At 44.3% G+C, this 57,671-nt stretch carries 48 protein-coding genes, 3 tRNA genes and 1 pseudogene (2 of these 52 cut by a window edge); 24 read left to right on the forward strand and 28 right to left on the reverse strand.

Annotation, left to right across the window (positions count from 1 at the left end):
• From PHF18_RS06925 to PHF18_RS06955, 7 genes are all read left to right on the forward strand, one after another.
• Positions 1-1,009: the 3' portion of an NAD(P)H-hydrate dehydratase gene (locus tag PHF18_RS06925; protein ID WP_300100240.1), read on the forward strand. Its footprint begins 494 nt before the window's first position; the window shows 1,009 of its 1,503 coding nt (coding positions 495-1,503); its start codon lies beyond the left edge, outside the window; its stop codon occupies positions 1,007-1,009.
• A gap of 339 nt (positions 1,010-1,348) precedes the next feature.
• Entirely contained in the window at positions 1,349-1,534 is a 186-nt protein-coding gene (locus PHF18_RS06930; RefSeq protein WP_300100243.1) for a hypothetical protein, read from the forward strand.
• Between the two features lie 105 nt (positions 1,535-1,639).
• Complete coding sequence (gene moaC / locus PHF18_RS06935; protein WP_300100246.1) at positions 1,640-2,107, forward strand: cyclic pyranopterin monophosphate synthase MoaC; 468 nt, start codon at positions 1,640-1,642, stop codon at positions 2,105-2,107.
• Between the two features lie 97 nt (positions 2,108-2,204).
• Positions 2,205-3,056, forward strand: a complete 852-nt coding sequence (locus tag PHF18_RS06940) for a ribose-phosphate diphosphokinase (protein WP_300100249.1) — start codon at positions 2,205-2,207, stop codon at positions 3,054-3,056.
• Between the two features lie 136 nt (positions 3,057-3,192).
• Positions 3,193-3,549 (forward strand): RHS repeat-associated core domain-containing protein, encoded by a 357-nt coding sequence (locus PHF18_RS06945; RefSeq protein ID WP_300100252.1) that lies wholly within the window; start codon positions 3,193-3,195, stop codon positions 3,547-3,549.
• Between the two features lie 241 nt (positions 3,550-3,790).
• Positions 3,791-4,591 carry a hypothetical protein gene (locus PHF18_RS06950; RefSeq protein ID WP_300100255.1) on the forward strand — a complete coding sequence of 267 codons (801 nt, stop codon included), beginning with the start codon at positions 3,791-3,793 and terminating at the stop codon, positions 4,589-4,591.
• A gap of 492 nt (positions 4,592-5,083) precedes the next feature.
• Entirely contained in the window at positions 5,084-5,878 is a 795-nt protein-coding gene (locus tag PHF18_RS06955; protein WP_300100257.1) for a C15orf41 family protein, read from the forward strand.
• A 239-nt stretch (positions 5,879-6,117) separates the two neighbouring features.
• On the opposite strand, the gene PHF18_RS06960 is transcribed toward PHF18_RS06955, so the two are convergent.
• Both PHF18_RS06960 and PHF18_RS06965 read right to left on the reverse strand, forming a co-directional pair.
• Positions 6,118-9,342: a DNA double-strand break repair ATPase Rad50 gene (locus PHF18_RS06960; RefSeq protein WP_300100260.1), complete on the reverse strand. Its 3,225-nt coding sequence runs from the start codon at positions 9,340-9,342 to the stop codon at positions 6,118-6,120.
• Complete coding sequence (locus PHF18_RS06965) at positions 9,339-11,324, reverse strand: metallophosphoesterase (protein WP_300100263.1); 1,986 nt, start codon at positions 11,322-11,324, stop codon at positions 9,339-9,341. The genes PHF18_RS06960 and PHF18_RS06965 overlap by 4 nt, the downstream gene beginning before the upstream one ends.
• Before the next feature lie 358 nt (positions 11,325-11,682).
• Here PHF18_RS06965 and mmrce1 point away from each other — a divergent pair, with 358 nt between their 5' ends.
• Positions 11,683-12,552 (forward strand): MmRce1 family CPBP family CAAX prenyl protease, encoded by an 870-nt coding sequence (mmrce1, locus tag PHF18_RS06970; RefSeq protein ID WP_300100266.1) that lies wholly within the window; start codon positions 11,683-11,685, stop codon positions 12,550-12,552.
• Positions 12,549-13,880 (forward strand): MFS transporter, encoded by a 1,332-nt coding sequence (locus PHF18_RS06975; protein ID WP_300100269.1) that lies wholly within the window; start codon positions 12,549-12,551, stop codon positions 13,878-13,880. Before mmrce1 ends, PHF18_RS06975 begins: the two co-directional genes overlap by 4 nt.
• Positions 13,881-13,891: 11 nt before the next feature.
• Here the strand turns inward: PHF18_RS06975 and PHF18_RS06980 are convergent, their stop codons facing one another.
• A complete protein-coding gene (locus tag PHF18_RS06980; protein ID WP_300100272.1) occupies positions 13,892-14,086 on the reverse strand; it encodes a hypothetical protein in 195 nt (64 codons plus the stop codon).
• Between the two features lie 524 nt (positions 14,087-14,610).
• On the opposite strand from PHF18_RS06980, the gene PHF18_RS06985 reads away from it, so the two are divergent.
• Complete coding sequence (locus PHF18_RS06985) at positions 14,611-15,294, forward strand: DUF4386 domain-containing protein (protein ID WP_300100403.1); 684 nt, start codon at positions 14,611-14,613, stop codon at positions 15,292-15,294.
• 160 nt (positions 15,295-15,454) lie between these two features.
• Here the strand turns inward: PHF18_RS06985 and PHF18_RS06990 are convergent, their stop codons facing one another.
• Positions 15,455-15,664 carry a hypothetical protein gene (locus tag PHF18_RS06990; protein WP_300100275.1) on the reverse strand — a complete coding sequence of 70 codons (210 nt, stop codon included), beginning with the start codon at positions 15,662-15,664 and terminating at the stop codon, positions 15,455-15,457.
• A 350-nt stretch (positions 15,665-16,014) separates the two neighbouring features.
• Between PHF18_RS06990 and PHF18_RS06995 the strand changes: the two genes are divergently transcribed.
• Together PHF18_RS06995 and PHF18_RS07000 are read left to right on the forward strand one after the other, a co-directional pair.
• Positions 16,015-16,719, forward strand: coding sequence for an endonuclease/exonuclease/phosphatase family protein (locus PHF18_RS06995; protein WP_300100278.1), 705 nt, complete (start codon positions 16,015-16,017; stop codon positions 16,717-16,719).
• A gap of 279 nt (positions 16,720-16,998) precedes the next feature.
• A complete protein-coding gene (locus PHF18_RS07000) occupies positions 16,999-17,547 on the forward strand; it encodes a rubrerythrin family protein (RefSeq protein ID WP_300100280.1) in 549 nt (182 codons plus the stop codon).
• Between the two features lie 105 nt (positions 17,548-17,652).
• On the opposite strand, the gene PHF18_RS07005 is transcribed toward PHF18_RS07000, so the two are convergent.
• The 5 genes from PHF18_RS07005 to glpX form a co-directional block, all read right to left on the reverse strand.
• Positions 17,653-18,255: a sarcinarray family MAST domain-containing protein gene (locus PHF18_RS07005; protein ID WP_300100283.1), complete on the reverse strand. Its 603-nt coding sequence runs from the start codon at positions 18,253-18,255 to the stop codon at positions 17,653-17,655.
• A gap of 122 nt (positions 18,256-18,377) precedes the next feature.
• Positions 18,378-18,980, reverse strand: coding sequence for a sarcinarray family MAST domain-containing protein (locus PHF18_RS07010; protein WP_300100286.1), 603 nt, complete (start codon positions 18,978-18,980; stop codon positions 18,378-18,380).
• Positions 18,977-23,074 (reverse strand): hypothetical protein, encoded by a 4,098-nt coding sequence (locus PHF18_RS07015; protein WP_300100289.1) that lies wholly within the window; start codon positions 23,072-23,074, stop codon positions 18,977-18,979. The genes PHF18_RS07010 and PHF18_RS07015 overlap by 4 nt, the downstream gene beginning before the upstream one ends.
• Positions 23,075-23,474: 400 nt before the next feature.
• Entirely contained in the window at positions 23,475-24,782 is a 1,308-nt protein-coding gene (locus PHF18_RS07020; RefSeq protein WP_300100292.1) for a tRNA (N(6)-L-threonylcarbamoyladenosine(37)-C(2))-methylthiotransferase, read from the reverse strand.
• A 151-nt stretch (positions 24,783-24,933) separates the two neighbouring features.
• Positions 24,934-26,022, reverse strand: a complete 1,089-nt coding sequence (glpX, locus tag PHF18_RS07025) for a class II fructose-bisphosphatase (RefSeq protein WP_300100295.1) — start codon at positions 26,020-26,022, stop codon at positions 24,934-24,936.
• A gap of 264 nt (positions 26,023-26,286) precedes the next feature.
• Between glpX and PHF18_RS07030 the strand changes: the two genes are divergently transcribed.
• Positions 26,287-27,015, forward strand: coding sequence for a type 1 glutamine amidotransferase (locus PHF18_RS07030; RefSeq protein WP_300100298.1), 729 nt, complete (start codon positions 26,287-26,289; stop codon positions 27,013-27,015).
• Between the two features lie 110 nt (positions 27,016-27,125).
• Here the strand turns inward: PHF18_RS07030 and cgi121 are convergent, their stop codons facing one another.
• Positions 27,126-27,656, reverse strand: coding sequence for a KEOPS complex subunit Cgi121 (gene cgi121 / locus PHF18_RS07035; RefSeq protein ID WP_367279162.1), 531 nt, complete (start codon positions 27,654-27,656; stop codon positions 27,126-27,128).
• 276 nt (positions 27,657-27,932) lie between these two features.
• Here cgi121 and PHF18_RS07040 point away from each other — a divergent pair, with 276 nt between their 5' ends.
• Positions 27,933-30,440, forward strand: coding sequence for a PAS domain S-box protein (locus PHF18_RS07040; protein ID WP_300100409.1), 2,508 nt, complete (start codon positions 27,933-27,935; stop codon positions 30,438-30,440).
• A gap of 301 nt (positions 30,441-30,741) precedes the next feature.
• Here PHF18_RS07040 and PHF18_RS07045 read toward each other — a convergent pair whose 3' ends face one another.
• The 7 genes from PHF18_RS07045 to PHF18_RS07075 all read right to left on the reverse strand — a co-directional run bounded on the left by PHF18_RS07045 (position 30,742) and on the right by PHF18_RS07075 (position 39,236).
• Positions 30,742-31,524, reverse strand: coding sequence for a cytochrome B (locus PHF18_RS07045; RefSeq protein WP_300100301.1), 783 nt, complete (start codon positions 31,522-31,524; stop codon positions 30,742-30,744).
• A gap of 16 nt (positions 31,525-31,540) precedes the next feature.
• Complete coding sequence (locus PHF18_RS07050) at positions 31,541-33,328, reverse strand: nickel-dependent hydrogenase large subunit (protein WP_300100304.1); 1,788 nt, start codon at positions 33,326-33,328, stop codon at positions 31,541-31,543.
• A complete protein-coding gene (locus PHF18_RS07055; protein WP_300100307.1) occupies positions 33,329-34,639 on the reverse strand; it encodes a hydrogenase small subunit in 1,311 nt (436 codons plus the stop codon).
• Positions 34,640-34,876: 237 nt separating this feature from the next.
• Positions 34,877-35,362 carry a hydrogenase maturation protease gene (locus tag PHF18_RS07060; RefSeq protein ID WP_300100309.1) on the reverse strand — a complete coding sequence of 162 codons (486 nt, stop codon included), beginning with the start codon at positions 35,360-35,362 and terminating at the stop codon, positions 34,877-34,879.
• Positions 35,363-35,461: 99 nt separating this feature from the next.
• Positions 35,462-36,274 carry a formate dehydrogenase subunit gamma gene (locus PHF18_RS07065; RefSeq protein WP_300100312.1) on the reverse strand — a complete coding sequence of 271 codons (813 nt, stop codon included), beginning with the start codon at positions 36,272-36,274 and terminating at the stop codon, positions 35,462-35,464.
• Positions 36,275-36,289: 15 nt separating this feature from the next.
• Complete coding sequence (locus tag PHF18_RS07070; protein WP_300100315.1) at positions 36,290-38,077, reverse strand: nickel-dependent hydrogenase large subunit; 1,788 nt, start codon at positions 38,075-38,077, stop codon at positions 36,290-36,292.
• A 7-nt stretch (positions 38,078-38,084) separates the two neighbouring features.
• Positions 38,085-39,236 carry a hydrogenase small subunit gene (locus tag PHF18_RS07075; RefSeq protein ID WP_300100318.1) on the reverse strand — a complete coding sequence of 384 codons (1,152 nt, stop codon included), beginning with the start codon at positions 39,234-39,236 and terminating at the stop codon, positions 38,085-38,087.
• 859 nt (positions 39,237-40,095) lie between these two features.
• Here PHF18_RS07075 and PHF18_RS07080 point away from each other — a divergent pair.
• The 7 genes from PHF18_RS07080 to PHF18_RS07110 all read left to right on the forward strand — a co-directional run bounded on the left by PHF18_RS07080 (position 40,096) and on the right by PHF18_RS07110 (position 45,342).
• Complete coding sequence (locus PHF18_RS07080) at positions 40,096-40,380, forward strand: HypC/HybG/HupF family hydrogenase formation chaperone (protein ID WP_300100320.1); 285 nt, start codon at positions 40,096-40,098, stop codon at positions 40,378-40,380.
• Entirely contained in the window at positions 40,377-41,495 is a 1,119-nt protein-coding gene (gene hypD / locus PHF18_RS07085) for a hydrogenase formation protein HypD (RefSeq protein ID WP_300100322.1), read from the forward strand. The genes PHF18_RS07080 and hypD overlap by 4 nt, the downstream gene beginning before the upstream one ends.
• The gene (gene hypA / locus PHF18_RS07090) at positions 41,488-41,913 is read left to right on the forward strand and encodes a hydrogenase maturation nickel metallochaperone HypA (protein WP_300100325.1); all 426 of its coding nucleotides are present in this window, start codon (positions 41,488-41,490) and stop codon (positions 41,911-41,913) included. Before hypD ends, hypA begins: the two co-directional genes overlap by 8 nt.
• Positions 41,914-42,154: 241 nt before the next feature.
• Positions 42,155-42,826 carry a hydrogenase nickel incorporation protein HypB gene (gene hypB / locus PHF18_RS07095; protein WP_300100412.1) on the forward strand — a complete coding sequence of 224 codons (672 nt, stop codon included), beginning with the start codon at positions 42,155-42,157 and terminating at the stop codon, positions 42,824-42,826.
• 61 nt (positions 42,827-42,887) lie between these two features.
• Complete coding sequence (hypE, locus tag PHF18_RS07100) at positions 42,888-43,934, forward strand: hydrogenase expression/formation protein HypE (protein WP_300100328.1); 1,047 nt, start codon at positions 42,888-42,890, stop codon at positions 43,932-43,934.
• A 405-nt stretch (positions 43,935-44,339) separates the two neighbouring features.
• Positions 44,340-44,690, forward strand: a complete 351-nt coding sequence (locus PHF18_RS07105) for a hypothetical protein (protein WP_300100331.1) — start codon at positions 44,340-44,342, stop codon at positions 44,688-44,690.
• Positions 44,691-44,826: 136 nt separating this feature from the next.
• Complete coding sequence (locus PHF18_RS07110; RefSeq protein ID WP_300100333.1) at positions 44,827-45,342, forward strand: gamma carbonic anhydrase family protein; 516 nt, start codon at positions 44,827-44,829, stop codon at positions 45,340-45,342.
• Positions 45,343-45,715: 373 nt separating this feature from the next.
• Here PHF18_RS07110 and PHF18_RS07115 read toward each other — a convergent pair whose 3' ends face one another.
• The 11 genes from PHF18_RS07115 to PHF18_RS07165 all read right to left on the reverse strand — a co-directional run bounded on the left by PHF18_RS07115 (position 45,716) and on the right by PHF18_RS07165 (position 53,851).
• Positions 45,716-46,585: an alpha/beta hydrolase gene (locus PHF18_RS07115; RefSeq protein ID WP_300100335.1), complete on the reverse strand. Its 870-nt coding sequence runs from the start codon at positions 46,583-46,585 to the stop codon at positions 45,716-45,718.
• Positions 46,586-47,441: 856 nt separating this feature from the next.
• Positions 47,442-47,526, reverse strand: a tRNA-Leu gene (locus tag PHF18_RS07120).
• A 109-nt stretch (positions 47,527-47,635) separates the two neighbouring features.
• Positions 47,636-47,723 (reverse strand) — tRNA-Leu (locus PHF18_RS07125).
• A gap of 232 nt (positions 47,724-47,955) precedes the next feature.
• Entirely contained in the window at positions 47,956-48,753 is a 798-nt protein-coding gene (locus PHF18_RS07130) for a DNA-directed RNA polymerase subunit D (RefSeq protein ID WP_300100338.1), read from the reverse strand.
• Between the two features lie 73 nt (positions 48,754-48,826).
• Positions 48,827-49,207, reverse strand: coding sequence for a 30S ribosomal protein S11 (locus tag PHF18_RS07135; protein WP_300100340.1), 381 nt, complete (start codon positions 49,205-49,207; stop codon positions 48,827-48,829).
• Between the two features lie 2 nt (positions 49,208-49,209).
• Positions 49,210-49,860 (reverse strand): 30S ribosomal protein S4, encoded by a 651-nt coding sequence (locus PHF18_RS07140; protein WP_300100342.1) that lies wholly within the window; start codon positions 49,858-49,860, stop codon positions 49,210-49,212.
• A gap of 23 nt (positions 49,861-49,883) precedes the next feature.
• On the reverse strand, positions 49,884-50,372 hold the full coding sequence (locus PHF18_RS07145) for a 30S ribosomal protein S13 (RefSeq protein WP_300100344.1): 489 nt from the start codon (positions 50,370-50,372) through the stop codon (positions 49,884-49,886).
• A 325-nt stretch (positions 50,373-50,697) separates the two neighbouring features.
• Positions 50,698-50,780, reverse strand: a tRNA-Ser gene (locus tag PHF18_RS07150).
• A gap of 90 nt (positions 50,781-50,870) precedes the next feature.
• The gene (locus PHF18_RS07155) at positions 50,871-51,887 is read right to left on the reverse strand and encodes an RNA-guided pseudouridylation complex pseudouridine synthase subunit Cbf5 (protein ID WP_300100347.1); all 1,017 of its coding nucleotides are present in this window, start codon (positions 51,885-51,887) and stop codon (positions 50,871-50,873) included.
• Between the two features lie 810 nt (positions 51,888-52,697).
• On the reverse strand, positions 52,698-53,231 hold the full coding sequence (cmk, locus tag PHF18_RS07160) for a (d)CMP kinase (RefSeq protein ID WP_300100349.1): 534 nt from the start codon (positions 53,229-53,231) through the stop codon (positions 52,698-52,700).
• Positions 53,231-53,851, reverse strand: coding sequence for a DUF106 domain-containing protein (locus PHF18_RS07165; RefSeq protein WP_300100352.1), 621 nt, complete (start codon positions 53,849-53,851; stop codon positions 53,231-53,233). The genes cmk and PHF18_RS07165 overlap by 1 nt, the downstream gene beginning before the upstream one ends.
• Before the next feature lie 434 nt (positions 53,852-54,285).
• On the opposite strand from PHF18_RS07165, the pseudogene PHF18_RS07170 reads away from it, so the two are divergent.
• From PHF18_RS07170 to PHF18_RS07180, 3 genes and pseudogenes are all read left to right on the forward strand, one after another.
• Positions 54,286-55,650: pseudogene (locus PHF18_RS07170) on the forward strand (NAD-dependent succinate-semialdehyde dehydrogenase).
• Positions 55,651-55,842: 192 nt separating this feature from the next.
• Positions 55,843-57,477, forward strand: coding sequence for an acetolactate synthase large subunit (locus tag PHF18_RS07175; protein ID WP_300100355.1), 1,635 nt, complete (start codon positions 55,843-55,845; stop codon positions 57,475-57,477).
• A 155-nt stretch (positions 57,478-57,632) separates the two neighbouring features.
• A protein-coding gene (locus PHF18_RS07180) for an FAD-binding protein (protein ID WP_300100358.1) crosses the window boundary here: on the forward strand, positions 57,633-57,671 show its 5' portion. 1,755 nt of this gene lie beyond the right edge of the window; 39 of the gene's 1,794 nt are visible here — the first part of the coding sequence; its start codon is at positions 57,633-57,635; its stop codon lies off the right edge, out of view.

Genomic DNA, 57,671 nt, shown 5'->3' on the forward strand with positions numbered 1-57,671 from the left:
CCCGTCCGGCCTTGACCCTGAGGGGGGAGGTTTTGAAAAAGCCGTATATGCAGACCTTACGGTAACCTTCCACCGCATGAAAGCAGGGCTCCTGGGGGAGCAGGCAAAAGAGCACACCGGCGCGATAAAGGTTGCAGAAATAGGAGTCTGCACGGATGCTGAACAATATGTGGGACCCGGCGACCTGCAGATGCTTCAGAAGAGGAAGCCTGGAGCGCACAAAGGAAATGCCGGAAGGGTCCTTATCATAGGAGGCGGCCCTTACTCCGGGGCTCCAGCACTTGCAGCACTTGCTGCCCTCAGGGCAGGGGCAGACCTGGTAACTGCGGCAGTGCCTGAATCCGTAGCCGGGATTGTAGCCTCTTACTCTCCTGACCTCATTGTCCGGAAGCTTTCCTCAAGCGTACTCTGCCCCGAAGACCTGTCCATCCTCCCTGACCTCATCAATTCCCATGATGTGGTTGTAATGGGGATGGGGCTTGGGAGAGCAGCAGAGACCCTTGAAGCTGTCAGAAAGATCCTGCCCTTCTGCAGGAAAGCGGTCCTTGATGCCGACGCCCTTTCAGCCCTGTCAGGCACTCTCTTTGAAACCCTTGCAGGAAACTGTGAAATAATAGTAACCCCTCATGCAAGAGAATTTGCCCGCCTGAGGGATGTAGAGACCCCCGATGCCCCTGAAACCCGTGAAAAAGCTGTAAGGGAATTTTCAGAGGAAAAGGGCGTAGTAACACTCCTGAAAGGAAAGATCGACATAATTTCTGACGGGAAACAGACCCTTCTGAACAGGACTGGAAACCCTGGTATGACTGTAGGAGGCACTGGAGATGTCCTGGCAGGTTTAACCGGATCTCTTTTTTCCAGAAACCCTGCGTTTCTTGCCGCAGCCTGTGCAGCTTACATTAATGGGACAGCCGGAGACCTGGCGTTCGAGAAGGCGGGAAATGCCCTGCTTGCAACTGACGTGATTGAAAAGATTCCTGAAGTAATCAAAGAGGCGGAAATCGGGTAAAAGAGTTATAGCTATAAAAACGGCTCTAAAAGTCATAAAAACAGCTCTAAAAAGGCAAAATGATGCAGAAACAATATTCAGATGAAACGATACTCAAACCATATTAAACAATATCAAACAATATCAAACAATATCGAGAATATCCAAACAATATTAAACAATGTCAAATAACACTCAAAAAAGATCAGATTATACTCAAACAATATTCAAATAATAACCTCTAATTAATTAGATAATATCCAAAAAATTCAAGCAATACCTGAGAATCTGGACTATTACAATGGTAGTCCTGTATTATAAATAATATAAAACTGTATGCAGGGAAGGGGGTAACAGAGTATGACACATGATTTTGAGAGAAAAATAGATGTAGAAATCGAAAGGACAAGAATAAGGCTTACGATTTTTCACGGGGAAGATGAGGAAGTTATAAAGTTTAACCTTGAAGAAGCCGAGGAACTTGCAGGAAAACTGGAACAGGCGATACAGGATTACTCGCAGCGAAAACAAATCCGGATTGACTGAACAGAAACTTAAGAAACTGGGGATTGCGGGTAAAAAGATTAAAAATTACAAAAAAATTAAAAGAGATATGGAATTCTAGATAAATACGAAAAACGCGGTGATTTAGTGGAAAAGTCATTTACTCATATTGAAGCCGGCAGGGCGCGAATGGTCGATATAAGCGAAAAAAAGCCTGTACCCAGGCTGGCAAGGGCTGCAGGAGAAATCGTACTTTCCGCAGAAACCCTGGAGAAAATAAGGACAGGGACCGTTGAGAAAGGAAATGTGTTTGCAACTGCAAGGGTTGCAGCCGTGCTTGCTGTAAAAAAGACCCCTGATACAATCCCTATGTGCCACCAGATCCCGATAACAGGGATAGATGTGGATTTTGAGGTAGGGGAAGAGGCGGTTTCTGCAATTGTGGAGGTCCGGACTGTCGGGAAAACCGGAGTTGAAATGGAAGCTCTGACGGGAGTTTCGGTTGCGCTGCTTAATGTCTGGGATATGGTAAAATCTGCCGAAAAGGATGAGAGCGGAAATTACCCGCATACCCTGATACGGAAGATCAGAGTGCTTGAAAAGCTCAAAGGATGAAGGTTCAATAAGTAAAAGCCCGAAAAAAGAAGGGGCAATTTAAAATAAGCTTTTTAAAGGATGGGATATATCAAGACGGCAAACTGAGGTATGTATCTTGAAGATCATAGGTGGACCAGCATCACAATTACTTGCCAGCCGCACGGCAAGGGCTCTAGGGACAGAGCCTGTACTCTGCGAGTTTAATTGTTTCCCTGACGGGGAACATTACCTTAGAATCGCAGACGAAATCGAAAACGAAAAAGTGACCATTATCCAGAGCACGCCCACAGATTCCGATCTTGTTGCTCTACTTCAGCTTATTGATGCCTGTGAAGGAGCAGCTGAAATCAATGTTGTGATCCCCTACATGGGTTATGCCAGGCAGGACAAGAAGTTCAAGCCAGGCGAACCCATAAGTTCCCGCGCTATTGCCCGCTGCATTAACGCGGACCGGGTTTTTACAGTAAACATTCATGAAAAAAGTGTACTTGAATACTTCCCCTGCCCCGCCAGAAATCTTGATGCGGCAAACCTGCTGGGCACATACATCGCAGATTTTGACCTCGAAAATCCCATGCTGATTGCCCCAGACGAAGGAGCTCAGGGGCTTGTAAAGAATGTGTCTTCAGGACATGGTTTTGACCATGACCACCTTCAGAAAACAAGGCTCAGCGGAGATACCGTTGTGATCAAGACAAAAAACCTTGATGTAACCGGCAGGCACGTTGTCCTTGTAGATGACATGATTGCAACCGGGGGAACAATGGCTGAGTCAATTCGAATGCTTAAAGCACAGGGAGCAATTGATGTCCACCTTGCCTGCGTGCACCCTGTCCTTACAAGAAATGCAACTCTAAGGCTTTTCAATGCAGGAGTGAAAGATATAATCGCAACCGACACCCTCGAGAAAGCCGAAAGCAGGTTGAGTGTTGCCCCTCTTATTGCAGAAGCCCTTTCCGGGCTCTAATTCGGTTTTAAAGGTCTGTTGAAGTCCTTTAAAAATAATTCAAATTACTTAAATTCTCTTTTTTTACCAGCAAGGCACATCCACCAGCTACTTCTTCCGCGATGACGAACGCGTAGCCAAACAAACATCCGAAAGCATGGAGTGGTACCTCTCCGACCACATAGGCAGCACTTCCCTGATGGTGGACGAAACCGGGATTGAGTTTGAACGAACCGATTATTTCCCATACGGCCAGGTTCGGTCAGGCGGTCTGGAGAAATACGGGTTTACAGGGCAGGAAAATGATGCCGATACCGTGCTGATGTACTACGGTGCAAGGTATTATTCGCCTGAGTACAGGGTTTTTGTCCAGCCGGATACGATGCTTCCTGATCCGTATAACCCGCAGGCATTGAACAAGTATTCTTATACTTTGAATAATCCGGTCAAGTATACTGATCCGAGAAGGCATTATGTTGAGACTGCCATTGATGCTGCATTGATCCTGACATGATCAGAGATCAGATCACAAACTTCAAGCCTGCCTCTCCCTTCAAAGTGCAGATACGCCAGAGAGTGCAGCCATATATTCAGTTCAAAAAATCTACCCACTTTGCGGAATATAGGCTTTAATCAAGCGTAGTAAAAGTGAGAGGTTTTGAAGTATGAGCCTTGAGCCATTTCAAGGGTTCCAATCATTTACTCCAATTTTATTACCGTTAACTATTTTTTATGTTCTGCGTATTCTTAGTATTATGACCCTTCCAGAAGTTTGTCCGCTTGATGAAACCCAGACATGTAAAGGGCTGGAATGCCACCTATTCTGCCTGGAATGGAGAACAAGAGAGCCGACCTGCCTTATAGGCTACAATGCAACAAGTAAAGTCAGGTCCGGCATGGATGACCGTAAAAAAGATACCTACGCTGAAGACACATTCCGTAAGTTAGGGAGGCAGCCCCTACCCAGAATGAAAAACTCCTCGGATAAAGGAGATTGGGCTCCTACCAGGCCAGTAGAACTCCCTCCTGAAAGACCTGTTGAGAGAAGGGAAGAAAAGCCTTCTCAGAATACGGAAAAAAACGCCCAGAAATATTTCTTCGGATGCCGTGAAGCACCCGTGGCTGCAAAAACGGAAAAATGTCATGAAGAAAGTCATGAAAAATGTCATGAAGAAAGTCATGAAAAAGGTCCCGAGAAAAGGCTGCAAGGAAGACAGGCTTCCAACGAGGCTGAAAAAGCTTCCCTTAGACTGGAGTCCAGGCTGAAAAAAGATCCTGTAGAAGAAGTCAAAGAAAACCCGATTATATATGCAAAGGCACAGCCAAAGGCTCCGGAAAAACCAAAAACCCCGGAGAAAGTAATCTCCAGAGATAAGCATACAACAATCTTTGCAGCCTGTGATGAAGCAGAAAAGAAAAATATATATCCTTCCGGCAGGGAAGAAAAACCAGGAAAAGCAACTGAAAAAAGGGAAAAAATGGATAAACGTAAAAAACTTGATGAAGTGATGGAAATAGACCTTCCCGATAATTACGAAGATGAGTTCTGGAGTTAAAATAATTCCTCTGTTGAGGAAAGAGATAACCTGGACTTACTCAAAATTAACTTATAAGAGTAGAATTATAAGGTAACTCCGGATAAACTTAGGGTTAACAGAGCTAACCAGGGTTAACCAGGGTTAACCGAACTAATTAAAGTAGAGTTAACGAACTAATTAAGTTAACTTAGAATTGACTTAGAGTCAACTTATCATTACTCGGAATTATTCTAATTAATTTGAAAATAGAGCCGCAGGCCGAAGTTTCGGAAAAAACGTTTAGAGCCCTAAAAAGGGAGAAAATGTTTTCTTCATTTCCTGAGTTTCCAAGCAGGCCTGCAGAACCTGTCTGATGAATATCTTCCCGGGATTGCGGCTTGATTCCGGGCTTTATGCCTTCTGAGATTTTTCGTTCATGTTATTTGATTTTAATTCCTATGTTAAAAACAAGTCATGTTATTCGATTTATTTTCTATATTAAAAACAAAAACAGGAATATGATGATTGAGGATGGACCGCCAGACATACCAGAAGATATACAGTTCACTGAATAACTTTGGAGACGTTTTCCGCCTCTCAGAGGAATATTCCAGACCTGCAGGCATGCTTGCTACCATTCTTAACCAGAAAATAGTGAAAATGACAAGGTTCAAGCACAGGAGGATATATTCCAGAGAAAAGGAACTCTTTTTGAGGTGGGAGAAGGGAAGGTCTATTCTTGAGCTTGCAGAGTATACCTTTTTCCCTCCGACCCTCATGGCTTCCCTGATCCTCAAGAACTGTGACCTATCCCGAAAAAGCATAAACTGGCTCTTCAAACACCTCGACTGTATTGAAAACCGCCGCCTGAGAAAAGAGATTGGAAAAGCCCTTGATGCAGACTATTTCTTTTCTCCCCGCGCCCATGAGATGCAGTGCAAAAAAGGCGAAATGGGAGAGGGAATAATCCAAAGATGGCTTGACGACAGGAATATTTCCTACTGCACCGAAGCTGAAATCAGAGCTCATGGAGACGGCAAGACCCCTGATTTTGTCCTTTCGGACCCTATCTGCATAGAGAACCATATGGTCAGGTGGATTGAAAGCAAAGCCCTCTTCGGGGATGAATTAGAGCATAAACATTACGCAAAGAAACAGTTCGGGGAGTATGCCAATATTTTCGGAGAAGGCATGGTTGTCTACTGGTATGGTTACCTGAAAGACCTTCCGTCCGAAGGCGAAGGTTACCTTGTAAAGGACCACAGCTTTTTTGAGGAATATAAAGAGCAGACTGACGAACTGTTCAACTACCTTGTGTACTGGTAAAGGCAGATTTGCACCACCCTAATTGCGCCTCGCCCGAATTGCGCCTCGACCGAATTGCGCCTCGCCCGAATTGCGCCTCGGGAGTACGCGGTCCTTTTCGCTACGCTCAAGAGGACTATATTTTGGGACAGATTATACAATACTGCACGAAAACACTCATTTTCAAATTACTTTCTGATTTCTCTTTCTCAGGTTTTTTCTTTTTTACCTTTTTTCCGTTTTCCTGCAGGAAGGAATTTTCAAAGCCTTGTAATTGAGGACATGTTGGTGAGGGGGTCTTTTTCTACCTGGAAGACATGGTCCGCCGAATCGATAAGGGACTCGTCATGGGAAACCACTATGATCTGGCCGACTCCGATGCTACGCATCATGTCTATGAGTTTCAAAAGCTGCTGGATGTGCCCGCGGTCCAGGAAAACTGTGGGTTCATCAAGGATCATAGGGGGAAGCCCTTCTGCCCTGTCTCCGGCAAAACCAAGCGCAAGGAGCCTGTAAATGGCACAGCGCAGGACAAGATTGAAGATGGCACGCTCGCCTCCGCTGAGGAGTTTGGGCTCGAGGGGGGTGCCGTCTTTTCTGTAGACAGTCAGATTGTACTCGGGGTCAAGCTCGATATGGGAGTAAGCATTGTTTGTGTACATGAAGCTAAACATCTCATTTAAGAGGACGGAAAGGGCACCTATGTTCCTTGCCCGCATATCGGCCCGGACGCGCAGATAGGTGTTTTCAAGCTCTTCGGCATTGCTGTATACGGCTTCAAGGTACAGCCGCCTGTTTTCAAGAGCCTTCAGTTCTTCTTTGAGTTCCCTGAGACGTTTTAAGCTGTTTTCAGTCATGCCTATTTCTTTAAGAAGGACATCTTTTTCGGCAGTTGTTTCCCGGATTTTCTCTGTAATATTTACCTGCGCCTGTTCAAACTGAGCGCGCTTCTGCTGGAGTTCTTCAAGCTCTTTTCCTTCCAGTTTCTCTTTCAGCTGCCTTATCCTCTCACTGCGTTCAAGGATCTCACGGTCAAAGAACCCCACCTTTTCTGCCAGATTTCTAATGGCAGTCTCAAGCTCGGAGATTTTATGTTTGAGATTTTCCATGCGGAGCAGGTTAGCCTGGAGCTTTTTTGCCTGCCCGAGAAGCTGTTCACTTTCGGAATGGGCTCTTTTTACCTCATCTTCCTTTTTCCGCATAGCCTCGAGGGCAAGTTCAAGAGCTTTGAGTTTTTCTTTTGACAGGGCTTCCTTTCCTGTAAATGCCTTTAATTTTTCATTGAGCTCTCCAAGCCTCTGCCCGTAATTTTCAATCAGCGCAAGAGATGTACGGATTTTTCCGTTCAGGGCTTCTATTTCAGAGGTGTTTTCGGCAAGCTTTCTATCAAAGGCTTTTGCCTCACGGAGAGCCTTTTCACCTTCATTGTGCACTTTTTGAGCTTCCACTTCCTGATCTTGCAGGGCTTTAATATAAGGAAGGAGCTGACTCATTGAGGCTTCAAGTTCCTGTTTTCGCTTAGCAAGGCTCTCAAGCTTCAGGGAGTCATCATCTATCCGGGCTCTGTGGGTCTCTATCAGTTTCCCGGAGGCTTTTGCCTTCTCCAGGAGCTTTTCAATTTCAATGTCACAATCAGAGATTCGCTTCTCCAGCTTCTTTGCATCCTTGAGCCGGTTGAGTTTTTTCTCAAGTTCAGCGTTCTGGAGCTTTATCTCCGTAAGTTCCGAGGCGAGTTTTTCTTTTTTCTGTTCGCATTCTTCTGTTGTACATGCGATTTCTGATCCTTTAAGTTCCTGCCCGCAGGTAGGACACTTCCCTTCGGCAAGCAGTTCCCGGTTTTTACGGAGGCTGTTTTCAAGTTCCCTTAAAGTAGCCTCAAGCTCTTTTTCCCGCCCATGAAGCCTGTTTTTGTTTTCCAGCAGAAGCTCGCTGAAATCTTCCAGGTTTTCTAGCTGGTCTCCGATAAAGCCGAGCCCCTTCAGCCCCTCAAAAACTTCGGATTTCTGCTCCTGGATCTCCAGTACTGCTTTTGAGTTATTCCTGATTTCCTCTTCAAGAACCTCAATTTCCGCACTTCCCTTTTGGACTGCAGCCCTACTGTTTTGCAGCTCCTTTTCAAGCTCGAGTAAGTTCAGATTGCCGGTTTCTTTTTCCTTAAAGGCAAAGCCAAGATTTGTCGAAACCTCATTTTTCCGGTCTCTGAGAAGGCTTTCTTTTTCTTCAAGTCCCTTTATGAATAAAATTATTTCATCAGCAGCCCCAGAACCTGCTTTAAAGCCTGCTTTTTCTCTCAGCCCTTTGTATTCCTCTTCGAGCTTCCTTATATTTACTCTGTGCCCTTCAATTTCCTTATTTGCAGCCCCGATACTTGCCCTGCACTCAATCAGGGTGCGCTCAGCCTCGACTTTCTCTTTTTCAAGCTCGCTTAATGCCTGCACGCCGGTTTCTTCTTCTTTCAGGAGAAGGGCAAGTTCTTTTGATGCGACATTTACCTTTTCCCTGGCAGAGGACTCTTCTTTTTCCTTGCCCAGAAGCAGAGCTTCAATTTCAAGGGCTCCAAAACCGTATTCTTCTCTCAAACCGGCATTTTCTTCCCCGAGTTCGAGCAAAACGCGCCTCTGTCCCCGCACTTCCCCGGAAAAAGTTTCCTTTTCCTTAAAACAGCCAGCCTTATCCTCCTGAGACTTATGGATAGCCTGTTTCAAAGCCTCAATTTCCTGCAGGCGTTCCCTGTAGTCTGCAATCTTGAGGTCGAGTTCTCCTTTACGGGCAGCTGCAAACTCTTTTTTGTCATTAAGATCGTTTAAGGCAGCGTCAGTTTCTTTCACTTTTTGCCTGAGCCTGTTAAGGGCTGCAACGGGTTCCGTGCTTTCAAGCCCTTCTATTTCGGCTTTCACGCCGGAAAAGCTGTTTTTTGCATCCCTCTCAAGCCTTCGAACAGCCGTTTTCGCATAGCCTGCCCTTTCGCGGTACTCCTCAAGCTTTCCGAGCTGCAGCAGGTCGTCAATCATGCGCTGCCTGTCCCTTGGCCTCGCATTGATGAGCACGTCAATTTCCCCCTGCCGGATATACGCGCAGTTCCTGTATGCCTCTTCATCCATATTCAGGAGGGCACAGACCTCTTCATAGGTGCGGGTCGCCTGGTCGACAATATTTTCCCCGTCGGCATAGAGCACGCACTTTGAGCTGGAAGCATTTTCAGTTTTCGAAGAGTACCTGAAAGCCTGCTCAATAAGATAGTCCCGCCCAAGATGTTCAAAGCCAAGGTTGATTTTTGCATTCTCAGCTCCTTTGAAGATCATGTCCGCAAGCACAAAGTCCTTTGAAAGGATTTTGCTCCCGAAAAGCCCCATGAAGCAGGCTTCGAGCAGGCTTGATTTCCCGCTCCCGTTTACCCCGGAAATGACTGTCACTCCGTCTTCGAAAGTGAAGTCCAGCTTTTTGTAGCTCCGGATATTTTCAATGTACAGGTTTTTCAGCTTCACAGGTAATCACCAAGGTTATACTGTTTGGGCACAGCAGGCTTCTCTTTTCCTTTTCTATGGCTTTGTTTTACCGGTTTTCCGACTCTATCCGGAGCCTGGGCTGGCTTTTCATCCGGAACCTGGGCCAGCTTTTCATCCGCAGGCTTTTCATCCGCAGGTGTTTCGGTTTTGCCCTCGCCATCCTTTTCGGAAATGGCTTCTTCTCCGGATTCAGGAAGCTTTCCAGATTCTGTTTCTTCGGGTTCGGTTTTACTTTCGGCACCGATATCAAGCTCAGCTCTATCTCCACCTTCTCCAGGGATTTCTGCAGGGGTTTCTATCGGAGCCCCGGAAGTTTTCGGAGAAATTTCATAGGGGGAGGGTTCTTCAGCCGAAAAATTAACAGCACTTTTGGGCATTTCAATCTCTACAGATGCCCCTACAGATTCGGCATTTTCACATAACCCGGTAGTTTCAGATGATTCAGCATTTTCACATGATCCGGGAGTTTCAGGTGATTCAGAACTTTCACATATTACGGGGGCATGAAGAGGTTCAGAGATCTTATCAGGAGATTCAGGACTTTCGTCAAGAGATTCAGGGATCTTATCAGGAGATTCAGGACTCTCATCAGGATCTTCAAAACTATTATTTAGGGATTCAGAGCTTTCAATTCTTGCAAAAGCCCTCAGAATTTTAGATTTTTTGGCAATTTCCGCCTCAAATTCTGTCCCTCCGGCGGACTCTAGATTTTCAACCTGCCCATCTGCACCTGTCGGTTTGAATTCCCCAGTTTCTCCAATCCTGGCAGGGATAACAGGGCTGACAGGAATCTCTATCCTGAAATTCGGATCTTTGAAATCCAGTGCTTCAATCAATCCCGAAAGCCGGCTCTCGGTTTCTTCGTCCACCCTTGACCTTGACACGCCAGGGTTCCGGATAATCTCATCGACTATCAGCCCGCCGTCGTTTAAGCTCAGCCTGCGGATCTCTTCGGCAACCGCATGGTCAGGGTCGGAAAATGCAACTTTCACAACCTCTTCGAGGAGGGCTTCTTTTATCCTGAGGTCTTTTACCCTTGCCACCAGCACTCCTTTGCTCAACAGGTATTCTTCAATCTCGCTGAAGGAAAGGACCGGACCTGAGTCTCCTGAGATGTCCAGGAACACCACCGAGTCAGGAAGCTCTTCAAGGTATTCGTTTACGGCAGAAAAAATCTGTTCATACGGCTTTTCGTCCCCGTCAAGTTTTGCCGGAATGAACAGGAAGTTTCGGGTAGGGATGTTCCGCTTACTGATTTCCAGCCCTTCTCCGGAAAGCGTGATAATATTGTAAGAACGGGGCTCACTTTCAGATGCACTATTGCGTTCGGTACTTCCCGGGTATGTAGCCCAGGTCTCGGTCTCCCCTACCTTTATTTTTTCGTACTTGTGGTAGTCCCCGAGGAGAATTGCATCAACCTTAAAAGGAAGGTTTTCAAGCGTCTCAGCACAGTCCCAGTCCGCATACGGGAAAGGCTGAACAGTCTGGTGCATTACAAGGAGGTTCCTGCAGTTTTCCGGCAGGGATTCCGGAACTTCAAACCCTGAATAATCGTAAAGAGGAATCTTTGACTTAGGGACGCTGTCGATCCCGTAGATGGCAGTATCCCCCACCAGCCGGGGTGTTTTCCCGAGCCTTACCGCGAGCCCCATTTCCTCAAAGAGGTCCAGCCACTGGGTATTTTGCTTGCTCTCGTGATTTCCGACAATCGCAAGAAACGGTATATTTGCAGCCTTCAACCGGAACAGGAGGTTCATAGTCTCAAGGAGGTCTTCAAGGGTAGGGTTCCTCGAATCAAAAAGGTCCCCCGCATGCACGACAGCATCAACCTGCATGTCAACCGCGTCCTGAATGACTACCTCAAAAGCTTTAAAAAAGTCCTGCCTCCGTACCTCGTTGTGGTACTGCCGGTATCCCAGGTGCGTGTCTGCTGTGTGGAGTATCCTTGTTTCATGAACCATGAATATCAGTCTCTGGTTTTAACGGTATAAGAGTTTGTATATTAGTATTTAACTCATTTCCAGAAATCCGTGGTTAAAAGCTCATGTTAATCCAGCGAAGCCTGAACATTATTCATAATCATTTCGACTAACGCATTGGAGTGGTTACTCTGTGATTTAAATCTGCCATTTTTATAAAAACTTGTATATTTAAATAAAAAAGCATATATGTCATAAATAGAATAAATGACGATTATAATTTGTCACATTGTTTACAGAATACAAAAAATTAAGAACAAATTTATTACTTTTGCCTGTAAAAATCGGGGCGAATAGAAAAAAATCAGAAACAGTCATGGTAATTAAAAGGTGAGGAAAGATGATTCCTAACTATAGGTACAAACCCGGAACCTATTATCTTATGGTTTATATTATAACCTATGCTCTCTGGTTTTCAGGGGCATATTTAAGTTTTCATGATGATAGCGGACTGTATATGTTATTAACGTTAATTGGACTAATAACGCCTTTTTTTGTTGCACTATTTATGATATATACATCCAAAAATTCTGATTTAAAAAAGGATTTTATCAACCGGTTTATTAATCTCAGGTTAATAAATCCAAAAGTGCTACTGGCATTTATTTTACTAATGCCACTCACTGTTCTGGTATCTATCTTTCTTTCTCTTCCATTTGGGGGATCGACTTCTCAATTTCAATTTGCTGAAGGTTACTCTTTTTCATCAGGATTTGTCCCTGCGTATCTTACTCTTATCCTGGCTTCAATTTTTGAAGAGCTTGGATGGAGAGGATACGGCTTTGAAAGTCTGCAAAGCCGGCACACTTTCTTTACGGCATCGATTTTTTTCAGTATACTCTGGTCGCTCTGGCACTTCCCGCTGATCTTCGTTAATAACATGTATCAGTACGTGATTTTCCACGAAAACATCTGGTATGCGGTGAATTTTTTTGTCAGCATCATCCCTATGGGAGTGATTATCAGCTGGATCTACATAAAAAACGGAAAAAGTGTTCTGGCAGCGATTCTCATTCACATTTCCATCAATTTCTTACAGGAAGCTCTGCAAATGACCCAATTTTCAAAGTGCATTGAAACTGTGGTTATTACTGTCGTTGCTACCATTATTATCATATCAGACAAAGAGACGTTTTTTTCGAAAGAACATCTTACTAATGGAGTTGACGAGTTACCAAGAATGACAGGATCACCGGAGTTAACTGAATGACAAATAATTCTACAGATCACTATTCCAAATTCCTTCTTATCTGGTTTGGACAATTCATCTCAATAATAGGTAGTGGTCTTACTATTTTTTCCTTAGGAGTATACGTATATCAACAAACAGGCACAGCTTCAAGCTATGTCTTTATACTCATGTGTGCTTTTTTGCCACCATTTTTACTGAAACCCTATGGAGGTATACTGGCAGATAGTCATGATAGACGTTTAATGATGATTTTCGGGGATTTAGGATCAACTCTTGGGCTTCTTTTCATATTTATTATGATGCTAAAAGGCAATATTGAACTCTGGCAAATTTACCTTGGGATTGCAATCAGTTCAATATTTTCAGCTTTTCAGGACCCAGCCTATAAGGCCCTGATTACGGACCTTCTCCCTGAAAATCAATATGCTAAAGCAAGTGGATTGATGCAATTAGCAAGTTCAGCTCAATATTTAATTTCTCCTTTTTTAGCCGGAATTATACTCACAATAATGGATATCAAATTTGTTTTTTTAATTGATGTTGCCACTTTTTTAATTGCCAGTTCCATTGTTATATGGATAAGAAATACCTTAGGCATAACACAAATTACGAAACCGGTACAAAACAACATGGCTGATCTTAAAGAAGGTATTCAGGAATTTTCGAAAAATAGAGGTGTGATTAATCTGGTTATTACTACCATGTTCGTGCTCTTTTTTGTCGGATTGCTTCAATCTCTTATTATTCCGATGCTGCTGAATTTAACTACAGTAAAAGCAGCAGGAATCACTCAATCGATCTGTGCATCAGGTATACTGATCGGAAGCCTGTTTATCGGGGTATTTGGCAACAAAAACAAATATGTAAAAACTTTATCGATCTCACTATTCATTTCAGGCATATTTTTTGCCAATCTTGGATTCTCAACAAATATAGCTTATGTCACTTTAGCAGGATTTCTATTCTTTGCCACCCTGCCTTTTATTAATACCTCTATCGAAGTTTTAATCAGAAAGAATATCGACAACAGCAAGCAGGGACGTGTTTGGTCGATTATTTCAATGGTTACTTATCTCGGCTCCATCATAGCTTTTGCAGTCGCAGGTTTTTTAGCAGATAAAATATTCAATCCACTTTTAGAACCTGAGGGTTTATTGTCTGAAACAGCTGGTTCTATTATTGGAGTAGGAGAAAGCAGAGGAATTGCCTTAATGTTTATAATTTCCGGGTTAATGATTTCTATAATTGCTCTCTTGATCTGGAAAAATAGAAAGATAAAAGAATTAGAAAATATTGAAGGTCAGGGTAGTGAACTATCTCAAAACAAATATTATGTTGAAACGTAAATTTAGAATTGTCAGGGTAACTGAATACGGTTATGGGAGTGATTATCAGCTGATCTGCATAAGACAGCATCGACCTGCATGTCAACCGCATCCTGAATGACTACCTCAAAAGCTTTAAAAAAGTCCTGCCTCCGTACCTCGTTGTGGTACTGCCGGTATCCCAGGTGCGTGTCTGCTGTGTGGAGTATCCTTGTTTCCTGAACCATGAATATCAGTCTCTGGTTTTAACGGTATAGGGAGTTGTATATTTCACTGGCGAAGTGATATTTTGCCAAAAATAATAGCATGAAACTTCAAACTGTCTCGATTAAAATATCTGTGACAGACCTACAATGCTTTTTTATTGATTTCGGCTTTGCAAAAAATTTGCCCGGATTTTCACACCGAAATCTTAATATTGATACAGTAGCTATTTTTATAAAAAGTTGATAATTTCAATAAATAAATTAATTTATTCATATAATACCAGGTCTGACCGGAATTAATATTTCCTCGTATAAAGCCACATCAAGCGACATGTTTTATAAAGAATCTAACAAAAAATTAATTCTGTTGGTCAACAACTCAAATGCACATTTCGAACCCTGGCACTTTTGTGCCACTATGCTATACTCTATGCTATACTGAAATTACCGTCGAGAAATATATTAATAAGGGATATAGTGAAACTTAATGTGGGGGGATTGAACTGATAAACCGTATCGCTGATGTATCACTACGTAAAGCTGCAATAGTCGCAGGGGTTAGTTATCTAATCATATTTGTACTCGGCATCTTTGCTAATTTTTTTATTCTCCAGGACCTTATTGTGCCGGAAGATGCTGCAGCAACCGTAAATAATATTATGGCTAATGAATTGCAATTTCGTCTTGGTATTCTGGGCTTTATTATCATGGTTATTTTTGATGTGGTGGTGGCCTGGGCACTTTATGTTTTACTCAAACCGGTAAACAGGAGTATTTCTTTGCTTGCTGCATGGTTCAGGCTGGTGAATGCAACTATTTTTGGAATAGCCTTGTATAATCTTTTTAGCGTTTTGCAACTTTTAGGTGGTGCTAACTACCTGAAAGTATTTGAAACAGGTCAGTTGCAAGCTCAGATGATGTTATTTCTCAATGCGTTTAACGCTACATGGCTAATTGGATTGATATTTTTCGGCATTCATTTGTTCATCCTTGGTTACTTAATTTTCAAGTCTGATTACATTCCGGGAATTCTTGGCTTCCTGCTGATAGTTGCATCTTTAGGCTATCTGATTGATAGTTTTGCAAATTTTCTTTTACCTAACTACACTGACTATGAAACAATCTTTATGCTGATTGTTGTCGTACCCGGAATTATTGGGGAATTGTCATTTACCTTGTGGCTTTTATTGAAAGGAGCTAAAATACCCGAGGTGGCAGAACAAATATAAGTTACAGCCTAAGTTTTACGGTACCACTAATTGATACTTTTAAACATTCAAATATCAGGAAGTTGGTACTCCACCATTCATTATTTCACTTTTTCAATGTGTTTTAAGAATTTTATCACTTTCATTTTTTTGCTGCTGATCCTGTCCCCTCATATACATATCAAAACCGGAACACTTCGGACAGGAACACCGGAACTCCAAACCCCGAATAATCGTAAAGAGGAATCTTTGACTTAGGGACGCTGTCGATACCGTAGATAGCAGTATCCTCTACCATCCGGGGAGTTTTCTCGAGCCTTTCCGCAAGCTCCATTTCCTCACAGAGGTCCAGCCACTGGGAATTTTGCTTGCTCTCGTGGTTCTTCCACAAAAACAAGTCTCAGCCGAATAAGTGAATTTAACACCCCTACGCTAGAAATTTGGTTCATTCGCATAAATTTGGAATAAAACTCAAAGATAAATTTTCGGTGATCCGTCGTAAATCGAGAGTATTATCCCAGGGAAAACTGAGTGGCATCTTTGGTCGTTCTTGTCACGCGCATCGGCGCGGCTGGAACCTATGAACTTCGAGGAAATAAGAAAAAAACCATCTAAACCGGAAAATCGAGTATCAAATTCTCAACTTTTTAATAGTGGCAATCAAAAAATATCGCAAGATCTAAAAAAAATGAACATATTGAAAAAGCATAAAGTTGCATATCGTCATTTAATGGTGTCAAAATGAGAATTGTAACCTGGAATTGTAATATGGCCTTCAGGAAAAAGTATGAGAAAATTCTTCCATATAATCCAGATTTACTGATTGTTCCAGAATGCGAACATCCAGGTAAATTTACTGATGACTTTTATTCTAATGTTTTGTGGATAGGGAGTAATACAAACAAAGGCTTAGGAGTTTTCAGTTTCAACGACATCGAAATTTCTTTACATGAATCATATTGTGAAGAATATAAATATGTTCTCCCGATTAAAATGACTAATCCGACAGGCACAAACCTTATCGCAATATGGTCACAGAATAATAAAGAAGATCCTAAAAGAAGGTATATAGGAGAGGTTTGGAAATCGTTGAATTATTATAAAGATATGCTCAAATCTCCAATAATTATTGCAGGAGACTTCAACTGGAACGTCATATGGGATAGAAAACCTGATTATCCTCTTTACGGAACACTCACCAATGTAATTTACTTTCTAAAACAACTTGAGATACATAGCGCATACCATAGATCTGCAAATGTAAGTTTTGGTCATGAGAAAGAACCAACCTTATTCTTCAGGAAAAATAGAAAGACCCCTTATCATATTGATTATATATTTGCATCAACGGATTTCATAGATCGGATTAAGACTTTTTCTATTGGTAAATATGAGGATTGGATTTCGCTGAGTGATCACATGCCTTTAATGGCGGAATTCGAGTAATTCATTAGCTTTTTCGAGTCGTCAATTTTGAACAAATGAATATCCTCACCCAACGCCAACTGAATACAAATTTTCAACAGATTAAAAAGACTTTTATTCTCTAAACTCAAATAAAAAGTGAACTCGGACTTACACAGTTAAACCGAAAAATAGCATGAAACCTCAAGCTGTCTAAAATATAAAATTTGTGACAAGCTTGCTAATGCTTTATTTTACTCTTCAAGTACGTAAGTCCTGAAGTTACAAAATATCGAATTTTGTTGAAAAGGGGTTATTTAAATGAAAAAAATGACAGAACAGCATCTTATCAATGCATTTGGTGGGGAAAGCCAGGCACACATGAGATACTTGCACTTTGGGAACCAGGCTGAAAAAGAAAAATTCACCAACGTAGCCCGCTTATTCCGTGCAATCTCCCATGCTGAATATGTACATGCAGGCGACCATTACAAAGCCTTAAAACACCTCAACGGGGGCTTTGTCGCAAACAGCATGGCAGCTTTTGGTCCCGGTGACACCCTGAAAAACCTTCAACTTGCAATCGACGGTGAGACATTTGAAATTGAGGAAATGTATCCCGTATACATAGAAGTAGCAAAATTCCAGGGAGAAAAAATCGCACAGAGAAGTTTTGAATGGTCCTATGCTACTGAAAAACTGCATAAACAGCTTTTTGAAAAAGCATTCGATGCGGTTAATGCAGGAAAAGATGTTGAACTCGGGCCTGTCCATGTTTGCGAAGTATGCGGATATACTCTCGAAGGAGAAGCACCAGATAGATGTCCGGTATGTGGGGCAGTAAAAGAGAAGTTTACAGCTTTTAGATAATTTTCAAAAGGCGAGCTTATCCTAACTCAATGTTTACTTTTTTGAATTTCGGATTTTTAGAATATATATAGGATAAGCCCAAAAATAAGTTTTCAGGCAGGATTTTCACCTGCGGAACAGGGCAAAAGCCAATGCAAGAACTGAAATCGCGCTGAGGAGTGTAAAGGCTGGCGTGGATGCGGATGTGGAAGAAGGTTCTGTTTCTGAAACTGGATGGTTTTCAGAAGTTGGGATTTTGCCTTCGTAGTATTCTTTAGAAATAGTACAGTAAACGACGGTGAATTCTCCATTTACCAATGTTTTCCCACCAGCACCTAACTCATCTACTTGATATACAAAATCAATAGGTATGCTTCCACCCGCCCAATTTTCAGTTGGCTTTACTGTCCACTCAAAAACTTCCGTTGAATTCTCTTCCATAATTTTTCCATAATATTCTTCTATTTTCGAGGTTGGTCCATCTATTATAACAAAGTTATTTTTTCCAAGTTCACTTAGTTTGACAGAAACATAACACTTTTGATGCACAGTAAAGTCAAACCTAACCTTGAAAGGTTCTCCAATTTTCAAAACAGGCTTTGCAATCTCTTTTCCTGGAAGGATCTTGTCATTGTAATATACATCGATGGAACCGTATGGAGAACTTGCTGAAGCAATATTAGTTAACAAAATAAATATGGTTCCAATCACAAGAATTTTGAGTTTCATGTTAATTCACCAAACTGTCAGCAAGAGTTTCATTTAACTCCAATTTTAACATATGTGTCGACCCTGTTCAAAATAACTTGAGTTAATCGAGTTAAAATAAATTAAATCTCCCATCACAGCATTTACTGGCGGGAGAATCTGAGGAATACAAGTACAAGTGCCGAAATGGCGGTTACTAAACTGAAAGCTGGCGTGGATGCGGATTTTGAGGACGGCTCGGTTTCTGAAACTGGATGATCCTCAGAAGTGGGAATTTCGCCTTTGTAATGTTCGTTAGAGATGGTGCAGTAGGCGACTGTGAATTCTCCTTTTACAGCAGGTTCATCTTCACCTTCCTCATGTATTTGATACCAAAAGTTTACGGGCATAGACCAGCCTTCCCATCCTTCATTTGCCCTCAAAATCCACTCAAACGTATATACTCCTGGATCTAACGATTCAAAATGTTTTTTCTCACTAAATTTAGAGGGTCCCTCGATGACTTCATAAGGGAATTCAGACCCGATACTATCTACTTCAATGAATAATCTTGACGTTTGATTTAAAGTCATAACAATTTTGATCTTGAAAGGTTCACCAATATTTAAAAGAGGTTTTGCAACTTCCTCTCCAGGTAATAGTTTTTCGTTGTAGTAAACATCCATAGAACCATAAGGAGAGGAAGCAGAAACAGTATTAATTAGAAACATTACAAAAAATCCAAAAATAATGACTTTCGATTTCATTTATTTCCTCCAGATATCGACAAAAGATAATCATACCCAACTGATTCTTCAGTACTTTTCCCCACTTTATCTCCTACACCTTTTGGGCTAGGACCCACGATTGTAGCTGCATACCCGTCAAACTCAAACATTATTGGTGCATTTTCACCAATATATTCACCATTATGAACGATTGCTTCATCTGTTCGAACATATTTCTGACCCTTATGTCCAAAATAAGGTTTAGGAATCACTTCATTATCATTATCAATAACAGTAAATTCTTCATACTCTCCAATTACCTCATAAGTCCACACATTAACCGTAAAAACCCAGTGTGGGGGCAGTACAGGCAACCCGCAAGGAACAGCTGCCATAGTCCTGTCCAGCCTTTTTGTGACCTTGTCTGCGATCTCCCCAGAATACCTATCCACAGTTTCATTTGCCATGTTTTTCAGCTCACCGTCAATTTGCCCAAAAAGAACGTCAATAGCCTCACCTTTACTTGCTGTAACGGCGCATATTCCGTTTGAAACGCCGATTCTAACATCCGTATCGACCCTGTTCAAAGTAGCTTCCAGTTCATCAGGTTCAACCGAAGGATTTGAGTTTCTGATTTCAGTTATTACGGCGGTGGCAAGTCCGGCTGCGAGCTGGTCTGTGGTGGATTTTTCAATTATTTCTTCATCGGAGAGGCTGTTAAGAGAACTAACTGTGACTACACGGACGCGGTCTTCCTCGATCCAGCCGGAAACAACAGGATTTGAACTTACTTCAGAGGCTACCTCTTCAGTTATCTGAAGCCTCATTTCCCGGGCATACACCAGTTTCAGGTTGTAGACTTCGGTGTTAAGGTGAGCTGTGTCTAAGGAAATTCCCTGTTCACTGAGGTTCTGCTCCATAAGGTTAACTTCTGTGTTCAGGGTGGAAATGCTCTGGCTGATCTGCTGTGCGGTTTCGGTTTTTACGTATTCGCCGCTTGAGGATATGGCATCTGCAATTTCTTCAGAGATGCCGGTTGTGAAAACGCAGGTGTTCCGGACGCCGAGAGGATAAATGGCTCTACCCCTTGAATCTGTCAGTTCGTATTCTCCCCTTAAGTCGAAGTCCGGGTCGTGGTAGAGGTAGTTCGGCTTCTGGTCAACGATTAGGGTCAGGTTTTCGGTCCAGTTGTATTTGCTTTCGGGCTGGCCTGTGACTTTCATTGTGGAGATAATGCCCATTTCCTGCCCAAGGGCAGAGGCAGCCATATCCATTGCAGGGTTATCAAAAAGGGTCATTGGGCCGGAAGTTACGCTGTCAAACGCGCCGGTACTTAGGCCTTTTTCCTCAAGGGCATCGAGGATGTAGGAGTTAAGGTCGGAATCCAGTTTTTTGTTCTTCTGCTCGATGTCGTCCAGCAACCTGTTGTAGGCTTCGTTTCTTGCAATGTAGCGGGCGGAGTCGCTGGATGCGTACAGATCTCCGGCTGGGGTTAGGTGCTGCTCTTTATTTACGTAGGCTTCCCGGCTTGCTTCGAGGTCAAAAATTAGTTTTTCGGCAGTCTCTACCTGAAGGTCTGTAGGGTCCTGACCAGGGGAGTCAAGAAGAGAGTAGCTGAAGGTAGGGTTATCACTTTCAATAGCGTCAAGCATTGCCAGCACCTCATCAGCCATCACCCTGTGCAGCCAGGGTGGGATATCGCAGTTGACGGCGCGCTGTGCAAGATACATCCCGTCAGGGTAAGTCCAGAAGGTGCTTTCTAGCGTCCTGATATTCACATAAGCATCCCTGTATTTGTCTGCGGCGTCGGAACAACAGGGGTCAAACCTCTCTGCGCCAGCAGTATACAGGGTTGTTTTCCTGTATTCCCTTTCTGTCGGGTCGGTATAGGTTGATATGCCCGTATAACCGCCTGTGGGAGGGCGCTGGTGGTAAATTATCGTAAAATTTTCGGATTCGGTTTCAGTGTGGGAAAGGGATTCAGAGTCTGTTTTGCTTACAAATTCCAAATCCGAGCCACTTGATGTAGCATAAGTTGTTTCTATGGACGTGCTGCCGTCCTCATTATGGCTGATAGTCTTCCAGGCATACGTGTATGTATAGTCATAATTAATTTTCCACGTTGTCCTGATGTTATAATATATATCATACCGGATGCCCCAATCAAAAATATGGTCCTCACTGCTGAGATAGCCATCGTCAGTCCTGTACTCGGCAACAAGCACGTCATTACCCCTGTACTCGTAATGGGGCTCTACTCTTACGTCGGTTATTTCCACGGAACTCAATCTAACAGAGGCGTCCGTAATATACCAGCTTTTCAGCTTCCCTCTTGGAGGATCTATTTCAGGGTCCATAGTCTCCGAATAGGAGTTTGTAACAGGGTTACTCCAGGAGTAAGAGGGCACACGTGACCCCACATGCGTACCCGACGCAAGATAGTCAGAGTCCCAGCTAACGGTATGCCCACTGTATGAAACCGAATCCCGGTCAAAATCCGCTGAAATTGCTGAAGCCAGAGGGTCAGGAGAGTTGAGACCGTCCCTTAGAATCTGCCCCTGAACCGGAGCTGTGTAAACGCTATCTGCAACATCATGGATAAGGTCAGGGGTTTCCTCTTCCCACACATGGTCATTGAAGACCCAGCCGTCGAGGACTCCTTCTGTGTAGTCCGAGGCTGAGACTGTTATTTTCGAATATTCGGAAAGCTCGTCATAGGAAGTGTTTACTTCCGCAAGGGATTCCTCTATACCCTCCTCAACATCCAGGGAAAAAGACCTGTTTTCTGCAAGGGAAGCGTAGGTAGTCGTAAGGTTTACGCCCTCATCCGCTTCATAGAAGGTTCCTGAAGAATTCAAACCGGTTGAGTTCAGCAGGCTTGAGCTGGTTTTTGCACTGCTGGCAGCGCGGACGTCTTCATACAGGACTTTTCCGTTGTAATAAGTGGTGTATGTAAGAGCCAGGGGGTCAACCGAGTCAAAAACCTTTTTTTGAGTGTAGAGAGTGGCTCCGTTAACCGAGCTTGCGAGGGCAGGGTTGGTCAAAATATTAAGAGGTCCATGTGCATAGTGCTGCCAGGGGCCGTAAATGAAAGTCCTCAGATTTGTTGCCCCGAGCACTATATTGGAAGTTGAGTCCAGGCTTGAGGACGTCCCGAGTGCGGTTTCATATTCCCTGACAAGTTCTTCGAGCAAAGGTTCCCTTGAGGTGATAAGGGTGGAGAGGTTCATACTCATGTTGAGCATTTCTCCGGATTCAAGGTCTACAAGGGTGTAATTCAAAAGAGGGATTTCGAAGATATAGTAAATTGTGTAGTTTTTGCCAGAGGAGGAAATTTCCCGCTGCAAGGTCCCGTTGACTTTCCTTACCCTGATCTGCTCGGGTTCTATGTCAGGTTCTACATTAATGGCATATTCCATAAAAGTGTGGCTGTTACCCTGGTAGTTTACAGACATCAGCCGGTTAAAAGCCTCTGCCGCAATATCCTTTATGGGACTTGCTTCAATCCGGAACCAGTCTGAGGCTTTGAGTTCGTCTCCATAATAGAGTTCAATGGATGCATATCCTGATTCTGCAGTTTCCGGAACTTCCAGATATTCGTCAAAGGAAATTTTTTGAAGAAAACCGGTAGCCTGCCCGTAGTTCACACGTTTGATTTCCTGCCCTGAAGAGTCATTTACAACCAGGACAACGTCTTTGTTTTTCCATAGTGATTCAACTTTACCCCAGACGTCTGAAGGCAGGTTTATGGAAATTTGAAGTGTGTCTCCTTTCTCAAGGTTCTGGTTTTGCGGAATCACCATAAAATGATCTTCCGAGAACCTTTCAACCGGCGCACCCTCGGGCAGGATCACAGGGTGTTCTCCCTGCCATTCGAGGGCTTCAGTCCCGGCATAGTTAAGGCAGCGAGCAAGGTCGGATGCTGCAAGGGATATAGCTGTCTGCCTGGGGTCGCTTTTCTCTGTAGTATAGATTGTTTCGGCAACCTCACTGTCCATTTTCATCAGGTAGACCGAGGTGAAGGTTGCAGCAAGGACAATGAAAATTCCTATTACGGCATATGGAATATAGGCGCGGGTATCCTGAAAAAAACAAGAACATTTAGAACATTTAATAGATTGTTTCCCAGCCATATGCCTCACCCCGAAAAATAAAAGAATATAAAGAATTGAAAGATTTGTGTAAAAAATATTAGATAGTTGGATACATAAATAGTTTACTTTATACTGGAGAGAATTATAAATAAAAATAAAAGATAATCACGTAAAAATGAGAGTTAAGCAAGTAAAAAAAACGAAGTAAAGAACAGAGGTCGTCCCCGGCTACCTGGTTGATATTTTTTATATTAAAGCTCCCACACAGCTATTGATTTCATTTATATCTACTGTACGCAGGCGGGCTCAAGCCTTGCACAGCGCGTGGAAAGAAAGAACGCGAGATTCCATCTGCGGCCATTTCGGAATAATAACGACTGATTAATCAGGGAGCACCGATATTTCATTTGCTGATATTTTTGCTGATTATACCTCACCCTTACCTGACAATCTTTCCCATGAAATAACCGGGCTTCGCGCTCGTAATTTCCACTTTTGTGTATTCGCCGGGCTTGAGGTCGGAGCCGCTAATCACAACAGGACGGTAAGAGTCTGTACGTGTAAGGACATCCCCCATTTCCGTATATTTTGAGACAAAAGCTCTGCCTTTCCAGCCGATCATCTCCTGCTTGGACTTAATCTTTATCTGCTCGCATACTTTGTGCAGTTTGTGGGAACGCTGTACTAAAATTCGGGAATCGAGGTTCCGGAAAGAAAAAGCTTTTGTGTGCGGGCGTGGGGAGTATCTGGAAATATTGACCTTTTCCGGACGGTATTTTTTAACCCATTCTATAGTTTCTTCGAAATCCTCATCAGTTTCATCACAGAAACCAACAATTATGTCGGTAAAAAGGGAAAAATCTTCGAAACGAGCACGGAATTTCGTAATGATTGTGTCCACAGTATCCATTTTATGTAGACGGTTCATATTTTTCAGGACTGAGTGGGAAGCGGACTGAATCGGAAGATGGAGGAGTTTGAAAACCTTATCAGAGTCGAAGGCATCCACAAGCTCGTCCAGGATAGGGAGGACGGAAAAGGGATTCATCATTCCGACCCTCACCTTGAAGTCACCGGGGATTTCTGAGATCATGCGCAGGAGCTCAGGGAGTTTGACCCCGGTATCCATGCCGTACTGACTGTCGTCCTGGGAAGTGAGCCAGATTTCCCGGCAGCCCTCTGCAACTGCTGAACTGATATCTTTTACGATTTCCTCGGGCGGGAAAGAGCGGAGCTTGCCCCTTGCATACTTTACGATACAGTAGGAGCAGGCGAAATTGCAGCCCTGGGAGATCTGGCAGATATGAATATTTGGGTTTGCCCGCTCGCGAGGAACATTAAGGAACCCGATGGGCTCGGAAGTCCGCAGTTCCAGATGTTCTCCCCCAGGCAACCCTTCCATTCTCCTCTTTTCGATTGAGGAAAGCAGCTCACCTATACGGGAAACCGCATTTACTCCAAGAATATGGGCTTCGGGATTTGCATGCAGAATATCTTCAAGCTGGACTTCGGGCATGCAGCCGGAAACAATCACCTGCACACCTTTTTCACCCATACTGCGGATCTTATAGAGAATCTTCTGTTCTGTTGTGTACTTGACAGTGCAGGAATTGCATATATATACCTCTGCCTGACCGGTATCAGCAGAGCTTAATAACTCGTGCCCGAGCCTCTCAACACTTGCTTTCATAATCTCGGCTGATGCCTGGCTTGCTGAACAGCCAAAACTCTCAAGATATACTTTCATATTCTTCCTTCACACTTTGACATGATAATTTGAATTCTTTGGTTTATAACTGATATTCATAATCCGCATTTTTGGACTATACCAGAAGATACCTGATCCATACTGGTCCGTGTTTCAAAAAAGGATTAAAAACGAAAAGATGAAAAAGGATTTACAGGTAGAGAGGAGTCTCCCGTTTATCCTTGATATAAATACTGTCTGTGAACCTGACAGCTCCGGATGCACCCATGGAAATCGTGTGTACTCTGGCATCCCCGCTCCCGAAAAGGTTGACTTCATGCAGGAAGTGGCCTGGAGTTACGGCTGTTGCGGAAAAAATGACATCATTACCCGGAACAAGTTTGTTGGTATCAAGGACATCATTAAGTCTCTCGAGGGTAATTCCCATCTTTTCGAGCCTGGGCATTTTTTCCTCTATTTCTTCATCGATCTTGTCCTTGGAATTTCCATTTGCAACCGTTGGCAGGACAAGCCTTGCAAGGATTTTCCCGCCCAGGATCTTGATTGCAGCAGCTGTAAGAACAGCCTCCCCAGAGCCGCCTGCACCCATGACCACATGGACGCCTGAACCACGGATGGCAGTTGCAACGCCTGGCATGAGGTCTCCGTCAGTAACCAGCCTTACACGGGCTCCGGCTTCCCGGATTTCGGTTATCTTCTGGGTATGCCTGGGGCGGTCGAGAATTACGACCACGAGTTCTTCAACACTTCTTCCGAGCGCTTTTGCAACAATCTCGAGGTTGTGACTTATAGGAGCATCCAGATCTATCCTTTCGTTGGGGTGGTCCTGTTCATAACGAACGACATCGGGCCCGACAACTATCTTGTCCATATAGATGTCCGGGCCGTGGAAGATCCCACCCCTTTCAGCCATTGCCATTACCGCTACCGAACCCGGACAGCCGTCTGCCGTGAGGTTTGTGCCTTCCAGGGGGTCAACTGCAATATCAACCTCAAGGTCTCCTTTCCCTGTCCCGACCTCTTCCCCGATATAAAGCATGGGAGCTTCGTCCCTTTCTCCCTCTCCGATCTTTATTATGCCTTTCATGTCAAGCTTATTCAGAGTCCTTCGCATGGAGGCAACTGCTACCTGATCAGCAAAGTGCTTGTCTCCGCGTCCCATCTGATAGGCTGCGGCAATGGCAGCGGTTTCTGTTACCTGAATAAGCCTTGGCAGTAACTCACATTCGATGGGTCCGGCGCACTCAATCATTTCTTCTACGGTCTTTGGATGAGGCATGATAATCGACTCTTATTTTCTGCTTCCTGATAATATACTGATAATAATAATCCTTTTCTGAATATTTCCCTTTGTCTGTTAATGTGATCTGTTAACACAATAGTATATTAATATCTATTGGAAAGACCTGAGGACAGATATTTATCTTAGGAAATGTTTATCGAAGAAAATCTGAAAAAACATTAATAAAACAGCATATGGTTGAGCTGAATCTATTTTTAGAAAGATAAACGCTGATTCCACTAATAAATAAAGTGAAAAACCATGAAAATACATTGCCTCCAGCACCTGAAAAACGAGACCCTTGGAAACATAGGGACCTGGGTGTCCCTGAAAGGGCACAGCCTTACAAAAACTCTGCTTTATGAAAAACCTGTCTTTCCTGAGCCTGAAGAGTTCGATATGCTCCTGATAATGGGGGGCACGATGAGTGTTTATCAGGAGAAGGAGTTCCCGTGGCTAAGATTAGAGAAAGAGTTTGTAAAAAAAGTGATAGATACAGGCAAACCTGTGCTTGGGAGCTGTTTTGGAGCACAGATGATTGCAGAGGTCATGGGCGGCAAGGTTACCAGAAACAGGTTCAAGGAAATAGGCTGGCACAGGGTAAAAGCTCTGGCAGGAGAAAACATGGATAGGGGAAGAGGGACAATCTCAGCTCTTCCTGCAGGCTTATTTCCCGAATTTACCGCATTCATGTGGCATGGAGACACTTTTGAAATCCCGGCAGGCGCAGTAAGACTTTTCAAAAGCGAAGCCTGCCCGAACCAGGGTTTTATTTACAGAGGAAACATTATCGGGTTGCAGTTTCACCCGGAAGCTGACAGGCAGTGGATAAGGAATCTTATAGAAGATTCGGGGCATGAGCTTGTTGAAGGAAAGTTCATCCAGTCCGAAGAGGAAATATACGGCCATGAAGGTCTTTTTGAAGATTCAAATGGTCTTGCTGTTTCCCTGATGGACTGGTTCGAGAAAAAGTGTGAAAAATTGAAGTAAAGGCGAAAAAGCTGAAGTATAAATTAATAACTGGCTATTAATCAGGAGCTAAAATAATTCGGGCAGGCCCAGAGATTAAATTAAATCCTGCTCGTTTTAAGAAATCTCCTTTATTTTAAAAAATCTGCCAGCGCCACCCTCTCGATCACGAGTTCCGGGATACGTTCTTCTCCTGAAGCTTCGATTTCTTCATCTGTGATTCTGAAGAGAGAAAGAATTCCTTTCCGTTTGGAATCAGAATACGCAAGCAGTTCTGAACAGAGTTTTTCTTCAATGAGCTTCTGAAGTTCGGAGAAAGCAAGAAGTACATCATCCATTTTTCCAAGCAGCACGAAAATCACATTATTTTCTCCTTCATGCAACCCTATAGAAAAACTTCTTTCAATCTGTTTCTCTCCGGTCGCATACCGCATAATCTCGATGCCTGGATCTTTTGCTACGTTCCTGCCTGCTGCGACAGCCCTGAGAGCCTTCCCTACTGCAAAATGAAGATGCCTTTCGCCCGCGATCAGGTCAGCATTCAAGCCCTGAATTGTTACTTTGTTTTCGGAAGCGATTGTGTTTATTATTTTTAGAAAAACGGGAAGGTTTGGGATTCTCACCGTTCCGCAAAGAACCTGGATTTCCCTTTGCATTTCCATACCCTTGCCTTATCCCGGGCTTTACAATAAGGATTTCGGTTGGAAAAAATGTATAATAAAATGAACAGACACTCGGGGATCAATATAAAAGCTTTTATTCTTCCAATGTATAGACTTAATTAGTAATAAAATTAATAGAGTAATTCGAAATAAATTATAAAGGATCATAAGATATTTTGGACTTCTAAAGTCAAGAGAACTGAGTTCTTCGGATTCCGGCAAGGTGTTAACATTAGAAATAAAAAATTTAAGTCCGAGTTCTGTTTCTGTTCGAATATTCCATCCAATGGCCTTACTGTAGTCTATAAGGAAACAGAAGAAAGGACAGAACTCACAGCCGCTTATATTAAAGCAGGACTGCAACAAAACGAGCACTGCATCTGGATTGCCCCGGACCCTGAGGGCGCGGAATTAGCAAAAGATTTACTTTCAAACTCAGAGCTAGATATAGAAAGCTGCATAACGAAAGCCAGGCTTAAGATAATACCCCTGCAGGAAACAGAAACTCTTTCTGCCAAACAGCCGGAAACTTCAGGAATTTCTTTTGATTGGAAAACGGGGGTTCTGCAAAAAGAGATTATTAAGTTTACTCACACAGGAAACTGGCGATACCTGCGTGTCAATCTTGAAGTTAAAACCCCCGGGAAGTCAATCACCAGCTCCCTTAAGGAACTCAGACGTATCCTTGCTGAGAATATACCTGACAAAAAAATCAAACCACTTTTCACAATTAAGGAGGAAGATCTCCTCTCGGGGGAGGTCTTCGACCTTATAGAAGCCGGGGAAAAATTGGTGATCAAAAGAGAGGGGAAATGGAAATTTCTTCGAATAAAGCAAGAACTTCCGGACAAAAAATTTAAGATATTACTTGAGAGTTCAAGTGACTCTATTCTGATACATGATATGAAAGGCAGGGTCATGGAAGCAAACCATATAGCCTGCGAACTTTTCGGATATACACGCAGTAAAATGATCGGGAAGCAAATAAAAGATTTACGGACTAATATCCACCTGATTGAATTCGGACAACAGATAGAGAAGCTAAAGCAAACAGGATATTTTACTTTTGAAATGGATTCCCTGAGAAGGGACGGAACAGTTACACCTCAGGAAATCAATAACATGCTAATAGAATACGAAGGAGAAACAGCCGTGCTCTCAATCGGGAGGGATATTAGCGAACGCAGACGGACCGAAAAAGCCCTGAGGGATTCCGAAAGAAAATATCGCATGCTTTTTGAAGAGTTTCCCGGCGGAATAGCTCAATTTGACAAGTATGGAACTATCATCGTATGCAACGAAAATTTTGTAAACTTTACAGGCAGTGGTGAGAACGAAAAACTCATTTTCAATTTGTGGAGCCCTCCAGAAGAGAAGAAAGAGGAGGAGAAAAATATTACATGCCTCCCTGAAGTTCCTATCCATTGCGACATAAAATATATTTCCAGCCTTGAGAACGAAAGTATACCAGGCGAGATAACCTACAAGCCTCTGATTTCAGAAAATTCCAGATTTAACGGGGGCATTATTCTTGTGGAAGACCTGACGGAGGTAAAGAGGCTGGAAATTGTACGGCTTCAGCAGAGTGAAGCCCTTAAAAAAATAATAGATTCAATCCCGACACCTGTATTCTGTAAGGATAAGAACGGAATTTATGTCGCCTGTAATAGGGCTTTTAAAACTTTTGTTGGGTTAGAAAAAAGAGATATCCTTGGGAAGTCACTATATGATTTTGCCCCCATAGAGATTGCCGAAAAATACCATTCTATGGACAAATCACTGTTAAAACAAGGAGAAAATAAGGTATACGAGTCCTCTCTTAAATTTGCTGACGGCTCAATTCATCAGGTCATACTCAACAAATTTGTCTTCAATGGCCTGATAGAGGAAGACTCTGTGCTCATCGGCATTATGATTGACATCACCGAACGCAAGCAGGCCGAAGAGAAAATGCTTCAGGCAAAAATGGCTGCAGAAGCTGCGAACAGAGCGAAGACTACTTTTATTGTCAACATGAGCCACGAACTTAGGACCCCCCTGAATGCTGTCATAGGGTTTTCAGATCTCCTCTTAAGTGAGACTTTTGGTCCCCTTAACGAGAAACAAAAGAGGTACACTGAAAATATTTCAAACAGCGGAAACCGTCTTCTTGATGTGATCAATAATGTGCTGGATATCTCAAAGCTTGATCTAGGGAATGTTGAGCTTTACTACGAAAAAGTGGACATGCCCAGAGTAATTGAAGAGATCTGGAGAGTTCTTTCTCCCTTCTCAACCGAGAAAAATATCAGTATAGAATATAATATTGAGCAGGGACTGAAAACCATAATTGCTGACAAGGTAAAGTTCAAACAGATCCTCTACAACATTTTGAACAATGCGATTAAATTCTCACCCGAAGGCGGGAAAGTAAACATCGCTGCAAAGGTTCAGGAAGACATGATTGAGATCAGTGTAAAGGATGATGGTATCGGTATCCCGGAGGCTGACTATGAAAGAGTTTTCCAGCCTTTCGTGCAGATTGATGAGTCCATATCCAAAAAATATGGAGGTATAGGGCTTGGGCTTGCACTCGTCAAAAAATTTGTAGAACTCCACGGAGGAAAGGTATGGGTTAAAGCCAGTTCCGGGAAAGGAAGTACCTTCACCTTCCGCCTTCCAAAAACACCTGAAAACAAAATCAAGGAAAAGGAAGTCATTACCCCTCCACATATCTTGTATAACCCTGAAATTGAAAAAAAAGAAGAAAAAGATAGAACAGAAATAAAAGAAAAGGTAATTTGAGAAAAATGAATAGAATTAGAGGTTAGAGGAAAAATCGAAAAACGTAGAAAAAAAATGGAAAAAAATAGATAAATAAAAGAAAAGCCGAAGTCTTCAATATGGGCTCCGAATCACCAAACATTTGAGAACAATCTCAACCACAACTAACCCTAGCATCACCATCAAAAAAAAGAATCAAAAGGTTAAGGAAGATCTGGACGAATTTTGATATGAGTGCTGCCAGTTCACACACACACATTCCCATAGATATACGAAGGGAACAATATCTAACCATATGAAAATTATCCTGCTTAATCAAATTTCAGTACTCTTTTTTATCATTTTCTTCAATTACCCTGACAAAATGCCTTTCTGAAAGGTCTTCTTTTCCGGACCAGAAGATTGCTTTATGGTATTTCCATACTTTTGGGTCAAACTCGAGAATCCCAACGTGGAGAATTAGTTCAAGCAGGAACCAGTAAGCTGCAGCTAGGTGAATCAGACGGATAAGGCCCAATGCAGATACACTCAGATAAGGTGCGAAGTATCCGGCAATGGAAATGATCCACTGAGCCACAGGAAGCCCTAAAAGAGCCCAGTTAAGGTTGTAAAGCACAATCCCTGTGACAGCGATAAGGAAGATTGCCGTGCTTTCGATAATGATAAGGAGCTTGAGCATGGGGTGTAGTTTTGTTATGTAATGCCCTTCTTTTACATCATATACGGTAAATGCCGGATACCTGCTCCTGCCAAAGAAATTAAGGATAATTTCCTTCAGGTTTTTTGCATCCTCAGCCCCAAAAATGTAGCTTTCAAAAAAATGATTGAGCCGGCCCTTAATACTGCATTCCGTTCCCGGACACGAAAAGAGATTATACGGGACCAGAATCCAGTTTGCGACCAGGAAAAACGGGACTGCAATCATATGAAGGGCGCGGGCTGTATCAAAATCCATAAAGTCCCATCCGAGATAGATTTTAAGCCCTGTGACAATTAGAATCAACATGGCAAGCAGGTGGACAAGGTGTGTCACCCGTTCAAGCAACGTATAGCGCTCAACGATAAGACTGTCCTCAATACCTGGATTTTCTGTCTGTCCAACCATATCCTCACCCCCCGGGTCAGACCACCCTGAACTGTCCTTTTTGCTGCCCTTTAAGGTCAATAGCATGAATCGCACAGGCAAGACAGGGATCGTAAGACCTGGAGGTGTGAAGGATACTCAGAGGGTTTGTATAATCCACTCCAAGCGCGTTTCCCGCAGCCGAAATCTTAGAGCCCAAAAGAGCCTGTTCCACAGGGCCGGGGACTCCAGCGGAGTTTCGTGGAGCCAGGTTCCAGGTACTCGGCACCACAGCCTGATAGAGCGTAACTTTTGAATTCGGCCCTGTTTTAATCCAGTGCCCGAGAGCACCCCTCGGAGCTTCCCAGAGCCCCATGCCTTCCGAATCCTTTGCCATTGAAAGGTCGGTGGGAACCGCAAATGTTCCATTGGGGTTCAAATCCTCAGCCAACCATTTAATGAGTTCGGAGGACACCACCAGGATCTCCTGCATCCGAGCAAGCATGCGCAGGTAGGTATTGGTAACAGGGTAACCCTTTTCCCGGAACAGGTCCGCAAGGCCTGTGATAAGAGGATCTTTCATGACAAGCATGCGGGAAAGAGGCCCGACCTCACAGGGAATCCCATCGTAATGAGGGGCTTTTATCCAGGAATACCGGCTTTCAACCCCCCTGGAATACTCGATTTCATCGGGCTCAGGTTCCGGCTGAGTAGTCCCTTCAAAAGGGTACCTGTCAGACTCGGAATCCACGTAGAAGGAATGGGCAATACTCTCAGTAATTTTGCTGTGATCAAACTTCTGAAACTCAAGATTTCCGTTCAGAAAACCCGGAGGAATGACCCTGGAATCGGGAGGGCATGTAGGGTCATACCCATCTCCGAGTTCAGGCTTGAAGAAAAGCCCGTAAACAAGGTAACCAATCTTTGAAGGATCATTGTACCCTCCTATCCGGTCAAGTTTCATACTCACCGGGAGCCCCAGGACTTCCTCACCTACGAGCTCAGAGCCGAAAGCCGCATACAGAGGGACATCACCCCAGCCTGCTGCATAGGAAAAGTCATTTGAGACAAGAGAAGCATCCACAAGCTCCTGCAGGCGATCAACCACGAAACCTACGGCTTTTTGCGGGGAAGAGGCAAACCGGGTGTTTTCGATCCAGGTCTCGGGGGAAACTCCAAGAGCGAGGTTCTCGACAAAATCCATAAATTTCCAGTAATAAGCTGCAAGCTGCCCGATGTCTGCAACGGTGGGTCCGTAGGTCACACCTCCAACATGCGCAGCGACAGAATGGGGCATCTTTGCCCCAAAGAGGGAAATGGCCTCATGCAGCCGCCGCTTTTCCCCAAGTGCAGCTATGTACCCTCTTCCAGCCGGGATGTTAACTCCGTCGAGCCTGTAACTGATGGGGGCAAACCTTCCGAGCAGCTCTTTCCAGACAGCTTTTCCAGTATCCCCGTAGTTTTCTAAAAGGGTCCTATATGCGGGGTTTGCAAGATCCGGGCCCCAGAGAACGTAGATGTGAGTTGCATGACTGGCTATGAGGTTCAAAGACTGGTGGATGTTGCGCATTACAAGAGCGTCCTTAGGAACTGCATCCTCAACCCCGAAGAGCTGATCAAGAGCATTTGCCGCTGCAATGGAGTGGGAAGTCGGGCAGACCCCGCAGATCCTCTGGGTGAGGAGGGCAGCATCCCTGGGGTCCTGATTCTGCAGGAAGCGTTCAAAGCCCCTGAGCATGAGCCCCATACTCTGGGCTTCGGTAACTATCCCTTCCTCATTGACCTGGGTAGTAATTCTGTAGTGCCCTTCAATCCTGGTAAGTTGATCAACAGTAACTTCGACCATTTACTCCTCCCCCTGGTCTTTTTTTGCGTCCTCACTTTTTTCTTCAGGCTTTTCTTCAGGCTTTTCTTCAAGCTTTTCTTCAAGCTTTTCTTCAGGCTTTTCTTCAGGCTTTTCCTCAAGCTTTTCTTCAAGCTTTTCTTCAGGCTTTTCGTCCTTCCCTTCATGTTTGTCTTTAATAGCAGTTCTCCGGATGGCATGGGCGCCTGCTGCAAGCAGAGAGGCTCCTATGGCAACTTTTGCGACGGTATCAATATTGGTGCCTACAATCCCCACGTCTTCAATTTCCTGGAAGAAGGGGCGTGAACTGTCAGGAAAACCCGGAGAGACACAGGAAATACAGGGAGACCCTGACTGAGGGCAGAGGCTGTGATAACCATTCCAGCGGCGGATAGCACAGTCTGCATGGGTGTATGGAGCTTTGCACCCCAGTTTCCAGAGGCACTTTGGGCCGCTGACCATAGTGTCAAACTCCCCTTTGTCATAGTAGCCTCTCCTCGGGCAGTTGTCGTGGATGACATGGTCCGGAGGGAAAAAGACCTTCGGACGCAGCCATTTGTCAAGCACGTAAGGTAAGTCATCAGGAACCTTGATTTTCCCGAGCACAACTGCGGCAAGAGTAAGGAGCATCCAATCAGGATGGGGGGGACACCCATTAATGTTGATTACCGGTTTTTCAAGCCCGTATCCCGTTAGGATTCCCCTGTCCCGGTCCTCCATAGTAAAGGCTACCCCCCGGAAGTCCATAAGGTCCCGGATCTCGCTGTCTGCTGCATTAACTCCACCATTGGTTGCACACTGCCCCACAGCCACGATGAAAGCAGCATTTTCCGCAGCCCTCCGGAAAATCTCCTTGTAGGTCTTTCCCCCCAGGAAGCAGTACTTGCCAGTGCCTTTCGGCCCGTTAGCAATCGCTCCTTCGGCAACAAGGATGTACCCTTTTTCTGCAATCACTTCTTCAAAAAGGATCTCGGAATTAAGTTCAGAAGTGCCTTCCATTTTTCCGTCCACGTAAATACCCTGCTGGCCGAGCAGGACTTCATGGTACGCAAGCCTGAGGTTAAGTCGAGAGAAGGCCTGAAGCACGTCAGGCTCACCCCCGTTCAATAGAGAGATGGAACAGCCAGTACATTCCCCGCCGTGGACCCAGACAATCCTGGTCTCCGCAAATTCAAGAGCCTGTACAATGTCGCCTCGATAGGTTTGCAAAAACAAAGATGCCCCAAGAGCCCCAACGGCTTTGAGAAACGTACGCCTATCCATCTTCATGAAATCCAGATTCTTGAATCTATCAAGATTTCTTTCCCCAATCATTCCACAGCCTCATGTAGAAATAGAATAATTTAGTGCGAAAGATAGTAGATAATATATTATTAATAGAAGACCCAATTGATAAAAAAGTAACTCAAAAAATAAGTACTCTATCATTGATAAGTTGATATTTTCCTGGAAACCCCCTGAGAATAGTATTCTGCCCCTCGTAAAAGGAAAGGTGCTGCAGAAAAAAAAAACAGAAAGAAGAATTGAAAAAACAGAAAGAAGAATAAAAATTCAGATAAGTTCAGAGATTTCTTCCCTTATCAGCTTTATTGCTTCATTTACAGCCTTAAGGACTTCAGGACTTATATCCCGGGAGAATTCAGTAGCTAATTCTCCAATTTCGATTCCTATAACCACAATTTCCGGAAGGGACTGTATCTGCTCCCCAATTCTCAACACATCGGTAATTGTGAGGTCGTGAACTGAGACCAGGGTGTGCGGCTCAGTACCCTTTATCAGGTCCCTGCCTTCAATGCGATGAACCGAACCTGCCCGACTGCCTGTCAGGACTGCATCGACTATTATAACTTTTTTCGCACCGTCAAGCAGGTTCAGGAGGTCAAGCCCGCAGACCCCGGCATCCAGTATATCGAGGCCTTCAAGCCCTTCAAGTTCCGTTTTTTTAAGAGCTTCGATAACTTTCAAACCGATGCCATCATCACCCATAAGAGGGCTTCCGCAGCCCAGTATCCGGACAGGAGCATTTAATATAGACATATTTTCACGTTACGAAGTTGAACATCTGTTTTTCATTCATTTCTAGCATTTTTCTATGCCTATATTACATTTTTCCCGGACTTTGGAATTCTCTTAACATTAATCTTTTACGACTTCAGAAGGCGTATCGGACGATTCGTGCCAGATTTCACTGTCAGAAAGTTGTTTTGGTTTGGGTTTAACGATTTCTGCGTAGCGGGAATCTGAAAGATCCTCTTTTCCGGACCAGAAGATTGCCTTGTGGTACTTCCATACATGCGGGTTAAACTCAAGGATACCCACATGGACAATCAGTTCAAAGACGAAAAAATAAGTCATGACCAGGTGGAGTGCCCTGTAAAACTGCAGGGAAGACATATTGAAAGCAGGTGCAACCAGGTCTCCTGCCGAAAGGATCCATGACCCTATAGGGAGCCCTAAGAGTGCCCAGTCAAGCCTGTAAATGACAATGCCTGAAACAGCGATCACGAAGATAGCGGTGCCTTCGATTACAATAAGGATCTTCATTAAAGGGTGGAGTTTGGTCTTATAGTGTCCCGACACCTCGTCATAAATGGTGAATGCGGGGTACTCACCCTTTCCGAAGAAATTGAGAATTATTGCATTCAAGCGCTTTGCATCTTCAGGACCGAAAACATAATGGTCCATAAAATGTGCAATTTTTTCCTGAACCCCACCTTCGCTTACAGAGAAGATGTTGTATGGAATAAGGATCCAGTTCACTGCAAGCAGAGCAGGAACCGCGATCATGTGAAGGGCGCGGGCATTGTGGAAACTCATAAAGTCCCAGCCAGCGTATATTTTAAACCCGGTTATGATGAGCACCAGCATTGCCACAGCATGGATGGTATGAGCCGTCCTGTCAAGGACGGTATAACGCTCAACAACCATCGGGTTGTCTTTGGGTTTCATTTATGGGTCATCTCCTTATACTATTCTCAAAGTACGTGGAGCGTTTTTCCCGGTGAGGTCGATGGTGTGAACTGCGCATGAAACACACGGGTCATAGGACCTACCGATATGAAGGATGTTAACAGGATTGGTGTAATTGACACCAAGAGCATTGTCTAAGGCATTGATCTTTGCCCCTATGAGAGACTGCTCAAGAGGCCCGGGTACGCCGGCGCTATCTCTAGGGGAAAGGTTCCATGTACTCGGAACCACGGGCTGGTAGTTGATAACCTTTGATTTGCTGTCGGTGGAGACCCAGTGTCCGAGAGCGCCGCGAGGAGCTTCCCAGAGGCCCATGCCTTCCGAACTCTTTGCCATCGAAATATCGGTATCAACAGCAATCTTGCCATTAGGGTCGTAATCTACAGTTACCCACTTAAAGAGCTCGTTTGCGATAATGGCTGTTTCCTGGATACGAGCCATCATTCTTGTGTAAACGTTAGCAGGAGAGTAACCGTTTTCTTTAAAGGCCAGTGCAAGTCCGGTCACAAGCGGCTCTTTAGCTGCAAGCATACGTGCAAGAGGCCCAACCTCACAGGGAGTTCCATCATATCTCGGAGCCTTACTCCAGGTGTACCTGCTCTCTGAACCCTTGTCAAAGCGGATTGCTTCAGGATCAGTAAACGGATTGGTTTCACCTTTTGAGGGGTGGAGGTCAGCTGCGCCTTCATAGAAGGCGTGAGCAATACTTTCGGTAATCTTGCTTGCATCAAAATTTTGATATTCGAGGCTTCCGGTCACAATGCCTGAAGTCAGGAAGCGGTCTCCTGCGGGGCTGTTAGGGTCATACCCGTCCCCATTTTCAGTATTGTAGAACCCGCCATATGAAAGGAAGGCGATCTTTGAGGGATCACTGTATCCGCCGATTTTGTCGTGCTTAAGGCTTGCAGGAAGACCAAGCAGGGTTTCTCCCACAAGTTCGGAACCAAAGGCTGCATAGAACTCCGTATCTCCCCAGCCGGCTTCCCTGGAGAAGTCATTTGAGTCTACTGATTTGTCAACAAGACCTTTAAGGTGTTCAACCACGAAGCTTACGGCTTTCTGGGGGGAGCTTGCCTTGTAGGTGTTTTCAATCCAGGTCTCGAATGGAACCTTCAGAGTGTAGTTTGAGATAAAGTCCATTACCTGGAGGTAGTAAGAAGAAAGTTTGCCAATATCTGCCACATTCGGCTTGTAGGTATATCCACCCGGATAGGATGTGACCTGGTGGGGCATTTTTCCGCCGATAACTGCAACTGCTTCATGAAGACGTTTCTTTTCAGGAATTACTGCAAGGTAGGAGGATCCTACAGGCACCGATTGTCCATCAATCTTGTAGCTGATCGGGGCAAACCTGCCGACCATTTCTTTCCAGACTGCGTTTCCTGTTTCCCCGAGAGGGGTAAGGACATCACGATATGCAGGGTTTGCAAGGTCAGGACCCCAGAGTATGTATATGTGGGTTGCATGGCTTGCAAGGAAGTTTAGAGCCTGGTTGATGTTCCTTGCTACAAGTGCATCTTTTGGAACGGTATCAACCACACCGAAGAGCTGGTCAAGGGCATTTGCCGCTGTAATTGAATGGGAAGTAGGACAGACCCCGCAGATTCTCTGGATAAGAAGGGCAGCATCCCTTGGATCCTGATTCTGCAGGATGCGTTCAAAGCCTCTGAACATGAGACAGGAGCTCCGGGCATCAGTTATGACGCCCTCTGCATTTACTTCAGTGGACAGGCGAAGGTGACCTTCAATTCTTGTTAAGGGGTCAACTGTAACGTTTACCATTTTTTATTCACTCTCCTTTCATTCTCCGAACAGCATGCACTCCTGCAAGTACGGTAGCAGCTCCGACTGCAGCTTTGGATAATGTGTCAATATTTGCCCCAAGAAGCACGCCCTTGTCTTCAGCTTCAACATAAAAAGGTCTTGCTGAGTCCGGGAAACCGGGTTCAACGCAGGCAATACAGGGGGAACCTGCCTGAGTACACATACTCACGGAACCATTCCAGCGGCGAATAGCACAGTCTGCGTGAGAGTAAGGAGCTTTACAGCCTAATTTCCAGAGGCATTTTTCTCCGCCAATCTGCTCATCGAACTCTCCACGGTCATAGTAACCGCGGCGAGGGCAGTTTTCATGCACTGTGTGGTCGGTGGGGAAAAAGACCGTAGGCCTTCCATACTGGTCAAGGATAGTCTCCAGGTCGTCGGGAATCTTAATCTTACCAAGAATTACCGCACCTATGGTAAGGAGAATCCAGTCAGGGTGTGCAGGACAGCCAGGGATGTTAATTACTGGTTTGTGGATACCAAGCTCTGTGAGCATGCCTTTGGAACTGTTTTCCTTTGTAAAAGCCACTCCCCTGTAATCCGTAACCTCGGCAATGGCACTGTCTGCACAGGTGATTCCCCCATACGTGGCACAGGTCCCAACTGCCAGGATAGCATTGGCACGTGCTGCAGCTTTTCCAAAGAGCTCTTTGAAAGTCCTGTTCCCGATAACACAGTAGCGCCCCGAGCCGTCAGGCCCGTTTGCAATTGCGCCTTCCACGACAAGGATATAGTTGCCTTCTTCGATAAGTTCGTCAACGAGAAGCTCGGAATTCAGTTCAGAGGTGTTTACAGGCTCGCCATCGACAAATAACCCCTGCTGGGCAAGGAGAGTCTCATGGTAAGCAAGGTTAACATTGAGTTTGCTGATTGCCTGAACAATATCAGGATTGCCTCCGTTTAAAATGGATTCGGAACAGCCGGTGCACTCAGCACCGTGAAGCCAGATAATTTTAGTCTCTGCAAACTCAAGCGCACTTACGATCTCTGTTTTATATGTTCCAAGAAATGTAGTTGCGCCAAACACGCCTACAGCCTTCATGAAAGTACGCCGGTCTAGTTTTAAAAAATCTAAACTATCCAGTGTATGAAGAAGATTTTTTATTCCAGTACTCATCTCTACCACATCTTGTTTTTTACCCAAAATATATATATCAGAAAGAAAAATCCAATCTAATTTTGTTACAATTATATAATTGAGAATATAAATATAACAATAATATTTTCAAGGAGAGAATAGTATATAAGGTTTTTTACATGATAAAATAAATATATTAATGCGGTAGATATAGCCATTTTAATAATATAGAATATATAATAATACGAGAATAATATGGCGGAATCAATTGTACGCCTTAACGTACGCCTTAGCATATGCAATAAATAGGTAAAAGACATATTCGAAGGACAAATTATCCCTAAAGAACACTAAAATACTTATCATCTCAGAGGGGTTTTGTAACCCAACAGTTAAAGATAAAATGTGAAAAATAAGACTGAAAATTTGATATATTTATGATAAAATAGATAAAAATCAATACAAAATTAAGACGTATCCAGGGAAAACAAAAAATCATTTGCAAGGTATAGAGAAGGAATTTAATGATGTGGAGTACCCGCACAACAAGCCTAACTTTGAATTCAGCCCCTGTTAGGTCCCTGAAAGAACTGCATTTATTATACGCCCCAATTGTTCCTTGAAGATAAGAAAGCAAAGAAAGCGACTTAAAAGCATTTCCTGAGCAGGTTCTAGACTAAGAGAATCACCAATATACTTACTTTTATAAAGCCTGGGGATTTAGTTCCTGGCATATTCCAGTATACCATACTAACCCTTGAAAATTTGAGTGTCAATTCAAATGGCAAGTAATCGCATTAAAGTCAGTCCTCTTAAAGGATTGTTCTCACTGAAAATTAGATCTCGTAATTATTAGATTCTAATAAGAAAAATAGGGATGAAAAACAGTAGAGGTAACATGTGTATAGCTATTCCTGGCAAAATCAAAGCCATCGTCAACGAAAACACTGCCACGGTTGATATGGGAGGGATCTGCAGAGATGTAAACATGGACCTGCTCGGAGGTGCCAGTGAATCTCTGCTCGGGAAATATGTCCTTGTCCATGTAGGGTATGCAATATCCGAAATATCAAAAGAAGAGAGTGAAGAAACCATGCGTCTCCTCCGTCAGATATCAGGCCTTGAAGATTCGGAGATCTCTGAAAAGAGGAACTCCGAAGAAACGGACGCTGAGGGTTTATGAAAAACGAGGATTCTTCTTTAAAGCCCGGTATGCCCGAACTTGAAAAAAAGCTTCTGGAAAGAATTCAAGCCTCTGGAACCTCACTCCGCATAATGCATGTCTGCGGTACGCACGAAAGGACCATCGCAAAATACGGGCTCAGAAACGTGCTTCCGCAGAATATAGAAGTAATAAGCGGCCCCGGCTGTCCCGTGTGCGTCACTCCCGAAGAAGACATTGACATAGCGATTGCCCTTGCAAAGAGTGAAGCAACTGTAGTCACATTCGGGGATATGATGAGGGTCCCTGGTTCGGCAGAAAGCCTGCTGGATGCAAAGTCTGGGGGAGCAGACGTAAGGATGGTCTACAGCATTGATGATGCCGTATCCCTGGCAAACAAAAAACCTGAGCTCGAAGTGATCTTTTTTGGGGTCGGCTTTGAGACCACAGTCCCTGCCAATGCAGCTGCCCTTCTAAGAAATACACCCGAAAACTTCAGCCTCCTCGCCTCTCAGAAACAGACTCCTCCTGCAGTTGGGCTTCTTGCTAGAGATGCCGAAGTTGATGCCTTTATTGCCCCCGGACATGTAGCAACCATTATAGGGACAAAGCCCTTCGAACCTCTTGCAGAAAAAGGTTTTCCCGTTGTTGTAAGCGGGTTTGAGGCAAGAGATATTCTCATAGGCATAAACCTGCTCCTGGAGCAGGTAGAGAAAGGAATCTCAAGGGTAGACAATGGATATCCGAGGGCTGTAAAACCGGAAGGAAACACAATAGCCCTGAAAATAATGAGTGAGGTATTCGAAACTTCGGAGTCCGATTGGAGAGGCATTGGAAATATAGATGGTTCAGGGCTGGTGCTCAGGAAAGAGTATGAGGAAAAAAACGCCTCAAAAAAGCACGAAGACCTTTATTCTGATTCCCTTGCAGAGATAAGAGCAAAAGCGGAGAAAAAAGATAAGAAGTGCTGTATCTGTGCAGCTATCCTCACGGGGAAAGCAAAACCTTCCCAGTGCCCCAACTTCGGGAAAGACTGCACCCCTAAAAAACCGGTAGGACCCTGCATGGTCAGCCAGGAAGGTATGTGCTACAACTGGTTCAGGTACTCGCGTGAAGGGGGAAGCAGACTTGCATGAGTATTCTATAGCCTGTGAGATATTTGAACAGGTAATAGCAACTGCAAAAGCTCACGAAGCCCTGGAAGTCAGGCATGTAATCCTGGAAATAGGGAGGCTTGCCCATACAAATCCGGAACAACTGAGCTTCTGCTTTAAGGCTATTGCAGAGGGGAGCATTGCCGAAAATGCGGAGTTCATTGTAGAGATGATCCCTCCATCCCTGGAATGCGAATGCGGATACACAGGCACTGTGGATGAAACCCAGATCGGAAAGGACGACGACCTCCGAAGCGAACTTCTGGAATACATCGTAGCGCTTGAATGCCCGGTATGCGGGAAAAATGCTCGTATCACAGGAGGCAGAGAACTGATTATAAAAAGCATCGATATTGAGACAGAAATAGAAAAGTTAACCTCCATGCAGGCAAACATATAAATGTGGTAAAAGGTAGCAGGTTTATCAAATATACTCACTAAAAAATACTCAATAAAAAATATTCACTAAAAAATACTACTAAAAAATACTACTAAAAAATACTACTAAAAAATACTCACTAAAAATCTCATTCAAACATACCTACCTTAATCATACATCCTGCTCTGCAAAATCTAATTCAAGATCAATAAACGGATTTTTCACCGAGATAATCAAGCAACCCCGAGTGATATTTATGTTAATGCATGTAATCCACATGGGACACGATGTGTTCAAGGCAAATGACAAAATTGCCGAAAAAAACAGGAAGACCCTTGACAAACACGGAGTCTTCTCTGTCAACGTTATGGGAGCCATCGGGTCAGGAAAGACTACTCTGATCGAAGAGGCAGTCAGGCATCTCAAAGATAAATACAAACCAGCGGTAATCGCAGGTGACGTTATCGCAGAGATGGATGCCTCACGTTTCAGGAAACTCGGAGTGCCGACAATCCCTGTAAACACTGGAAAGGAATGCCATCTTGACGCAAAGCTGGTGGAGAAAGCCCTCGATGAGATCGACCTTGACAATACGGACCTCCTTATTATTGAAAATGTGGGCAATCTGATCTGCCCTGTGGACTTCAAGCTTGGAGAACACCTCAGAGTGGTTGTGGTGAGCGTCACTGAAGGAGACGATATCATCCTCAAGCATCCCATGATTTTCAAAACTTCAGAACTTGCTATCATAAACAAGGTTGACATTGCACATGCGGTTGATGTTGACGCCGAGAAAATGAGGGAGGACATCCTTTCCTTAAACCCTGATATACCTGTAATTCTTACTTCAAAGCACGACTGGGAGAGCCTTGAGACCTGGATAAGCTTTATTGAACTTGGGCTCAGAAGAGCACAGGAAGCTCAGAGAAAGTAAGGCAATTAAAAGCGATTTAAATGCGGATAAAAGGAAAAGGAAAAGGAAAAGGAAACCGGATATGAAAGCCAATACCATTTCCCTGGAACACGGTGCAGGCGGAGAGGTGATGCAGGAGCTTATAGGGGAAATTATCCTTAAAAACTTTCGCAACAAAAGCGCAGGCTCAATAGGGCTTGAAAGCCTTGATGACGGGTCCACGATCAGACTTGAGAACTTTAACCCCGCCTCCGAACTTGTACTGACAACGGACAGCCACGTGATAACCCCTGCTTTCTTCCCGGACACCAATATCGGACGTCTGGCAGTTTCAGGCACCATCAACGATCTCACGATGATGGGAGCAAAGCCTCTCGCTCTTACCTGCGCAGTCATTGTCCCTGAAGGTTTTTCAATTCATGAGTTTGAAGAGATAATCAAAACAATGGACAAAACTGCTGCTGAGGTTGGAGTCCCTATAATTACAGGCGACACCAAGACCATGGAAAAAGCTGCCCTTGATTCAATAATCTTGAACACAGCAGGCCTTGGCATAACGGACAGCCCTGTCAGGGACTCGGGACTGAAAACAGGAGACCAGCTCCTTGTCACGGGCACGATAGGCGACCACGGGATCTCTCTTATGGCTCACAGGGAAGGTTTTGACTTCGATACCGACCTTGTCTCAGACTCCGCTCCTCTCTGGAAACTCATAGAACCGATCCTGAAACTCCGGACCCCGGAAGGAGCCACAGTAGTAACGGCTATGAAAGACCCTACCCGCGGAGGGCTTGCAAACGCCCTCAACGAAATGGCAGCAAAAGCCGGAGCAGGAATCCTGCTCGAAGAAGACCTGATCCCCTTCAAGCCCGCAGTCACTGCAGCCTGCGAAATGCTGGGTCTCGACCCCCTCGAAGTTGCAAACGAGGGAAAGGCAGTAATCGGAGTGAAAGCCGGCTTCGAAGAAGAAGTCCTCTCAATCCTCAGAAAGCACCCCTACGGCAGGGATGCAGCCCTCATAGGAGAAGTCACTGCCGAAAATAAAGGCAAAGTAATCCTCAGGAACCGCTTCGGTGGCATGCGTTACGTGGACGTGCCGGCAGGAGACCCGATCCCCAGAGTCTGTTAACTACAGGCTTTTCGGTCGCTTTTAATTGCTGGTTTCTTTTGGATCTCTTTTCCCGTCTTTTCGGGATTTTTTACCTGATTACCTGGTATATTTAACTTATTTTTCACTTATTTTTTCTCTTTTCTTGTAAGACCGCTCTCCTGCGTCGAGCGTGATAGGAACGACTCGATCTAGAGAATATGGTTTAACGGGTCAGAAATATCTGTAATCTAGTCCGCTTGAGCGTAGCGAAATTCACTGCTAAAACCATCAAGTAGTCCTCTTGAGCGCAGCGAAAAGGACCTCGTGCTCCCGAAGCGAAACTCGGGTGGCGAAACTCGGGAAACACAACGTTTTTAAAGGAGTGGGCAAAAGTAAGCACATAATAAAAAAACATGTGATGAGAGAATAATTAGGAGTTAAAGCGTGAAACGGGATCCCATTGTGGAAGAAGAACTATGGCGCTCAATCCCGGTATATTTTGTTTCTTTTTTGGCCATTGGTGCACTGGATTATACAGGATACATTTCGATCGGCGGGCTTACAACTTTCGTCCTGGCTTTTGTTTTAACAGCAATACACTTCAAACTCATGGTGACTTACAGGAAAAAGGAATATTTGACAAACCCTTCAATCAGTTCAATAATAGACCACATTCTTAAGCGACAGAAGCCTGAAGGAAGAAATACAGGATACATGGAATTGAGCAGCCCAAACTTCCGTCCAATTCTAACAATATTAGTCATCGCATATCTTGTGTATCGGTATGCGATCTAAACTGAGAGCTATTTTAGAGGCATGTAAAAAGAAGACTCCACGAAAGCAGGAGCTAAAATCAAGAAACGACATAAACAATGCCGATAAATAAGATAAATAAAGAAACAAATAGCATCTTGAAAGGCGGAGGATTAAGATGATAATGGATTTTAAAGGCAAAAGCCCGAAAATCTCCGAAATGGCTTTTGTTGCGGATTCTGCAGACTTAATAGGGGATGTTGAGGTAGGGAGTTTTTCAAGCATATGGTTCAATGCCGTGCTTCGGGGAGATCAGAACAAAATAAAGATCGGAAACAGGACAAGCATCCAGGACGGCGTGGTGATTCATGCAGACCCTGAAAACGGGGTTCAGGTTGGAGATAATGTATCAGTAGGGCATGGGGCTGTGCTTCACGGATGCAAAATAGAAGATAATGTGCTTATCGGCATGAATTCAACTGTGCTGAACGGGGCAGAGATCGGGAAAAATTCCATTGTGGGGGCAAATGCACTTGTGCCCCAGGGAAAAAAGTTTCCGGCTAATAGCCTTATAATCGGAGTTCCGGGGACGGCAAAAAGAGAAACTAACGAGTCAGATGTTGAGGCTATAAAAGAAAATGCAGCTGAGTACGTAGAGATGACAAAAGAATATAGAGAAACTGCGAAAAAATAAGCTGAAAAGAGAAGTGAAAAAGAAACTTCAAAGATTATCAAAGAAGCTTCAAAGATTATCCGAAAAAAGTTTTTTAGTGCAAGGGATGGGATTCGAAACTACGAACTCCTACTAGACTAGGCCCTCACCTTTATATTATCAATGGCGTAAGGTTTTTCAAGAAATCTCCGAACGATTATGACAAGAGGATGGGGGTAAACTCAGGTCGGTAATAATGGATAAGAAAAACAAGATTTTTAATGAAGATATTGGACCATTATTCGGGTTGATAGATCTTTGTCCGGGAAGAATATCTCCATGGAATTTCATTAACCCGATTTACTCTTTCTGCTAGTTAGGCAACAGCCTCTATAGCGATAAATAAAGGATCGTGTTATCCCAGAAATTCTAAAATATGCTGATTTACCAGTGTAGGCTGTTCCATTGAGACCAGATGGCCTGCATTCGGGACCAGTTTTGTTTCAACATTTGGTATCAATCGATTTACCTTTTCGATAGCATCGACTGGATCATAAATAACCTCATTTTCGCCGACAATAAAAAGTGTTGGAACATTGATTCTGCCTAGCTCAACCTCACTGAACACGTTAGGGAAAATGCTTTTTTTAGGGTTAGAGTAGCGAAAATGTTTTACACCACTCGCGAATTGCCTGGCAAACAATTCGTTTGGGTGAAAACCCTTGTTAAAAAAACTATTAAACGGGTTCGGTTTGATGGGCACATAAGGGAGCAGGCGGAGCATTAAGAGCACCGACCAGCTGAACGGCAGAATTGAAGCTCCAGGTGCAAGAGCAACAATTTTGTTAACTTTGTCCGGGAAAAATAAAGAAAAATTGAGCGTATGCCACCCCCCATACGATAATCCGGCAATATTCGTTCGCTTTAAACCCAAACCCTGCATTACCTCGCCCAGCCAGTTAGCACAATCCTCCCTATCTCTGAGTAACCGGGACTGCCGGCTTTTTCCGGGTTCACCAATGATATCGACAACATAAACACGGAAAGCGCTGCTTAAGGCGTCGATGTTTGGGAACCACATAGTGGAACTTGTGCCAGTAGCATGCAGCACAAGCAGTGATGGCGATCCTTTTGATCCGCTCGCGATGACATGGGTAGTTCCGAAGCGGGTCATTACATCATTTTCTTCAAAATGTACTGGCCAAAGTTTCAGAACAGCATCATAAGCTGAGACATACTCGACTTCACCTTTTGAACTTTTGAGAGATGATAGTTGGCTGGACATTGTAAAACCCTCAAATTCTTGGCAGATATTGTTTGAGAAGGCAAACAGAATCTGGTGTTGATATTTCCCCGATGACTCGGAGATGGACGAAGTTATTACAAACCCGGACCCATCGAAGTAGAGTTGTCATTACAGGGCGATACTCGTACCGCCATACAGGGTAGGAGGGAGGTCAGGGGTGTTTTTTAACTACTTGGGAAAGTGACACCGGAGATTGAGTCCTCACCAACCATCGGGATCTTTTTGCAGTTCCCCGAGTGGGTACAGATACAGTCATGCATAGTCGATGCATTAAAGCCATATCCCGATACACAGAGGGCGGTTGCACGAGCACTGCGGCAGCTCCCGGCTCCCCCCTCCCTCGCCCGATAAGCACAAGAAGAACACACCAGCGCCAAGCATCGCCCATCGAACCCGTGAGACGATCTGATATTATGAAGGTATAAATGCACGAAATAGCGACTCACCAATGCGCTGCTCTCTTATTCTCAACATGTTCATCATTGCCGGGAACAAAATAAAAAACCGGATTAAGCCATAATTATACAAGGAATAGAATTTGAACCCAAGAACTCCTACGAGACCAGGCCCTCAACCTGGCGCCCTTGACCTGGATGGACAACCCTCACATCTCGATATAGCAATGAATAGGCTTTAAGAACTTAGGAATGATAAAAATATAGCTTCAACTTTTCAGTTAGGGAATTACTCTATAGTTTCATTTTCCCAAATAATCATTCATGGTAACAGAAATACTTGAAATTATATATAGATCATTCCTTAGTATAAACTTTATTATAAACGTTTTCTATAAAAAAAGTATTGAATTTAAAGCTAAAAATAGTAAGAAATTTAGTGCGAGGGATGGGATTCGAACCCACGAACTCCTACAAGACTAGGCCCTCAACCTAGCGCCTTTGACCTGGCTGGGCAACCCTCGCATTTCGATGTAGCAAATGAATAGGCTTAAACACTTTTGACTTTAAGAACTTTTTTATAAAATTTTATGTAAAAACGTATTGAATTTAAAGTTAGCAATATTAAGAAATCTGGTGCGAGGGATGGGATTCGAACCCACGAACTCCTACAAGACTAGGCCCTCAACCTAGCGCCTTTGACCTGGCTGGGCAACCCTCGCATCTTGTTTTCTATTAAATTCCGGCGCGCTTTGCGCCTTGCACTTCCTCACAATATCATGGATAATATATAAACGTTTCGAGCCGTGAGGGACGCTGATAATAATTGTTGAAAGATCTCACAGTAAACGGAATAATTCCTGAGGTATCCGGGCGCAGGAAATCCCCTGTAAAGAGGGTTTTCAGGCCAGAATACGGTCGGAAAAATGGTGTTAAAACCCGATGAATCGGGATTCAGAGCTGGTCCAGAATTGTGATCAGACCTTCAACTTTGCCTTTAACCACGTTTGCGGCGTTAAGGACAAGGTCTTTAGCCGTATATGAACCATCGGACTCCATGGTGAAAACAAAGGCTTTCTCGTCGTAGTCTACCTTTATCGCATTGATGTCACAGACCTTCTCACATAGCCTGCAGAGGGAACACTTTATGACGTCATCCGCGGCAATCTTTGCTCCGGCCTCTTCAACCATGATAATGCCCTTGGGACATTCTGCCGCACAGTGCCCGCAGGCATCGCAGTTTTCAATGGTTATAATAGGCACGTTTTTGTAGCCACATGCAACGCCTGCCTGCCATCTAGCGCTGTCTCTACCGTAGCCCATGTGGGCAATAGCCTCGAGCACAAGCTTCTGTCCCTTTTTCAGCTCAACAATCGGTACATTCGGATCTGCTGGCTGGATCTTGGGATCAGCGGAGATGAGGTCACTCGAATGAACGATTCCAGGACCTTCTGCACTGAGGGTCAGGGAGACCTCACAGGCGGGACAGCCTACTCCTTCGCAGTCACACTCAGCCTGAGGCCTATACGTCTCTATATCCGTTACAAGTGGGATTAAGGAGAGACGGAGAGCCAGCTGTTCATCATAGAGTATGGAGGTGTTGTCGTAAAGGTTTACATATTCAATTGCAAGAGTGGGGACATCGGCGACCATAGCACGCCGGATTCCGTTGGCAAAAGCCGTGCTTACCCTGGACAGCACAAACTTTGCAGATCTGTCCGATAACTCCAGAATGTCTACTTCCATCGTCATATACCTTAATTCCCCTTAATTTTTAAATACATTAAAAAAAGAGAATTTTGAAGAATTCTCTTAATAATTCTCTTTATACACGCCTTCCGCCTTTCGGACGGGTGCCGTCGTGTGGGACCGGAGTAACGTCCTCGATCCTGCCAATGCGGATTCCTGCTCTTGCAAAAGCCCTGATTGCAGCCTGTGCACCGGGTCCGGGGCTTCTCTGCTTGTTTCCTCCAGGAGCTCTTACCCGGATGTGGATGCCATTGATGCCCTTGTCCCTGAGCTGGTCAGCAAGCTGGCCTGCCATCTGCATGGCAGTGTAAGGAGAACTTTCGTCCCTTGCAGCCTTTACGACCATACCACCAGAGGACTTCGCAATAGTTTCAGCCCCGGTGATATCAGTTACCGTAACGATCGTGTTGTTAAATGAGGATTTGATGTGAGCCACAGCCCATTTCATTTCTGCCATGTTTATCTCCTCCCTCCTCTTCTCTTCTTTCCACCTGGACCGCCTCTTCTTTCAGGAGGTCTTTCTCTTGCCTGCTTTGCCTCAGCCGCAGCCTTAAGGGTTGTTGCACTGTCTGCAAGGTAGGATGCCACCTGAACAGGTCTTTCAGGATGGGCTTCTTTCATGAGAGGGGAGTTTCCGTAGTACCCTACATGCATTTCATCCTCCTTTGAGACCAGCATTCCCGGAATTGTAGCTTTTCTTCCGTTAATTGCAATGTGGCCGTGAGTGATAAACTGGCGTGCCTGGACAACGGTCCTGGAAAGCCCGAGGCGGAGAACCTGGGTCTGGAGTCTTCTTTCAAGGATATTTTCAGTCTTTAAAGAGAGAATATCGTCAATGTTAGATTCCGATTTGAGAATACCGTAGCGAATGAGCTTGGAAAGAATTTCTTCGGACTGAGTCTTAAGGTGTCCCTCAAGTCCGCCTTCCTGAGCAAGCAGATTTCGGGCTTCGGATCTGTACATCCTGAGCATACTAGCTGCTTTCCAGACTTCTTTCTTGTTTCTGAGGCCGTATGCCTTCACAAGCTGGACTTCAGCAGCCATCCTGGCTTCCTGCCATGGGTGCCTGGGTGTCTCGTAACTTTTACTTTTTTTACCTGGATATGCCATTTCAAATCACCTTCACCGAAAAATTACTTCTTCCTGCTCACACCAACAGTTGATCCGCGGCGGCCTGTGGATTTTGTCCTCTGTCCTCTTACCTTAAGGCCTCTCTCGTGCCTGAGACCTCTGTAGGCACGGACCTTCTTCAGGTTGTTAATATCTTCCCTGAAAGTCAGTAGGATATCCGTTCCGAGCAGGTGCTTGTCCTCTCCGGTAGCCAGATCATTCTGCCTGTTAAGCATCCAGGTAGGGACAAGATCTTCAAATTTTCCGATTGCAGTGTCGAGTTTGACTACGTCCTCATCCGGGAGGTATCCAAGTATAGCTGCAGGGTTTACCCCTGCGCCCTTTGCAATAAGTATTGCAGTACGCCTCCCGATTCCGGGAAGACCTGTAAGAGCATACTGTACGGGCTTTGCGCCCTGCAAGTCGGTATTCATAATCCGAACAAGATGCCTTAGTTCTTCGTTATTTTTTGCTTCAACCATATACTTCCTCCATTGGAGTGCATACAGCATCCTGTAGCCCCTGATCGAATACCCTAAAGAATAGACGAAAATCAGGAGCAGCTCTCAAAAGGAGCTTCTTTACAGCATATACTGATGAGTTCCTTTACATGAAGCTGCCAGTATATAAGGGTATCTGCGCTCGCCCCTCACTGAAAGTGAATGTTCGGAAGGACTGAAAGAAGGTAATGGGAATTTATTGAATAAGGAAAAAGACGTGAAGAAAAAGTATCAAAAAAGCACAGGAATAGTAGAATAGAAAATAGTTGAAGTAGTACAGGAAATATGTAACGAAATACTGAAAAATTTGTATGACATCAGAATAAGAAAAATCTGACGCCGAGGGGGAGATTCGAACTCCCGAGGGGCTAAGCCCCACAAGCTTTCCAGGCTTGCGCCCTACCACTAGACTACCTCGGCACAAAGCTTATGGCACGACTTATACCATAACGGAATAGTGATATATAAAGCTTATTCTAGGAATGTGTAATGAAAAAAGAATTTAAAAAGTTAGAGCTGAACACGCTCCTCTTTTTTAGTCCAGCCTTTGGGATAAGTTCCTGCTTCCAGAAGTATGCGAATAGGAGAAGCTGCAATACCGGCAGAAGCTTTGAGAATCTCTTCAGTGCTCATATCAGCCTTCGCGAGAGCCACAAATTCCCCCTTTAAGGTAAAGAGCCCTGCAATTTCCCCTTTAGCCAGATTCGAATCCAGGCTTGTGATACCAGGGACTGCCAGGGAAGCGCCTGAACAAATTGCGTCCACTGCACTGTCCCGCAGGATTATTTTGGGGAGGTGGGATACGGCAGATTCCATTGGCCGGATAACCCTCCTCAGTTCGGACTCATCCCCCTCTTCTTCCCAGGAAACATAAGCGTCTTTCAGTTCATGGAGAGTGACAATGGTTCTTTCCGTAAATGGTCCTGCTTTAGTCCTGCGGAGCCACTGCATATGCCCGCTGCAACCCAGAGCAAGCCCGATGTCATGGCAAAGCTTCCGGATATAAGTCCCTGCCTCACATCCAACGCGTAAGAGCACCGACGTGCCTTCAATTTCAAGCACTTCCAGGTAATAGATTGTCCTTACCCTTGTGGCACGTTTGACGGCTGATTTGATAGGAGGCATCTGGTAAATAGGGCCTGTAAATTCCTCGCAGACCTGGCGAATCAGCTTTGGAGGCATAGCCCTGTGAAGCTTAAGATGGCAGACATACTCTTTTCCGGAGAGGCGCAGGGCAGGTACTGCTTTTGTAGCTTTTCCCAGCAGGGTAGGCAAAAGCCCTGTGACCTTCGGATCAAGAGAACCTGCATGCCCTGCCGTCTTCACTCCAAGGATAGCTTTTACCCAGGCTGCAACTTCATGGCTTGTAGGTCCACTGGGCTTGTCAATATTCACCACTCCTTTTTCTATATATTCAAGGATAGGGCGCTTTTCCGGATAACAGCCGTAGGATGGATTTGTCCAGGCGCCGGACTTCCGGACAAGGGTTCTTTCAACTTCAGCTGGTAGTTTGCCGGCGGATGACATGTTTTTTCAAAACTCCTGGGTTATGGTTATGGGTTCAAGTGAGTAATGTGTACAGATCTATAAAATACTCTTTAGATCTGAGATAATCGTATCTGAAGTATTCGAATAAATATAAAACATCTGTGGTAAACCTGAAATATCAGGAAAGTACACAATTTCCAGTAAAGATAGTTTGCCCTGTACAGGTAATCACATGTGACAGGCAGGAAGCCCTGTTGCTTTAGCGCAGGGAGGAATGCCGTCAACTTTCTGGCATTCCGTTCCACGTTTGGATTTCTCCACTCTGCTTTGAAAACGAATTTCCGTAGCAGGTAACACGGTTTTGGATAACCGCCTCCCCTCGCCAATGTTGGATATGCTTGTCAGGTGTACTACACCGCCCCTACCTCTCAGGACTTTTAATGCTACACGATAGAGCTACAAACTGAGGAAGCATTCGTAGGTATCATGACATTTCCAACGTAGTTAATTAAGACTTAGGCTGGTCAACCAGGGCTTTTGCAAGCCCCACTGTTTAGCATGGGGTAGTTGACTGTAGAGCAGCCGTCATAACGGTTGCAGAGAGTCAACAGGACATATATAAAGCAGATACCCAGCAAGAAACATAGATGTCAAGTATAGATATCCAGTATAGATATCCAGTATAGATGTCAAGTATAGATATCCAGTATAGATATCCAGTATAGATGTCAAGTATAGATATACATAATATCAGGATTCGGCAGATAAAACCCTACGCTTGATTAAAAAACTCCGCTTCGGTAAATCGGCAGACTGGTGAAAATAAAGCACTCATACCCCATAAGAGAGTCAAATAAGTGAGTCAATCGCAACCCTGAGGATATCAAGAGTCTGATACTGGTTCCATTTTTCAGAATCAATAACAATGTCGTAGATTGATAGGTCTGTGATATCAATCCCATAATAGTTCTTATAACGAAGGACTTCGGACTTTTCCCTTTCAACCGTTTTTCCCAGCTCTTCATCAAAGGAGATTGATTTCTCGCGCCTCTGGATGCGCCGAACCCTTGTCAGCAGTGGGGCTTTTATCCAGATTTTAAGCACATTAGGCACTCCTTCAGCCATATGACCTGCAAGCCGACTTTCAAGAATGATATTGTCCTGGGTATGGATAATGGATTTCTGGTTTTTATCGATGTCAAGGTCAATGGAAGGACTTTTTTCAGCCATGGCTCCGAACTCAGAAAGACTCATTCCTCTCTCCCTTGCCATCTTCCTGAAGATTTCGCCCGAGGAAATCAGCTCAAGCTCATAGTATTCAGAAAGGAGCCTTGAGAGGGTTGTTGTCCCGCTTCCGGGAAGCCCGCTCACTGTTATCTGCATTAAACCCCACCGATATTCAGTGCCTTCCTGATAAGCTGGCTGATCCCGAGAGAGGAGATAAAGTACCAGTAGATCCAGTGCTGGAAGGGACCAAAAGCCTTGGAGGTGAGCAGCTGTTCACCCCAGAAGGGAAAGACCATGGTGGCAGCTCCGTGCCCGCTAATGTAATAATAAGCCCACATGAAGAGAGGCAAGGAGATTATACTGATGTAAGCCATGGGCTTAAACTGCTGCTTGGACATCTTCATCTGGTCTTCCATCATATCCTTGCGCTGGTCTTCAAGTTTTTTCAGCATGTAAGTATTCTGGGAAAGCTGTGCTTCCCTAAACTCTTTTTGAAAAGACTTCATGCGCTCCTGGGTGTTCCTCATGAGTTCCCAGTCGATGGTGTACTTCTGGATAAGGGATGCATAGATGGCAGTGATAGCAGCCATAATTAAAAGGGCCAGGTGGAAGTTTTCCTGCCCGATCAGCATGAGCATAGGGTCCATTAAAACCCCTACTGCCTCTCCCACAGACTGCCTGAAGTCCTGTCCAAGGATCATTATCCCGAACATAAGGGAAAAACCGAAAGCCAGCAGAAATCGGTCTATTTGCTTTTTTAATACCTCTGAAACCAAGTTGTCCTCACCATTCAGGTTCAATAAATATAATTCTGATTTTTTAAAACATGGATGAATCCTTAATAGTAGATAAAACCCTGACAAATTAAAACACTGATAAATCAGCTCGGACTGCAAGAGCCAGTTTAAGACGTTTACACAGGATTTCTGGTTAATAAGTTTCGATGTATATATAAGTTATACTATTCGGACGATTCGGTTAGATTCAGGCTGCATTTGTGCTTCGGTAGTGCCGACAGATAATATAAGGAGCCAAAAAATAGGAAAAAAACACCACAATCAGAATTAATATAAAATTAGAATCAATATAAGGAACAGGCATCTGAAGGCAATTCAGAACATTTTATTTCTTTTTTAGAATTTTATATATCTTTAAATTATAATACCGGGGATTCCGATATTATTAAAGGACTCTTTTTCGGGGGGAGGGCATGAAAATCAAATCCATTAATCCTTATACTGAAGAAGTAAACTGGACTTACGATGCATTATCTTTTGGGGACTGCGCGGACCAGATTGAAAAATCCAGGGCTGCTTTTTCAGGGTGGGGTTCTCTTTCGGTTGAGGAAAGAACAACGTATATTGCACGGGCAGCTGAGGTACTCAGGCAGAACAAGCGGGTATATGCCGAGATAATTACGAAAGAAATGGGAAAGCCCATCAGGCAGTCACTTGCAGAGATTGAAAAATGCGCCTGGCTTTGTGACTATTATGCGGAAAATGCAGCAGAGTTTCTGAAAGACGAAGTTATGGAAACAGAAGCCGAAAAAAGCTATGTCGCCTTTGAGCCTCTGGGAATTATTCTCGGGATCATGCCCTGGAATTTCCCTTTCTGGCAGGTTTTCAGGTTTGCAGTGCCTGCACTGACTGCAGGAAACGTGTGCCTGCTAAAGCATGCATCCAACGTGCCCGGATCGGCTCTTGAGATCGAAAAGGTATTTACCGAAGCAGGGCTGCCTGAAGATGTGTTTAAGACCCTGTTGATAGACTCTAAAGCTGCCATGGAAATCATTGATGAGGACCTTGTGGATGGGATTTCGCTTACAGGAAGCGTAGGAGCCGGGTCTCGGGTAGGAGAGCTCGCCGGAAGAATGATCAAGCCTTTGGTGCTAGAACTTGGAGGGTCTGACCCTTTCATAGTGCTTGAAGACGCGGATATAGAACGGGCTGCGTAGGTTGCAGTTAAATCCCGTTTCCTCAATGCCGGACAGAGCTGTATTGCTGCCAAGAGGTTCATTGTCATTGAAGATGTTGTTGTGGATTTTATCGAGGCATTTGAACTGCATATGCAGGAGCTGAAAATCGGGGACCCAATGGACGAAGAAACCGACATAGGACCGATGGCAAAAAAAGAATATGTTGACAGCCTTGAAAAGATCCTGAAGGATGCAAAAAAGAAAGGGGCAGCACCTTACATTTACGAAGAGGAACAGGAGACCGGCTTTTTCTTCATGCCAACCCTTATCCCTGCAGCCAGTACGAACATGAAGGTCTGCAATGTTGAAGTCTTCGGGCCTATTGCCCCCGTAATCATGGCAAAGAATGAGGATGACGCTGTGAAGATTGCAAACTCCACAGATTTCGGGCTCGGAGCCGAGGTCTGGTCTGCCGACCTGAAGAGAGCTGAGCGGCTGGCAAAAAGAATCAGGTCAGGTTTTGTAACCATTAATGGAATGGTAAAGTCCGATCCAAGGCTGCCTTTTGGAGGGGTCAAGAAATCCGGAGTAGGAAGGGAGCTTTCGTACTATGGGCTTAAGGAATTTGTAAACATAAAGACCATCGTGGTTAACAAATAAAAATAAAGGGTTGGGAGCCGGTCAAATCCAGGCGAATAAATATAATTGAAGGCTAATGAAAAAAAACCCGTTTAAAGAAAAATCGTTAAGAGAGCAAAGATTGAAAGTAAGAATCGAGTAATATTAAGATTGAGTAATATTCAGGATTAAGTAATACTTGGATTCAGGATTAAGTAATATTTGGGGTTTTTTATGAAAGCTTCGGACCTTTTTGTTGCCCAGCTTATAGAGGAAGGCGTGGAATATATTTTCGGACTCCCCGGAGAAGAAAACCTTGACTTTCTCGAATCTCTGCGAAACTCGAACATAAAATTGATCATAACAAGGCATGAACAGGCTGCGGCATTTATGGCTGCAGCTTATGGAAGACTGACAGGAAAAACGGGGGTTTGTTTTTCAACCCTTGGGCCGGGAGCTACTAACCTGGTTACAGGCGTTGCCCAGGCACAGCTTACAGGAGCCCCCCTGATCTCCATATCCGGGCAGAAAGCCCTAACTGACAACTGGCAAGGCCGTTTCCAGCTTGTCGATGTTGTAAGGATGATGGAACCTCTCTGCAAAAAAGCCGTATCCATCACCGATCCGGGGATGATTCCCACGGTGATCCGAAATGCCTTCAAACATGCGGAGGCTGAAAGGCCAGGGGCTGTGCACATTGAGCTCCCGGAAGATGTGGCTGAGGACGAAACCGATGCAGTAGTGCAAAAAAGAAGTGAAATAAAAATTCCTTCCCCTGATCCTGAAGCCGTGAAAAAAGCTGCAGCTCTGATCTGTGAGGCTAAAAACCCCCTGATAATCGTTTCCTCGGGGGCTAACCGGAAAGCTATCGCCAAAGAGCTTGAGGATTTTGCAAGAAGTACGGGTATTTACCTGGTACACACCCAGATGGGGAAAGGTGTAGTTCCGGATGACTGCGTTTACAGTCTTTTTGCCACAGGAATCCACGCCCGGGACTATGTTAACTGTGGAATTGAGGGAGCAGACCTGATTATTACAGTGGGATACGACATCGTGGAATACCCCCCCTACCTATGGAACAGGGAACTGGATAAGCAGATCATAAACATCGATTTTGTGGAATCAGTGCCTGACAGGTACTTTAATCCTGAGATAGAAATCATTGGAAATATTGCCTCTTCAATCAGGGAACTTGCCGCAAACATCCCGGAAAAGCGAGAGTTTCCGATCTTTGAGTACACCAGGCGTTTCATAGAGGAAAAAATAAGTGCTCCTGCCAGGAAAAGTTACCCTCCTCTTCCGCAGACGGTCGTTATGAATGTCAGGAAAGTGCTTGGGAGAGAAGACATAATCACACTTGACAACGGGATTTATAAACTCTGGTTCTCCCGCCTTTACAAGACCTATGCTCCGAACACTGTGCTCCTTGACAATGCTCTTGCAACTATGGGTGCAGGGCTTTCATCCGGAATTACCGCAAAGCTTCTCCATCCGGAACGCCGGGTGCTTGCAATCTGCGGAGACGGGGGCTTTATGATGAACTGCCAGGAGCTCGAGACAGCAGTCCGCTATGGAATTCCTGTGGTTGTCCTTATTCTCAATGACAATGCCTTTGGCTTTATTAAATGGAAGCAGAAAAAAATGCATTTTGAGGACTTTGCACTGGACTATGGAAACCCTGATTTTTCCCTCTTTGCCGAGAGTTTCGGGGCTGCAGGCATCAAAGTCAAAGAAGGTGATGACCTTGCAGAAGTTCTGGAAAAAGCCTTTTCTCTGAATAAAGTAGCTGTTATCGAATGCCCTATCGACTATTCCGTAAACTATGAGACCTTCTCAATAGAACTGAGAAACTTTACATGTAAATTCTGATAAGCAAAATTTATGTAACCAAAATTTACATAAGCAAAATTTACGTGAGCAAAACTTATTTAAACGGATTATTCTTAAGCAGATTTTTTTCAAGGGTTTGCAGGTTCATTTTATGCAAACCCGTCATTGTTGAAATCAAACCCGGGGGGGAAAAATTGGGAGATGCAGAGAAAAAAGCAGGGTATCCTATCCAT

Source organism: Methanosarcina sp. (genome assembly GCF_028693135.1).
Taxonomy (GTDB): domain Archaea; phylum Halobacteriota; class Methanosarcinia; order Methanosarcinales; family Methanosarcinaceae; genus Methanosarcina.

Excerpts from the sequence above, each read along its gene's own strand:
- PHF18_RS06930 (WP_300100243.1), top strand. The coding sequence starts at position 1,349 with ATGACACATGATTTTGAGAGAAAAATAGATGTAGAAATCGAAAGGACA.
- PHF18_RS06945 (WP_300100252.1), top strand. The coding sequence starts at position 3,193 with ATGGAGTGGTACCTCTCCGACCACATAGGCAGCACTTCCCTGATGGTG.
- PHF18_RS06950 (WP_300100255.1), top strand. The coding sequence starts at position 3,791 with ATGACCCTTCCAGAAGTTTGTCCGCTTGATGAAACCCAGACATGTAAA.
- PHF18_RS06955 (WP_300100257.1), top strand. The coding sequence starts at position 5,084 with ATGGACCGCCAGACATACCAGAAGATATACAGTTCACTGAATAACTTT.
- PHF18_RS06965 (WP_300100263.1), bottom strand. The coding sequence starts at position 11,324 with ATGGTTCATGAAACAAGGATACTCCACACAGCAGACACGCACCTGGGA.
- mmrce1 (WP_300100266.1), top strand. The coding sequence starts at position 11,683 with ATGATTCCTAACTATAGGTACAAACCCGGAACCTATTATCTTATGGTT.
- PHF18_RS06975 (WP_300100269.1), top strand. The coding sequence starts at position 12,549 with ATGACAAATAATTCTACAGATCACTATTCCAAATTCCTTCTTATCTGG.
- PHF18_RS06980 (WP_300100272.1), bottom strand. The coding sequence starts at position 14,086 with ATGGTTCAGGAAACAAGGATACTCCACACAGCAGACACGCACCTGGGA.
- PHF18_RS06995 (WP_300100278.1), top strand. The coding sequence starts at position 16,015 with ATGAGAATTGTAACCTGGAATTGTAATATGGCCTTCAGGAAAAAGTAT.
- PHF18_RS07000 (WP_300100280.1), top strand. The coding sequence starts at position 16,999 with ATGAAAAAAATGACAGAACAGCATCTTATCAATGCATTTGGTGGGGAA.
- PHF18_RS07005 (WP_300100283.1), bottom strand. The coding sequence starts at position 18,255 with ATGAAACTCAAAATTCTTGTGATTGGAACCATATTTATTTTGTTAACT.
- PHF18_RS07010 (WP_300100286.1), bottom strand. The coding sequence starts at position 18,980 with ATGAAATCGAAAGTCATTATTTTTGGATTTTTTGTAATGTTTCTAATT.
- PHF18_RS07015 (WP_300100289.1), bottom strand. The coding sequence starts at position 23,074 with ATGGCTGGGAAACAATCTATTAAATGTTCTAAATGTTCTTGTTTTTTT.
- PHF18_RS07020 (WP_300100292.1), bottom strand. The coding sequence starts at position 24,782 with ATGAAAGTATATCTTGAGAGTTTTGGCTGTTCAGCAAGCCAGGCATCA.
- glpX (WP_300100295.1), bottom strand. The coding sequence starts at position 26,022 with ATGCCTCATCCAAAGACCGTAGAAGAAATGATTGAGTGCGCCGGACCC.
- PHF18_RS07030 (WP_300100298.1), top strand. The coding sequence starts at position 26,287 with ATGAAAATACATTGCCTCCAGCACCTGAAAAACGAGACCCTTGGAAAC.
- cgi121 (WP_367279162.1), bottom strand. The coding sequence starts at position 27,656 with ATGGAAATGCAAAGGGAAATCCAGGTTCTTTGCGGAACGGTGAGAATC.
- PHF18_RS07045 (WP_300100301.1), bottom strand. The coding sequence starts at position 31,524 with ATGGTTGGACAGACAGAAAATCCAGGTATTGAGGACAGTCTTATCGTT.
- PHF18_RS07050 (WP_300100304.1), bottom strand. The coding sequence starts at position 33,328 with ATGGTCGAAGTTACTGTTGATCAACTTACCAGGATTGAAGGGCACTAC.
- PHF18_RS07055 (WP_300100307.1), bottom strand. The coding sequence starts at position 34,639 with ATGATTGGGGAAAGAAATCTTGATAGATTCAAGAATCTGGATTTCATG.
- PHF18_RS07060 (WP_300100309.1), bottom strand. The coding sequence starts at position 35,362 with ATGTCTATATTAAATGCTCCTGTCCGGATACTGGGCTGCGGAAGCCCT.
- PHF18_RS07065 (WP_300100312.1), bottom strand. The coding sequence starts at position 36,274 with ATGAAACCCAAAGACAACCCGATGGTTGTTGAGCGTTATACCGTCCTT.
- PHF18_RS07070 (WP_300100315.1), bottom strand. The coding sequence starts at position 38,077 with ATGGTAAACGTTACAGTTGACCCCTTAACAAGAATTGAAGGTCACCTT.
- PHF18_RS07075 (WP_300100318.1), bottom strand. The coding sequence starts at position 39,236 with ATGAGTACTGGAATAAAAAATCTTCTTCATACACTGGATAGTTTAGAT.
- PHF18_RS07080 (WP_300100320.1), top strand. The coding sequence starts at position 40,096 with ATGTGTATAGCTATTCCTGGCAAAATCAAAGCCATCGTCAACGAAAAC.
- hypD (WP_300100322.1), top strand. The coding sequence starts at position 40,377 with ATGAAAAACGAGGATTCTTCTTTAAAGCCCGGTATGCCCGAACTTGAA.
- hypB (WP_300100412.1), top strand. The coding sequence starts at position 42,155 with ATGCATGTAATCCACATGGGACACGATGTGTTCAAGGCAAATGACAAA.
- hypE (WP_300100328.1), top strand. The coding sequence starts at position 42,888 with ATGAAAGCCAATACCATTTCCCTGGAACACGGTGCAGGCGGAGAGGTG.
- PHF18_RS07110 (WP_300100333.1), top strand. The coding sequence starts at position 44,827 with ATGATAATGGATTTTAAAGGCAAAAGCCCGAAAATCTCCGAAATGGCT.
- PHF18_RS07115 (WP_300100335.1), bottom strand. The coding sequence starts at position 46,585 with ATGTCCAGCCAACTATCATCTCTCAAAAGTTCAAAAGGTGAAGTCGAG.
- PHF18_RS07130 (WP_300100338.1), bottom strand. The coding sequence starts at position 48,753 with ATGACGATGGAAGTAGACATTCTGGAGTTATCGGACAGATCTGCAAAG.
- PHF18_RS07135 (WP_300100340.1), bottom strand. The coding sequence starts at position 49,207 with ATGGCAGAAATGAAATGGGCTGTGGCTCACATCAAATCCTCATTTAAC.
- PHF18_RS07140 (WP_300100342.1), bottom strand. The coding sequence starts at position 49,860 with ATGGCATATCCAGGTAAAAAAAGTAAAAGTTACGAGACACCCAGGCAC.
- PHF18_RS07145 (WP_300100344.1), bottom strand. The coding sequence starts at position 50,372 with ATGCTGTATGCACTCCAATGGAGGAAGTATATGGTTGAAGCAAAAAAT.
- PHF18_RS07155 (WP_300100347.1), bottom strand. The coding sequence starts at position 51,887 with ATGTCATCCGCCGGCAAACTACCAGCTGAAGTTGAAAGAACCCTTGTC.
- cmk (WP_300100349.1), bottom strand. The coding sequence starts at position 53,231 with ATGCAGATAACAGTGAGCGGGCTTCCCGGAAGCGGGACAACAACCCTC.
- PHF18_RS07175 (WP_300100355.1), top strand. The coding sequence starts at position 55,843 with ATGAAAGCTTCGGACCTTTTTGTTGCCCAGCTTATAGAGGAAGGCGTG.